The 57671-nt window shown below is 40.7% G+C and carries 52 protein-coding genes and 1 rRNA gene; 9 read left to right on the top strand and 44 right to left on the bottom strand.

Translation table 11 applies throughout. From position 1 onward, the window contains the following. Window positions 1–94: ribosomal RNA gene (locus BMZ78_RS00005) — 16S ribosomal RNA — on the bottom strand; the annotation flags it as partial. A 389-nt stretch (window positions 95–483) separates the two neighbouring features. Here BMZ78_RS00005 and BMZ78_RS00010 point away from each other — a divergent pair. Together BMZ78_RS00010 and BMZ78_RS00015 are read left to right on the top strand one after the other, a co-directional pair. Continuing rightward, the gene (locus BMZ78_RS00010) at window positions 484–933 is read left to right on the top strand and encodes a DUF2614 family zinc ribbon-containing protein (protein ID WP_093226899.1); all 450 of its coding nucleotides are present in this window, start codon (window positions 484–486) and stop codon (window positions 931–933) included. 551 nt (window positions 934–1484) lie between these two features. Beyond that, on the top strand, window positions 1485–2846 hold the full coding sequence (locus BMZ78_RS00015) for an AMP-dependent synthetase/ligase (protein ID WP_093226901.1): 1362 nt from the start codon (window positions 1485–1487) through the stop codon (window positions 2844–2846). Between the two features lie 425 nt (window positions 2847–3271). Here BMZ78_RS00015 and BMZ78_RS00020 read toward each other — a convergent pair whose 3' ends face one another. From BMZ78_RS00020 to BMZ78_RS00055, 8 genes are all read right to left on the bottom strand, one after another. Beyond that, window positions 3272–3589, bottom strand: coding sequence for a YbjQ family protein (locus BMZ78_RS00020; protein ID WP_093226903.1), 318 nt, complete (start codon window positions 3587–3589; stop codon window positions 3272–3274). A gap of 203 nt (window positions 3590–3792) precedes the next feature. Beyond that, the gene (locus BMZ78_RS00025; RefSeq protein ID WP_093226905.1) at window positions 3793–4236 is read right to left on the bottom strand and encodes a Fur family transcriptional regulator; all 444 of its coding nucleotides are present in this window, start codon (window positions 4234–4236) and stop codon (window positions 3793–3795) included. 341 nt (window positions 4237–4577) lie between these two features. Further along, window positions 4578–5231 (bottom strand): endonuclease III, encoded by a 654-nt coding sequence (nth, locus tag BMZ78_RS00030; RefSeq protein WP_093226907.1) that lies wholly within the window; start codon window positions 5229–5231, stop codon window positions 4578–4580. An 18-nt stretch (window positions 5232–5249) separates the two neighbouring features. Next, entirely contained in the window at window positions 5250–6038 is a 789-nt protein-coding gene (locus tag BMZ78_RS00035) for a class I SAM-dependent methyltransferase (RefSeq protein ID WP_093226909.1), read from the bottom strand. Between the two features lie 18 nt (window positions 6039–6056). Continuing rightward, complete coding sequence (gene bcp / locus BMZ78_RS00040) at window positions 6057–6524, bottom strand: thioredoxin-dependent thiol peroxidase (RefSeq protein ID WP_093226911.1); 468 nt, start codon at window positions 6522–6524, stop codon at window positions 6057–6059. A 200-nt stretch (window positions 6525–6724) separates the two neighbouring features. Continuing rightward, on the bottom strand, window positions 6725–6976 hold the full coding sequence (locus BMZ78_RS18975; protein WP_217644974.1) for a hypothetical protein: 252 nt from the start codon (window positions 6974–6976) through the stop codon (window positions 6725–6727). An 8-nt stretch (window positions 6977–6984) separates the two neighbouring features. Further along, on the bottom strand, window positions 6985–7203 hold the full coding sequence (locus BMZ78_RS00050; protein WP_093226912.1) for a spore germination protein: 219 nt from the start codon (window positions 7201–7203) through the stop codon (window positions 6985–6987). A gap of 40 nt (window positions 7204–7243) precedes the next feature. Beyond that, window positions 7244–7666, bottom strand: a complete 423-nt coding sequence (locus BMZ78_RS00055; protein WP_093226914.1) for an Hsp20/alpha crystallin family protein — start codon at window positions 7664–7666, stop codon at window positions 7244–7246. A 116-nt stretch (window positions 7667–7782) separates the two neighbouring features. Between BMZ78_RS00055 and gerPC the strand changes: the two genes are divergently transcribed. Next, window positions 7783–8112, top strand: a complete 330-nt coding sequence (gerPC, locus tag BMZ78_RS00060; RefSeq protein WP_175482209.1) for a spore germination protein GerPC — start codon at window positions 7783–7785, stop codon at window positions 8110–8112. 115 nt (window positions 8113–8227) lie between these two features. Here gerPC and BMZ78_RS00065 read toward each other — a convergent pair whose 3' ends face one another. From BMZ78_RS00065 to BMZ78_RS00100, 7 genes are all read right to left on the bottom strand, one after another. Beyond that, a complete protein-coding gene (locus tag BMZ78_RS00065; RefSeq protein WP_093226917.1) occupies window positions 8228–8440 on the bottom strand; it encodes a spore germination protein in 213 nt (70 codons plus the stop codon). A 219-nt stretch (window positions 8441–8659) separates the two neighbouring features. Continuing rightward, window positions 8660–9445 carry an ABC transporter permease gene (locus BMZ78_RS00075; protein WP_093226921.1) on the bottom strand — a complete coding sequence of 262 codons (786 nt, stop codon included), beginning with the start codon at window positions 9443–9445 and terminating at the stop codon, window positions 8660–8662. A gap of 2 nt (window positions 9446–9447) precedes the next feature. Further along, the gene (locus BMZ78_RS00080) at window positions 9448–10200 is read right to left on the bottom strand and encodes an ABC transporter permease (protein ID WP_175482245.1); all 753 of its coding nucleotides are present in this window, start codon (window positions 10198–10200) and stop codon (window positions 9448–9450) included. A gap of 34 nt (window positions 10201–10234) precedes the next feature. Next, window positions 10235–11239, bottom strand: coding sequence for an ABC transporter ATP-binding protein (locus BMZ78_RS00085; RefSeq protein WP_093226924.1), 1005 nt, complete (start codon window positions 11237–11239; stop codon window positions 10235–10237). Between the two features lie 92 nt (window positions 11240–11331). Then, window positions 11332–12084, bottom strand: a complete 753-nt coding sequence (locus BMZ78_RS00090; protein ID WP_093226925.1) for a sporulation protein — start codon at window positions 12082–12084, stop codon at window positions 11332–11334. 23 nt (window positions 12085–12107) lie between these two features. Next, the gene (locus tag BMZ78_RS00095; protein ID WP_093226927.1) at window positions 12108–12845 is read right to left on the bottom strand and encodes a sporulation protein; all 738 of its coding nucleotides are present in this window, start codon (window positions 12843–12845) and stop codon (window positions 12108–12110) included. A gap of 37 nt (window positions 12846–12882) precedes the next feature. Next, window positions 12883–14673: a hypothetical protein gene (locus BMZ78_RS00100; protein ID WP_093226929.1), complete on the bottom strand. Its 1791-nt coding sequence runs from the start codon at window positions 14671–14673 to the stop codon at window positions 12883–12885. 181 nt (window positions 14674–14854) lie between these two features. Between BMZ78_RS00100 and BMZ78_RS00105 the strand changes: the two genes are divergently transcribed. The 3 genes from BMZ78_RS00105 (at window position 14855) to BMZ78_RS00115 (ending at window position 21352) form a co-directional block, all read left to right on the top strand. Continuing rightward, a complete protein-coding gene (locus BMZ78_RS00105) occupies window positions 14855–16153 on the top strand; it encodes a glutamate-1-semialdehyde 2,1-aminomutase (RefSeq protein ID WP_093226930.1) in 1299 nt (432 codons plus the stop codon). Between the two features lie 6 nt (window positions 16154–16159). Continuing rightward, window positions 16160–16543, top strand: coding sequence for a globin domain-containing protein (locus BMZ78_RS00110; protein ID WP_093226932.1), 384 nt, complete (start codon window positions 16160–16162; stop codon window positions 16541–16543). A gap of 306 nt (window positions 16544–16849) precedes the next feature. Next, on the top strand, window positions 16850–21352 hold the full coding sequence (locus BMZ78_RS00115; RefSeq protein ID WP_093226934.1) for a glutamate synthase-related protein: 4503 nt from the start codon (window positions 16850–16852) through the stop codon (window positions 21350–21352). A 138-nt stretch (window positions 21353–21490) separates the two neighbouring features. Here BMZ78_RS00115 and BMZ78_RS00120 read toward each other — a convergent pair whose 3' ends face one another. The 5 genes from BMZ78_RS00120 to BMZ78_RS00140 all read right to left on the bottom strand — a co-directional run bounded on the left by BMZ78_RS00120 (window position 21491) and on the right by BMZ78_RS00140 (window position 27383). Then, the gene (locus BMZ78_RS00120) at window positions 21491–21907 is read right to left on the bottom strand and encodes a YjdF family protein (RefSeq protein WP_093226935.1); all 417 of its coding nucleotides are present in this window, start codon (window positions 21905–21907) and stop codon (window positions 21491–21493) included. A 180-nt stretch (window positions 21908–22087) separates the two neighbouring features. Then, window positions 22088–23077 carry a sensor histidine kinase gene (locus tag BMZ78_RS00125; RefSeq protein WP_093226937.1) on the bottom strand — a complete coding sequence of 330 codons (990 nt, stop codon included), beginning with the start codon at window positions 23075–23077 and terminating at the stop codon, window positions 22088–22090. Continuing rightward, entirely contained in the window at window positions 23077–23772 is a 696-nt protein-coding gene (locus tag BMZ78_RS00130) for a response regulator transcription factor (RefSeq protein ID WP_093226938.1), read from the bottom strand. The genes BMZ78_RS00125 and BMZ78_RS00130 overlap by 1 nt, the downstream gene beginning before the upstream one ends. A 165-nt stretch (window positions 23773–23937) precedes the next feature. Next, on the bottom strand, window positions 23938–26544 hold the full coding sequence (locus BMZ78_RS00135; RefSeq protein ID WP_175482210.1) for an ABC transporter permease: 2607 nt from the start codon (window positions 26542–26544) through the stop codon (window positions 23938–23940). 101 nt (window positions 26545–26645) lie between these two features. Next, the gene (locus BMZ78_RS00140) at window positions 26646–27383 is read right to left on the bottom strand and encodes an ABC transporter ATP-binding protein (RefSeq protein ID WP_093226941.1); all 738 of its coding nucleotides are present in this window, start codon (window positions 27381–27383) and stop codon (window positions 26646–26648) included. 194 nt (window positions 27384–27577) lie between these two features. Here BMZ78_RS00140 and rlmD point away from each other — a divergent pair, with 194 nt between their 5' ends. Continuing rightward, on the top strand, window positions 27578–28972 hold the full coding sequence (rlmD, locus tag BMZ78_RS00145) for a 23S rRNA (uracil(1939)-C(5))-methyltransferase RlmD (protein WP_093226943.1): 1395 nt from the start codon (window positions 27578–27580) through the stop codon (window positions 28970–28972). 132 nt (window positions 28973–29104) lie between these two features. On the opposite strand, the gene brnQ is transcribed toward rlmD, so the two are convergent. From brnQ to BMZ78_RS00250, 21 genes are all read right to left on the bottom strand, one after another. Further along, complete coding sequence (gene brnQ / locus BMZ78_RS00150; protein WP_093226944.1) at window positions 29105–30442, bottom strand: branched-chain amino acid transport system II carrier protein; 1338 nt, start codon at window positions 30440–30442, stop codon at window positions 29105–29107. A 213-nt stretch (window positions 30443–30655) separates the two neighbouring features. Next, window positions 30656–30964: a cytochrome C oxidase subunit IV family protein gene (locus BMZ78_RS00155; RefSeq protein WP_093226945.1), complete on the bottom strand. Its 309-nt coding sequence runs from the start codon at window positions 30962–30964 to the stop codon at window positions 30656–30658. A 3-nt stretch (window positions 30965–30967) separates the two neighbouring features. Beyond that, complete coding sequence (locus tag BMZ78_RS00160) at window positions 30968–31591, bottom strand: cytochrome (ubi)quinol oxidase subunit III (RefSeq protein WP_093226947.1); 624 nt, start codon at window positions 31589–31591, stop codon at window positions 30968–30970. Window positions 31592–31593: 2 nt separating this feature from the next. Beyond that, on the bottom strand, window positions 31594–33429 hold the full coding sequence (ctaD, locus tag BMZ78_RS00165) for a cytochrome c oxidase subunit I (protein ID WP_425263899.1): 1836 nt from the start codon (window positions 33427–33429) through the stop codon (window positions 31594–31596). A gap of 126 nt (window positions 33430–33555) precedes the next feature. Beyond that, entirely contained in the window at window positions 33556–34566 is a 1011-nt protein-coding gene (gene coxB / locus BMZ78_RS00170) for a cytochrome c oxidase subunit II (RefSeq protein WP_341849617.1), read from the bottom strand. Between the two features lie 339 nt (window positions 34567–34905). Then, window positions 34906–35862 carry a heme o synthase gene (cyoE, locus tag BMZ78_RS00175; protein WP_245739678.1) on the bottom strand — a complete coding sequence of 319 codons (957 nt, stop codon included), beginning with the start codon at window positions 35860–35862 and terminating at the stop codon, window positions 34906–34908. Between the two features lie 592 nt (window positions 35863–36454). After that, complete coding sequence (locus BMZ78_RS00180; RefSeq protein WP_093226950.1) at window positions 36455–36886, bottom strand: ATP-binding protein; 432 nt, start codon at window positions 36884–36886, stop codon at window positions 36455–36457. 44 nt (window positions 36887–36930) lie between these two features. Continuing rightward, a complete protein-coding gene (locus BMZ78_RS00185; RefSeq protein ID WP_093226951.1) occupies window positions 36931–38691 on the bottom strand; it encodes an ABC transporter ATP-binding protein in 1761 nt (586 codons plus the stop codon). 372 nt (window positions 38692–39063) lie between these two features. After that, window positions 39064–39843: a GTP-sensing pleiotropic transcriptional regulator CodY gene (gene codY, locus BMZ78_RS00190; protein WP_093226953.1), complete on the bottom strand. Its 780-nt coding sequence runs from the start codon at window positions 39841–39843 to the stop codon at window positions 39064–39066. 188 nt (window positions 39844–40031) lie between these two features. Then, window positions 40032–40547: a signal peptidase I gene (gene lepB, locus BMZ78_RS00195; protein WP_093226955.1), complete on the bottom strand. Its 516-nt coding sequence runs from the start codon at window positions 40545–40547 to the stop codon at window positions 40032–40034. Between the two features lie 6 nt (window positions 40548–40553). Continuing rightward, entirely contained in the window at window positions 40554–41111 is a 558-nt protein-coding gene (locus BMZ78_RS00200; protein WP_093226956.1) for a DUF402 domain-containing protein, read from the bottom strand. 110 nt (window positions 41112–41221) lie between these two features. Next, window positions 41222–42043 (bottom strand): pyrroline-5-carboxylate reductase, encoded by an 822-nt coding sequence (proC, locus tag BMZ78_RS00205; RefSeq protein WP_245739679.1) that lies wholly within the window; start codon window positions 42041–42043, stop codon window positions 41222–41224. A gap of 512 nt (window positions 42044–42555) precedes the next feature. After that, entirely contained in the window at window positions 42556–43854 is a 1299-nt protein-coding gene (locus BMZ78_RS00210; RefSeq protein WP_093226960.1) for a S8 family peptidase, read from the bottom strand. 254 nt (window positions 43855–44108) lie between these two features. After that, window positions 44109–45293, bottom strand: coding sequence for a VanW family protein (locus BMZ78_RS00215; RefSeq protein WP_175482211.1), 1185 nt, complete (start codon window positions 45291–45293; stop codon window positions 44109–44111). 161 nt (window positions 45294–45454) lie between these two features. Further along, window positions 45455–45877, bottom strand: coding sequence for a GNAT family N-acetyltransferase (locus BMZ78_RS00220; protein ID WP_093226963.1), 423 nt, complete (start codon window positions 45875–45877; stop codon window positions 45455–45457). A 128-nt stretch (window positions 45878–46005) separates the two neighbouring features. Beyond that, the gene (locus BMZ78_RS00225) at window positions 46006–46710 is read right to left on the bottom strand and encodes a hypothetical protein (RefSeq protein WP_093226965.1); all 705 of its coding nucleotides are present in this window, start codon (window positions 46708–46710) and stop codon (window positions 46006–46008) included. Between the two features lie 234 nt (window positions 46711–46944). After that, window positions 46945–48363 carry an aminodeoxychorismate synthase component I gene (gene pabB / locus BMZ78_RS00230; RefSeq protein WP_093226966.1) on the bottom strand — a complete coding sequence of 473 codons (1419 nt, stop codon included), beginning with the start codon at window positions 48361–48363 and terminating at the stop codon, window positions 46945–46947. Between the two features lie 296 nt (window positions 48364–48659). Further along, window positions 48660–50603, bottom strand: coding sequence for a VanW family protein (locus BMZ78_RS00235; RefSeq protein ID WP_093226968.1), 1944 nt, complete (start codon window positions 50601–50603; stop codon window positions 48660–48662). A gap of 486 nt (window positions 50604–51089) precedes the next feature. After that, window positions 51090–52595 carry a VanW family protein gene (locus tag BMZ78_RS00240; RefSeq protein WP_093226969.1) on the bottom strand — a complete coding sequence of 502 codons (1506 nt, stop codon included), beginning with the start codon at window positions 52593–52595 and terminating at the stop codon, window positions 51090–51092. A gap of 142 nt (window positions 52596–52737) precedes the next feature. Then, on the bottom strand, window positions 52738–53835 hold the full coding sequence (gene mutY, locus BMZ78_RS00245; RefSeq protein ID WP_093226970.1) for an A/G-specific adenine glycosylase: 1098 nt from the start codon (window positions 53833–53835) through the stop codon (window positions 52738–52740). Beyond that, window positions 53808–54164 (bottom strand): hypothetical protein, encoded by a 357-nt coding sequence (locus tag BMZ78_RS00250; protein WP_093226971.1) that lies wholly within the window; start codon window positions 54162–54164, stop codon window positions 53808–53810. Before BMZ78_RS00250 ends, mutY begins: the two co-directional genes overlap by 28 nt. A gap of 171 nt (window positions 54165–54335) precedes the next feature. On the opposite strand from BMZ78_RS00250, the gene BMZ78_RS00255 reads away from it, so the two are divergent. Next, entirely contained in the window at window positions 54336–55313 is a 978-nt protein-coding gene (locus BMZ78_RS00255) for a metal-dependent hydrolase (RefSeq protein WP_093226972.1), read from the top strand. Between the two features lie 52 nt (window positions 55314–55365). Further along, complete coding sequence (locus tag BMZ78_RS00260) at window positions 55366–56304, top strand: mechanosensitive ion channel family protein (protein WP_093226974.1); 939 nt, start codon at window positions 55366–55368, stop codon at window positions 56302–56304. 184 nt (window positions 56305–56488) lie between these two features. Here BMZ78_RS00260 and BMZ78_RS18645 read toward each other — a convergent pair whose 3' ends face one another. Together BMZ78_RS18645 and BMZ78_RS00265 are read right to left on the bottom strand one after the other, a co-directional pair. Further along, window positions 56489–56638, bottom strand: coding sequence for a hypothetical protein (locus BMZ78_RS18645; RefSeq protein ID WP_175482212.1), 150 nt, complete (start codon window positions 56636–56638; stop codon window positions 56489–56491). 37 nt (window positions 56639–56675) lie between these two features. Further along, window positions 56676–57578, bottom strand: coding sequence for a DNA-3-methyladenine glycosylase family protein (locus BMZ78_RS00265; RefSeq protein WP_093226975.1), 903 nt, complete (start codon window positions 57576–57578; stop codon window positions 56676–56678). Window positions 57579–57671: the final 93 nt, after the last annotated feature.

Consider the following 57671-nt stretch of genomic DNA (forward strand, 5'->3'; position numbering starts at 1 on the left):
AGGTTATTTCCCGAAGGAAATAACCCCGCTCGACTTGCATGTATTAGGCACGCCGCCAGCGTTCATCCTGAGCCAGGATCAAACTCTCCAAAAAAGTTTGATTTGCTCTATCGAATCAACGAGGTCATGTTTCGCTCTTTAGTTTTCAAGGAACACTTTCTTTTATTCATTTCACCGCATCTCGCGGCGACAATGATTACTCTATCATAATTAAATATAGATGTCAACACTATTTTTAATAAAAATAGACTGCTTGTTGCCAAAGTTTCCGTTAAATGCTGGTGTTCCTTATCTTGTTTCTTCCATTCAAGCCAAAGTCGTTCAACTGGAAAAGGAAATTGGGTTAGTCAACAACCTCGCTATTTTTAATAAAAGGCCATTCACATTGCCTATGAAGCTCTTTTCATGATAAAATTTATTTGTTTTTATTTCAGGATTGCTTTATGATTATCGATGACCAAATGAGAATAAGGGGATCCAACCATGTCTTCAGAACGTAAACCTAAACTGGCTTTTCTCTTTGCCGGAAAATTAAACAAGATTCGCACATTTGCCCTTCTCTTGATCTTTTTGGGTATGTTAGTTATGTACATTGGGTTTCTCTTTCCCAGTCTGATGCAATTATTTTTTATTCTAGGAATGCTTTGGGTATTGGCTAGTGTTGGCATTTATTTCTGGACAGGCATGTTGTCCTTACAGTCATTGAAAGTAAATTGCCCTGTTTGTGGAAAGCATACGAAAGTTCTTGGAAGAAGAGATGAATGTATGCACTGTCGCAGTATCCTTTCCGTCGACCCATCTGATGCCCCAAATGCTTCAAAAGAAAAGACAAAGGGAAATGTGCCAGAAACAAATGAAGCAAACCAGTCATCCAAAGAATCCATTCATCCTGATCAAACGGAACCTGATCAAGAAGAGAAGTCAGTGAAATAAATCAATTACTCCAATCTCTTCGCTTCAAGAATAGACAAACGAAAGCCTCTCCATCTTGATAGCTTTCTCGTCAAACACTCATAAATGATTTCACTCCGCCTCCTCGTAGGGGAGGCTTTTTCTATCCGTTCTTTTTTTTAACATGGCTAATATAATGAAAATAAATATATCCTTTTGACAATCGAGCAAGAAATCAGTTATGAAGAAGGAAGAATGAAACTATAAGCTATTTCAAAACTTATATTCGTATGCAACTACGTATAAAAATAAGCGGAGTTTTTCCAAACGAGTGAATTACGAGCCCAGCGGAGAGACGGAAAGCGAAAGATTAAAAACGCGGGCAATGTCCACTTAAGCGGCAGCGTATTTTTCCCGCTTCTTAAGCTTCCGGCCTGAAGCGTCCCTGAGATACTTCCTTGCAGGGTGCTGCGGAACGAGTCGAAAAAACGGAACGGGTGCCCAAATTGATTTATAACTCTAGGGATTTTTGAAATGACTTCAAATCACTTGGCATGATAAAGTATCTTCCTGCATGAAAGGAGGCCCAGATTGTGAAACCGCACAATTTACTTGAAATGCTGGCCCAATCGGTTAAGCATAATCCTTGCAAAATTGCTCTAAAGTGGATACAAGATGGTTCAGAGCAACAAATGACTTACCAAAAATTATGGAATATCATTCGAGATTTTGCGATGGGCTTGGAAAAAATCGGAGTTCGGTCTGGAACGAAGGTTGCGATTTTCGCCAACAATGGTCCACGTTGGCTCATCTCAGATTTAGCCATCCTGAGCTTGGGAGCTATTTCCGTTCCAATTGCTCCAACTTTACCACCTGAACATGTTTTATCGATTCTAAAAGATGCAGAAGTCACCACGATCATTATAGAAAATCCAGAGCTATTCAACTCACTTACAAATCTTTCCCAATTAACCAAACATCAAATATTAATGGCTAAGCATAGCCAACAAGCGGCTTTGTCTTTTGAAACGGTCTTACAGATCGGACAAACCATTTCCTTTGAAGAAGAAGAATGGGTATACCATACCATTCAATCATCTGACCCTGCTACCCTGTTGTATCCAACCGATGCAAATGAACCCATTCGAGGAGCTTTACTTTCACATGGGCATATCCTGACCAATATCCAATCATCTAACCATGTGATTCCGATTTCGAACGAAGATCTCTCCCTTTCATTACTCACTTTTGCCCATCCTTTTTCAAGAATCATGGGATATTTTCGTGTTCTTTATCATGGTGCTACCATCATTTTTGCAAATCAAAGCGACAAGATCCTTCCTGCTTTCCAACAAGTTCAGCCTACAATTCTCGTCGGAACATCATCTTTATATGAAAGCATTAATAGAGAATTTCAATCAGAAATCGAACAAGCATCCTGGATTAGAAAGAAACGTCTGGAGTGGGCCATTCGTACTGTCAAAGAATACTACAAAATGAGTCATGGAATTTATAACTGGCCAATACATTCTCGGCTTGCCAAAAAATATGGGATTGCGAAATGGCTTATTTTATCCAAATGGAAAGAAAAAGTCAGTCGCAATCTCCGAATCATGCTCTCAACAGGTATTCCTCTACCGGAAGAAATATGTCAATTTTTCACATACATAGGAATCCCTCTCATTGAATCATATAGCCTTTCAGAGTGTACCGCTATGGTTGCCTGTAATCATCTATCTCAAATACGACCGGGTACCGCAGGAACAGCCATCCCCGGAGTGGATCTTCGGTTAGCTTCTGATGGAGAGCTGTTGGTGAAAAGTCCAAGTACGATGATGGGTTATTACAATCAACCAGAAGAAACGGCCAAAAAAATAGTGAATGGTTGGGTTTATACTGGCCAGTTAGCTGAAATTGATGCAAATGGATATCTCCGAATTCTTGGCCAGAAATGAATTCTTCCCTCCGCTCTATGCTTGGAGGTAAGTTCTTCTAAAACAATCGGAATTAAATTACAGGGACTGACCGGAAATGGTATCTTTCCCCAAAAATAGCCCGTATCACTTGATTGTGATACGGGTCAGCTTGTTGACAAAAATTCCGTTATATGCCGGATTTGTAAACAAACCCTCATATTGCCAATCAGAACCATCAGGGGGTGTAAAAGGTGTTCTGTTTTCTAAAAAGCGGAGGGATGGGTTTCTTCCTCTGTACCATCACAGTTACTCCGTAAGCACAGTTACTCCGTAAGGAACCCATCCCGAAGCACTGGAGAAACGTATCCATATTTTCAGGATAGGATAATTTCGGTCATTTTTATGTTATTTTGAGCTTAGGTGAGGATTGAAAATTCTGCTTTTGAGTCATCCCCTGTTTGATCTTATGACTTCAGTTTGACTGCCGTTCCTGTAGCGATACAGGTTAACATTTCCCCTCGAACCGCTTCAAAATCCAAGCTCACTCCTATAACCGCATCGGCTCCCAATTTCTGCGCTCGCTCTGTCAACACCTGAATGGCTACATCTTTTGCTTCCGCAAACTTTCCTTCAAACTGTCCACTTCGTCCGCCGATCACATCGGTAATGGTCGCCAATATATCACGAAAAATATTGGCTCCCATAATCGCTTCGCCACTTACAATCCCCAAATAGTCTTCAATCTCTTTTCCTTGAACATAATGAGTGGTAGTAATAATCAAAACAGATTCCTCCATCCAAGATAGAAGCTTTTGAATCTATACTGGTTATATCAAACCAAGCTTAATCTTTATTAAATGGAACTTAAATTCAATCTAAACTCTTATTTCAACTTTAAGTATTTGTATTTATTAAAAATCTATTCATTGCAAATAAAAAAGACGCCTTCACCCATCACGGTAGTGATAAGCAAAAAGCGCCAAACTTAATTCTTATACTCCATTTTTCGTTGGCATTCCGGGCAAATACCGTACAACTCCATACGGTGGGAATCAACCATATAACCCGTCCGATTTGAAGCTTCTTCCTCGACTGCCAATAACGGAGGATAGTCAAAATCCGTAATCTTTCCACATTGCTTACAGATCACATGATAATGTTCAGTCATATTCGCATCAAAACGGCTCGATGCATCTCCATATGTTAACTCTCGAACTAATCCAGCTTCCTTAAACAGGCGCAGATTGTTATACACAGTAGCCACACTCATATTTGGAAAATTACTTTCCAATGCCTTGTAAATTTCATCCGCTGTTGGATGACTCATGGTAGAAAATAAAAAATTTAAAATGGCGTGGCGTTGCGGAGTCATACGAACCCCATTGTGTTTGAGCGTTTCTATGGCCGCAGATAAGCGGGAATTTACCATAGACTCCACCTCACTAAGTCATCACTCAAATGATAACGATTATCTTTTAATAATATATATAATTAGTCTACGATGATCCCCAAAGTTTGTCAATGAAAAGCATAGAGGAACAGGAATCGGTACACAAGAACACTAAAATTATTTTACCCGTCTGCTTTTTTTTGATCACATAAAAAAATAATAAAATAAAATGACGATATCGACAAATAGAAGATGAAAATTCACTGCAGATGGATTGATCTCTAACGAAAAAAACATTTAAAGATTATACATGAATCCCCCCTCGATTTCGATCCTTTGATGAAACAAAACCCGGACACATAGGAATGTCCGAGTCTTTTTTATTTCGCTTTTTTCACTTGTTTTCCATACCAACAGTAAGGCAATAAATGACAGATGGTGCATTTCGGATTGCGCGCACTGCACACCCTACGCCCATGCCAAATAATCCGATGATGCGTATCACTCCACTCTGCACGTGGAACCTTTTTCATCAACTGTTGTTCGGTTTCAAGCGGGGTTTTGCTATTTGCCAGTGCAAGGCGATTGGCAACGCGGTGTACATGTGTATCCACCGCCAATGCTGGAATCCCAAATGCATTACTTAATACAACATTGGCCGTTTTTCTGCCCACTCCTGGCAATTTTTCCAATTGCTCACGTTGTTGAGGAACTTGTCCACCATATTGTTCGACTAGAATGCGACACGTTTTCAAGATGTTTTTACTCTTGTTCCGAAACAGACCCAATCCCCGAATATGTTCAGCAAGTTCTTCCTCTGTCAGTTGAAGGAATGATTCCGGTGTTGGATATTTTTGAAACAAGCCTTCAGTCACTTTGTTCACTTGTCGATCCGTTGACTGGGCTGACAGAATGGTTGCAATCAACAGTTCAAATGGGTTGCGAAAGTTTAACTCACAATGAGCATCCGGATACATTTGCGCAAGTGTGTCCAGTATTTTGCGTGTGGGTACACGCTTCGGTTTCTCCTCCACCCTGGTTTCCCTCCTGTTTCATCCTGACCTCCTGACCATTTTTCTTGCCTCAATGATTAATTCTTCACTGCGATGATCAAAAGGCGCCCGATAAAATGTACCATAACGCTGTTCAATTTTAAAACCGCATACAGCAAGGAGATGGCTCAATTCAGTTGGAAAGGTGTATCGAATTCGCATATCCGTTTTGATCCGGGCCAATGATCTTCCCTGTCCGTCAAAATGTTCGATATACCGAATAATATAGGCAGTCTGATGAAAGGAGTCCAATTCGGTATAATCGTATACTTCCACTTCTTCCAACCCACCAGGAACAGGAAATGATCCACGAAATGCATACTTCCCATCAATCTCGATGAGTTGATCCAGATGTGGAACAAAAATATTGAAGGCCAGTAAGCCATCATCCGTAAGATGCCGATGAATCCGTTTTAAAGTAGCCAGTTGATCTTGGACCGTAAGTAAATGAGTAAAGGAGCGATAAGGAATGATAATCAATGGAAAAGTGCGTCCATCGAGATCAAATTGAGCCATATTGGCTTCAACCCACTCCACTTGATGTGCCAGCCCAAAATCTTGTGCTTTTTGTTGGGCCCTCTCCAGCATTTTGGCTGAAATATCAAGTCCTACCACTGGAATTCCTTCTCGGGCAATCGCCAAAGTACAGCGTCCTGTTCCACATCCCAATTCCAATACGGGGCCCCCTGAGCGTTTTGCCAGTTCAACATAATAAACGACATCATGATCCAAACCCGTTGATGTCCAATCATAGTAGTCTGGCCAATCATACATTGAATTGTGCTCCATCTCTCTCCCCCTAACTCTTTAGGTTAGCTGTTCACGAATAAACTCCAACGCTTCTTTTACATGGTCTTTTACTTTCACTTTACGATAGATTTTTCGTACAATCCCCTCTTGATCAATGATAAAAGTGGACCGTTCAATCCCCATGAATTTTTTTCCGTACATCTTCTTTTCCTTCCATACTCCATACTGCTCACATACATGACCATTCTCATCACTTAAAAGCAAAAAAGGCAACTCGTATTTATTGATAAATTTTTCATGGGAAGCAATCGGATCCCGGCTTACACCTAAGATGACTGCATTCAAACCGGTGAATTCCCCATAATAATCCCGAAAATCACAAGCCTCTGTTGTACAACCAGGTGTCATATCTTTCGGGTAAAAATACAATACCACATGCTTGCCACGAAAATCGGAAAGAGATACATTTTCTCCGTTCGATGCAGGCAAAGTAAAATCAATGGCAGGTTGCCCTTCTTGAATCATGTGCCCATCCTCCTAATCCAAATCATCGATCGTTCATCATTTAATATGTACAAAAATCACAGCATTGAGTAAAGTGTATCATGCTGAAAGCAAGAAAGGTAGAATCCGTTTTTCAAGTAAAGCACCCATTCACTTTACGATTCCGTGAGGAGTTGGAGCCATGGACATGGAGTCTACTCATTTCAAAGATCTCCTAAAGATTATCTCTCTGGTCGAGGTATACGCGGTATTTCGGGAATGGGTACTTGTGGTTCCGGAACTCTAGGTGGTGTTGGTGGTTGCGGTGGTGTTGGTGGCTGTGGTGGTGTTGGTGGCTGCGGTGGTGGAACGGGCTGTCTTGTCGGTGGTGCTTCAGGTACTTGGACAAGGTTTAATGTCGTTCCAACATTGACAGAACCGGCACTGGATACGGAATTGATATGAATGATACGGATTTGGATGTTAATCATCATTTTACCCTCTAAACAGTCTTCTTCTTAGATTGATCGATTACATCTGGATCAATATAAACGTTTCTCTCCAGATCAATGTTGCGGGCAAAATCTCCAATTGGAGAGGATCCGCCTAATGATTTCGTCACGCTCTCTGCTCCAATATTAAGCGTATTTCCGAAATTCACTGAAGCTGAACTGGCGACACTGTTGATTTTTACGCTAAAAATGTTATTAATCGTTCCCATTTTTATCTACTCCCTATTTGGACTCGTATTGCTTCAGCTTTTACTCGTGAATTTTAATTTTTTGCTTCGTATCTGACTTCAGCTTCGGAATACGAATCTCCAGCACCCCTTTACGATAACGGGCAAAAGGCTGCTTGTTTGAAACCATTGTTCCCAAAGGAATCACCTTTTGAAAGGAACCTTTCATCCGCTCATTCAATAACACTTGATAGGCTTGATAGGGGGAAGTCACTGCTCCCTTAATGACCAGCTTATCCCCCTCAATCTGTACATCGATGGATTTAATATCTTCAATACCTGGTAGATCAATGACTGCAATCACTTCGGTTTTTGTATGATAAACATCCGCATTAGGCAGAGTCGTGTTATTCTTCACACTGATCATTTCCTCAAAAAAATCGTCACCTAAAAACATCCGTGCTAACTGATTCCAACGTTCCATGCCATCCCAAAGTTTTGACATAGAAACCACTCCCTATGTCCAGTTTCCCAAAGTATATGCAACTTGGGCTTCTATGGTTACAGCTGGCATGTTTGACCAAATCTATCATATACATGAATCAAAAAGGAGGAGCCATATTGCTGGAACAATTGTGGCATCGATTAAACAGGCTAGAAAAAAAAATATCCCTGCTTAAAAAAGAGAATCAAGAACTAAAGGAAAAAATTGAACAGATTCAACCATTAAAAATAGAAAAGATTGAATATAAAATCAATGAGCTGAAAGTGGAGACCTTAAGCGGAACATTAAATGTCGGTTTAACAGCAGTAGCAGATAAAAAAAGCATGAAAAAATTAATGGATCAAATGATAGAAAAACAACAAGATCAGAGTGAAAATGAAATAAGTCATGGTCAAATGAACGATGATCAAAAGACATCCCCCGATGACCAAGACTCCCTATACTAGTCGAGATGTGAAATCCAAAATGAAAAATGGTTAAAACAGCAAGATCAGAACAAGCACATTTCTATATTTTTATTGTTATTATATAGAAAAATTTAATTATGAAAAAATGCTACACCTACATACCCGAAGACTGATCTGTTACGTCATTATCCAAGTAGATGTTTTCCTTCCCATTAATAAAAAGATGTCCATCTCCTTCTGGGAACGAAACACCAACAAAGACCCTTCGACTATCAGGATGAATATTAATGGAGTTTCCTGTGTTTACTGTTGAGGATGTATGCATACGAGAAATACTTAGGTTAAATAAAAAATTTTTATTTGTCATACACCATTCCACCTTTACTTGATGTTAATATCATATTCGTGAAATTCATGTGTGTGCCTTGTTCCAAAAAAAGAAAGAGTTGGATCATTTTTCTGATTTCAACCCGTTTCAGAAGAAATGATCCCACATGAGAAAAGAGGGGCCCTTTTCCAGTTAGGCGATTTTTGACCAGGAAAAGCAACCCCCGCTCCAAAACGGAATATATGCTCACGATCCATCCTAATTGCCTGCTCCACGATAATGGCGGATGCCCACATTCCAGATCATCACACCGATCCCTAAAAAAACCATCCCTACGATCGGTGTCAGGAAGGCATACCACTGCCAATTGGCTTTATCCAATAAGTAACTGGCCGGATAAAAGCCAACAAACGCAAATGGCAGGATCCATGTCAGCACAAACTGAATCACCCGATGATAGATATTCACTGGATAGCGTCCATAATTACCAATGTTATACATAATCGGTTGGATATCTGATTTGGAATCGGTAAATAAACTGATGCTCGTCAGTGAAATAAAAATCCCAGCATAAATAGCCACGCCGCCCAACGTAAATAAGATGAACCAAATGGGATCATACCAAGTCCATGTCAGATTCAAATCAGTCATCGCCCAACCCATCACAATTAAACCTGTAATGACCCCTATCAATGATTCAGGAGTCATCGTTTCCATGATCACTTGAACCAGACTATGCACAGGGCGGGTGAGCACACGATCCAATTCTCCACGAATGATATAGCGTTCATTGAAATCCCACAAGTTAAAAAAAGCAACGAAAATCGACCAAGGGATCAAAAAATACCCATAGATAAAAATAACTTCAGCCTGACTCCAACCGTTCAGGTTATTGGTATGACCAAAGACAACGAGAATAAAGACCAAATTTATCGCCTGAAACAGAAAGTCTGTCACAAACTGGGCAACAAAATCCCAACGGTAAGCAAGACGAACCTTCATATACTGCTTGAGATACTCCATATATAGCCGCAGATGAAACATAATCAACCCCCTTGCACTACCAATATTTTTCTTGCTTTTCGCCAAATGGCCTGGATCGGAATGCATAATAGTACACACCATGCCGCTTGGATCATGAGCGCATGCATAAATTCGGTTCCACCCAATCCTTTTACCAGTACCATACTGGGTAAGTAGCTAATCGCCTGGAAAGGAAGATAGTTCAAAACGATTTGAGCCCACTCGGGGTAAAAAGAAATGGGAATAAACAATCCAGATAATAAATCGACCATCACTCGCTTTGCTCGAATCAGACCCTGGTTATTGAGAACAAAAAATGCAAGGAGTCCCGTGATGAGGTTAATCTCGACATTGACAATAAACCCCAACAACAAACTAAGAGCAAACTTTAACCATACTACTCCCGGATCAGGCAGATGAATTGGAAAGATAAGTGAAACCACAACCATACCTGGAATGCTAAATAAAAGCAAACGAAAAATTCCTTCACCAAACCCTTGAAATACTTTTACCAATAAATAGTGATAAGGACGGATCAGCTGAATGGCTACTGTCCCATCTCGAATTTCCTGTGCAATCTCACGATCCAAATTGTTAAAATAAAAAGCACGTGCCATCCAGGAAATGGAAATATATGTGGCCATTTGTACAGCAGATAGCCCTTGTAAACTCTGATTGCTTCCATAAATGGCCATCCACAAAAAATAATAAACCCCTATATTCAAACTATAAATGACGATCCCACTATAATAATTGACCCGATACGCCAACATCATTAAAAAGCGGATTCGAATCACTTCCAAATAAGCACTAAGCAACGGGGATCCCCTCCTGATAAATCTTGCGAACTATTTCTTCTGTCGTTGCTTCTTCTATTTGCATCTCCATAATCGGCATATCTTGCACCAAACGGGACAATAAATCGGATACCCCGTCTCCCTGCTCCAAATAAGCAATATACTGACGAGGCGATCGACTTTCCCAATGAACCGAAAGGTCAGCAGTTCGTTTTTGCAATTCATCCAGTGAAATTTCCTTCTCCATCTCCAGAAGAACCTTTCGTCCTCCACCCCATACTTTTTTCAATTGGGTTAAACTTCCATCATAGATGATTTTCCCCTTATCCAACATAATCACACGGGAGCATAATGCTTCGATATCGGATATATCATGGGTCGTTAACAAAATGGTCGTCCCTAGCTCTTTATTGATCTCCCGCAAAAACTGGCGAATATTTTCCTTTACCAATACATCCAATCCGATGGTCGGTTCATCTAAAAAGAGTAATTTTGGCTTGTGCAAAAGAGAAGCTGCCAGCTCACAGCGCATTCGCTGCCCCAAGCTCAATTTCCGTACAGGCTGATCCAATAGCTTTTCAATTTCCAGGATTTCGATCATTCGTCCCAAATGCTGTTTATACTCCTGATCAGGAATTTGATAGACTTTCTGCAACAACCGGAATGACTCCTGTACGGCAATATCCCACCATAGTTGACTTCTCTGACCAAAGACAACCCCAATGGTTTTTACAAATTGTTCTCTTTGTTTATGGGGATCAAAGCCATTGACCTTCAGTTCCCCACTGGTTGGTTGCAAAATTCCTGTCAACATCTTAATGGTTGTCGATTTCCCTGCACCATTTTCACCGATATACCCAACCATTTCCCCTGCTTCGATTTCTATATTGATACCGTCCACTGCTCGAATCGTACGATATTGTCGATTGAGCAAATCACGAAACGCCCCCAGCAGACCAGGCCGACTTTGATAGACTTTAAATTCTTTTGTCAATTCTTTTGCATCAATCGCTAACATTTATCTTCACCTCTAATCCTTCACCTTTACAGTAAAAAAAGCATTCCTAGCAAAGGAATGCCATCCATCTATATTTTAATCCAGTTTACATTTTAATCCAATTGCCGTTTGAGGAAACTCTCTAATTTTGCTTGCAAGCGATGGAAATTCTTCACTTCTTCTTCTGCAATATCAAATTGAACAAGGCGCTCATCCAAGTCCAGTGCCTCTTCCATGGAGCTCATCAAATCCACAGGTTTACGATCCACCTGCATCAAAACACTCACTTCTTTTTCATGCGGCTGGAAAACGAAGGCCAACTGATCCATTAATCGTTCATATTGTCCCAGTGGCTTAAGCTTAAACACTTGTACAAATGGGTTTCGTGAATGGAATTGCTCAAAGTCGAAATCCACTTGATAAAGTCGAAAACCAATCGCTTCGGTTGCAAGTAAAATCTGATCAATCAGTGGGTGAGGAAGTATCTCAACTCCGTCCAGGTCAGTTGGATCAATGGCTTTTTTAATATCCAAGCCCGTTTTCAGATAGATGGGGGAACCTCCTGTAGAAACCGGTGTATCATAAGGCAACTGAAATTGGAAAGGAATAATCTGCGTTTCATGCGCCCCGATGACAAACCGGTCTGATAACCGAAATTCATCAATAACATATTCTGCCTGTGTTCCTTCATGGTGGTATTGTACCACGAGGTAAAGATAAATTTCATCAATTTCTTGATCCGTATTACCGCCTTGAATATGAATTTCTCCCAAAACCTGTTCTCCCTGGCGATAGGTTGATTTCTCCAAACGTGTATCTACTTTTGCAGCACCGATTCCAAGACTAGCCAGTGCTTTTTCAAACATAAAGTATCCTCCCAAAACAATTTTTATCCATTTTTCCGATGAAGAAGTTCTTGTATTTTTAGAAGAGGATCCCCTTGGCAAGGTTGATCATTGATCCGTAACGTTTCGCTCGGCTTTTGATGCTTCCAACAAAAAGAATAACTGATTATGTCACCTGACCGATAGATCTCAAAATGAACTGCCATTTCTTCCTCCGTATAATCAAAGAACACATGCAGTTGATCCAAAACACCATGATAGCGACCTGTTGGTCGAAACTCAAAAACTTGTACAAAGGGGTAAGGCTGTCTGCCCGATACATATCGATTAACGATACTGTACAAAACAAACCCGGCGTCTTCGATATCTTTTAATATTTTTTGTACCAACGGTTTTGGTATCACATCAATTCGATCCTGGTCTTGTGGATCCAGAGCCATCTTGATATCTAAACCTGTTCTTAAATAGATGGGAAATCTGCCTGTGGACATAGGCAGTTCCATCGGCAATTTGATCGACAGCGGCAATGTCTTTTCTTCATGCGGAGAAATCAATATTTTCCTGGCTATGTAATACTTTGCACAAATATGCCGGACATTCTTTCCATCTTTTAGATATTCGGCAATTAACTCTAGATAGATATCTTCTATTTGTTGATCAGCATCCCCACCACGGATCACAATTTCCCCTTTTACCTGCTCTCCAGGAAAAAAAGGTCGATCCTCCAGCCTTGTATCCACCTTCGCTGAACCGAATCCCAAACTGGCTAGCCACTTTTTCATCACAACGGATTCATCCCCTCTCTATAAGCAAGGCACTTCACTGGTTTTGCGGGGATTTATTTGCATTCATATATTTATCATATTCTTCAAACTGTCTGGCCAGACGCGCATGTTGTTCATTAATCCGTTGAACCGTTTCATAGTCGAGTGCAGACTTTGCTACCTCTACCTTTTCTTGCGGTTCTACTGCTTTCTCTTGAGCCGGTTCATCCTGTACTTCTACTTGAGGCTCAGTCACATCCAAGTCTTTTTCCTGAACAGTTACATTTTCTTCCAGATGTGGATGATACGAACCAGCAACGGATGATTCTGACTCTTCAACAGAGACAGCTTCCTCTTCCTTCACTTGTGTCACGGGTTGTGTATCTTCCAGACTGGATCCAGAGCCAAATGAAAATGAGCCAAACATTTTCTCCAATTCGCGTTGCTGCATAGCCAGACGCTCTTGTTTGCGACGTTCAAACTCCAAACGCTGTTGTTCCAATAACTCTTTTTGCTGCTCTTCAAATTCTCTTACCAATCGTTCTAACAGCTCTTTTTTACGCTGTTCAAAGGCTCTTCTTTCCTCTTCAAGCCGTTCTTTCATTTTTCTTTCCCATTCCAGCTGCTCTCGTTTAATCAGCTCCTGCTTGAGCCTTTCTTTTTGCATCCGCTCAAACTCTTCTTTTTGCTTACGTAACAATTCTTGTTCCTGCCGTTCAAGGTCTTGACGTTGCCTTTCAAGGAGCTCTTGTTTTCGCTGTTCAAACTCTCTTCGATACGTTTCCATCAGGTCTTTTTCTTGCTGTTCGAGCTGTTTTCTTAACTCTTCCAAACGTTCCCGTTCTTTACGCTCCAACTCCTCACGAATCGCTTGTAGTGGAAGACGAAATTCTGTCTTCTGACTTAATTCTTCAATATTAATCTTTTGTGGATCAAGCGATAAGCCTGGCTTTTTCTCTAATACAGGCTTTTCTTCAATCGTCTGTTTTTCCTGAACAGCGCTCTTTTCTTCTTTCAGCCATTCATCCGCATTGCGAATAATGGTTTTGTCCATATCGATTTTCTGAACCAATTTTCTTTCCGTTTTTGGCATGGTAAACGCTGGTCTGGCTACTGTTCCCAAATCCAATTTCATGGCTGACTGCCGATGGCTATCAATTAAAGATGGAGCAGGAGCGATCTTTGCAGGCTTCGCACTCTTTTGTTCCACACTGTCAATTAAGGTGCGAACAAGTTCAACCTGATAATTGTTCATCGCTTTTTCCAGGAAACGCACAAGTGTCTGAGACAGATTCAAATCATTGATCGCTTGCTTTACATTGTCTTGTGGGAACTTGCCTTTCAACAAGCTAATAAAAAAAGTCCCCCAGTCGATTGAAGGTTCATATGCAGTAACCTGCTCTACCCCGCAGAAAATGACTTTTAATTTTCCTTCACTCGTAATCCCGATATTACGCGGATCTTTCAATAAATACATGGGTAAATTGTAATTTTTGAGATGCTGTTCCAAATCTACCAACTGTTTGGCCCAGGATAAAAACTGTTCTTCATCGATGCCCTTTTTTGCTACATAATGTGGCAAGGGCTGAATGGCGTAATAAGGGCGCACGGATACAATATATTGGCCTTCTGTATATACTTCCTGATAAGCCATCACCAATGGATGATCCAGCGACAGATACTGCTGAATAGCACGTGGTGGCGCTTGTCTTGCGAGTTTGGCTGATTGCAGATAAAATCTTTTTCCCTCATATTGGGCAATCGCTAATTCTCCTTCAAAAAAAGGAACTACTTTTTCTACTGCATAACGACCTCTATATTTCTCACCATTACGAAAACAAGACACCTTTGCTCGCCTCCATCTATTCAAAATAAAAATAAAGTTTATCATAAATCCTTAAAAAAGCAAACGTATCCAAATTAAGAATATCACAAGAATAAAGAGCGAAACAACAAAAATAGCCTGACATTCTGATCGCCGTATTATGTACAATGATATTTGAACTGGAAAAAAGGAGGTTGTTTCATTGAACATCCAAAAATCGGAAAGTTTATATCAAGAAGCATTGGATGTAATCGTAGGTGGAGTAAACAGCCCGTCTCGCTCGTTTCGTGCGGTGGGTGGTGGCGCACCTATTTTTATGAAAAAAGCAAAAGGGGCATACTTTTGGGATGAGGATGGCAATCGATACATTGACTATCTTGCCGCATTTGGTCCGATTATCCTAGGTCATGCTCATCCGGCTGTTCATGAAGCCATCGTTGAGGCATCGATGAATGGCGTACTTTACGGCACACCAACCGAAAAAGAAGTTCGTTTTGCCCAAATGCTTCGTGAAGCCATCCCTTCGATGGAACAAATCCGTTTTGTGAACAGTGGTACAGAAGCCGTTATGACAACCATCCGACTGGCTCGGGCTTATACAGGCCGAGACAAAATATTGAAATTTGCCGGATGCTATCATGGACATTCCGATCTTGTCCTGGTTGCAGCAGGCTCTGGGCCTTCCACCCTGGGTATACCTGACAGTGCTGGTATCCCACAAAGCATCGCCCAAGAAGTTATTACCATTCCTTATAATGATATAAACGCATTGGAAGAGGCATTAAATCACTGGGGAAATCAAATTGCTGCTGTCTTGGTAGAACCTCTTGTCGGTAACTTTGGGATCGTCCCACCAGTACCTGGCTTCCTGGAAAAAGTGAATGAACTCGTTCATCAAGCTGGTGGACTGGTGATTTATGACGAAGTTATTACTGGTTTTCGTTTCCATTATGGCGGAATCCAAACTATTTTTGGCGTTGAACCTGATCTCACAGCCCTTGGCAAGATTATTGGTGGTGGTTTGCCGATTGGTGCCTATGGCGGCCGCAAAGAAATAATGGATAAAGTTGCCCCAATGGGCCCTATGTATCAGGCTGGAACAATGGCAGGTAACCCTCTATCCATTTCTGCGGGTATGGCTTGTCTCCAAGCATTGTCAAAACCGGGCTTATATGAAGAATTATCCCGTAAAGGGAAACGGCTTGCTGATGCGATTGTAAAGTTGGCTGATGAATACCGTTTATCGGTTACGGTCAATCAGTACGGAGGAGCCCTTACTGTTTATTTCACAGATCAACCTGTTGTGGACTACGCCAGCGCTCAAGCTACTGATGGGGAAAGGTTTGCCCAGTTCTTCAGATTGATGCTTGAGCAAGGGATCTATCTTGCTCCTTCCAAATATGAAGCATGGTTTATTACAACTGCACATAGTGAACAAGACGTTGATGAAACCATAAGAGCCGTAGACCATGCCTTTAGCCAAATGAGCAATAAGAGGTGAGCACATTTGAATTCCTTTGACAGCTTATATGAACAAATCGGCGGTGCCAAAAAGGTTCGAGAATTGGTAGAAGCCTTTTATGCTCGCGTTCAAGCTCATCCTCTCTTAAAACCGATTTTTCCCGAAGATATTCAACCTGTGATGGAAAAACAGTATTTATTCCTTACTCAATTTTTAGGTGGCCCTCCTCTTTATACAGAAAAGCATGGACATCCCATGTTGAGGGCACGCCATTTACCTTTTCCGATTACACCTTCCCGTGCCAATGCCTGGTTGGAATGCATGCATCAAGCCCTAGATGAAGCAGGGATCACAGGTGAAGCTCGCGATCAAATCTGGGCCCGGGTGGTGATGGCCGCCCATCACATGATCAATCAACCCGAGGACTGAAACCCATAAAGGAGGCTAGGCTGTTTGCTTAACCTCCTTTATATAGCTGTACAAAAAACAAAAATGCATATATATGCATGATAGTGTTTATACCCGTTTACCCGGATACACAAAAAACCAACTATCAACAAGATATTTGACTAAGTAAGTAAAATAGTATATACTACTTTTAACGCATAAAAATACAAATATTTATATTCATATTATTTATTCTAGAAAAATATTCTCTGAAATCCATCCTTTTTTCCAAACATTCAATACAAAGTCTCCCTGTCTATTTTTATATTCCTCGGAGGTGAAGATTCCATGTCTGTTCCGTTCAAAAAAGCGGATTTAGGGCGTTTTCGTCATTTAACAGCAGCTGAACACGATAGTTGTGGTATTATTGCTACCATTGAAAAAGATGGTATACCCAAACGGGCCAATATCCTTGACACCATTCACGCTTTAATTAAAATGGAGCACCGTTCAGGCTTTATTCATGATGAAGGGGACGGCTGTGGAATCTTGACAGACCTCCCACGCGATCTATGGGCTAAATATTTATCCCAAAACCAGCTTGCTCGTGATTATGCTTATCAATCTTTGTTTGCTGTTGCACATATTTTTTTAAGAAAGCAGATTGCCAATAAAGAGGAAATTCAAGCACAAATTCGAAACACTATCCAAAAGTATGGTCTTACCATTCTACTTGAAAGACTGGATCAAGTGAATTCCTCTGTTCTCGGCAAAAATGGCAAAAAAGATGAACCCCATTTTTGGCAAATCGCTTGTTTGGCTGAATCTGAAGAAAATTTATCTCGACGTCTATTCAATCTGGTCGTTGAACTTGAAGAGAAATTTCCAGTTCAAGTTGCTTCTTTCAGCAATCAAACTGTTATTTATAAAGTGATGGGTGCTGCCCATTTATTAACGAAATATTTTGATGATTTGTCCGATGCAGACTTTAAAACAATTGCCACGATTGGCCATAATCGTTATTCAACCAATACAGCATCCAGTTTCTTTCGGGTACAACCATTTTCCCTTTTAGGGCATAATGGAGAAATCAACACCGTACGTAAACTGCGTGATGAAGCAATGATGATTGGGACACCGCTTGCAGAGAACAGCAGTGACTCCCAAGATTTGAATCGTTTACTTGAAACATTGATTCATCACTACGACTTTACTTTACTGGAAGCCATTGAAATGGTATTTCCCCCTGTCATTCATGAATTAAAACTTCTTCCAGATGAACTGAAAGATTTATATAGTTACTATCGTCAGGTTTGGGGTCCCTTTGTTCAAGGGCCTGTCGCTCTTGTTTCACGCTACGAAAATGAATGTGCTTTCCACGTTGATGCGCTTGGTTTGCGTCCATTATGGCTGGTTGAAAGCGAACGTTGCTATTTCTTCTCTTCAGAACAAGGAATTATTTCAGTAGCAGAAATGGTTAGCGAGCCAAAACCGCTTGCCCCAGGTGAAACCATTGGTGTCCAACTGTTGCCACAGGCACGATTACTCGAACATCATGAAGTCCAACAGATGGTGCTGGAAAGAGCCAAACTACGATTTGATTTCACGGATTATAAAGAATTTTTGACAGAAATAAAAGGGGAAGGCTCTTCTCAGAAAGTAGACGTACCTGTAACTGATGCGCAATATGCTGCTTTTGGCTGGGACCGTGAGTATGTACAAATGGTGGAACAAATGGCTCAAGTGGGTGTTGATCCCATTCGTTCACTCGGTTACGACGGGCCGCTTGCCGCTCTTTCAAGAGTGAGACAAAACCTTGCTGATTATATCAAAGAAAGTGTAGCAGTTGTCACAAACCCTGCGATCGACCGCGAAAGAGAGATGGAACATTTCTCTACCCGTATCGTTTTGGGAAGCCGGCCATCCCTCAACACAAAAGTGGACCATGAAAAAAACGCCAGACTTGAACTTCCCTCCCCCATCTTGATCGAAGGCAAACAAGCACAAGCGGTTTGTAAGCAATTCTCTACCCTTTCTTTTGAAGAAGTGGTTGCCTTTTTTGAAAAACAGGAAAAACAAGTTCGTCTGCCACTTTTTTACTCTCGAAGCAAACGAATCACGGAGGCCTTGGCCGAACTAGAACAACAAGCTATTCAGGCTGCACAAAATGGAAAATCCTTTATTTTGCTTGATGATGAAGGTGTCCATGAGCAGGATCAACTCTTTCTCGATCCTCACTTGGCCATTTCCAAAGTGGATCAAGCATTAAAAAAAGCTTCCAATTCTACAGGTGAAAATCTTCGCCGACAAGCAAGCATTGTGGTTCGCTCCGGTGCAATGCGGAATCTGCATGATATTGCTATTGCTATTGGATTGGGAGCAGATGCAATTTCTCCTTATCTCATGTTTGAAACTTTAATTGGTAAAGAAAACAAAAACGCAAGCAACTTATATCAAGCGATCAATAAAGGTCTGGAGAAAATCATTTCCACGATTGGTATTCATGAATTGCGTGGATATGCCCGACTTTTCTCCTCCATCGGCCTACATCCCGAAATCTCCGATGTGCTGGACATCGTCAATTATTGCGGTTCCGAAAAAGCGGGATTATCCTGGACAGACCTGGAAAAAGATGCAGAAGAACGTTACAACGAGTACCATAGCGCCAAAGCGAAACCCATTCGTACCTTCCACCTCTGGCCACGCATTTGGAAATCCATCAGTCAGGTTGCTTCTGGTGCGATTCCTTATGAAGAATTTGCACAAAAGCTTGAGGATCTGGAGAAAACCAATCCTGTTTCCTTGCGTCATGTGGCCGATTTGGTTACACAAGAACACTCCTCAGTCCGCCCTGAAGAAGTGGATCTCAGCATTGGTGACCATGATCTCCCATTGGTTATTAGCTCCATGTCATTTGGTTCACAAAACGAAGTCGCCTTCCGTGCCTATGCCGAAGCAGCAGATCGCCTGAATATGATCAGCCTGAACGGTGAGGGCGGAGAGATTAAAGACATGTTGGGTAAATACCCCAAAACACGTGGTCATCAGATTGCTTCAGGACGATTCGGGGTGAATGTTGAACTGGCCAACTCTGCAAATATCCTGGAAATCAAAATCGGTCAGGGCGCAAAACCGGGTGAAGGTGGGCACTTGCCAGGGAAAAAAGTTTCAGCCAAAGTAGCCGCAGCACGTAACGCCACACCCGGAAGTGACTTGATTTCACCATCCAACAACCATGATATCTACTCGATCGAAGATCTGGCACAAATCATCACCGAGCTAAAAACCGTCAACCGTCATGCCAAAGTCATCGTAAAAGTACCCGTGGTACCAAATATCGGAACGATTGCCGTCGGTATTGCCAAGGCCGGAGCCGATATTATCACACTGAGCGGTTTTGATGGCGGAACAGGTGCTGCACGTGTTCACGCTCTCCAGCATGTTGGATTGCCTGCAGAAATCGGAGTGAAAGCTGCACATAATGCCTTAATCGAAGCAGGCTTGCGAAATCAGGTTGAACTGTGGGCAGACGGTGGTCTCCGAAGCGCAATGGACGTGATCAAATTAATGCTTCTTGGAGCCAATCGAATCGGTTTCGGAACTTTAGCAATGCTGGCAATAGGGTGTACGACTTGTCGTGGATGTCATCTTGATACGTGCCATGTTGGTATCGCTACACAAATTGAGTCAATTGAGGAAGCACAGGCACATGGATTGCGCCGTTTTGTCCCTCGTGACTTTGACCAGGCAGTCTCCGGACTGATCCGTCTCTTTACAGCCATCGGTGAAGAAATGAAGAAATTGGTCGCACAACTTGGATTCAAACGGGCCCAGGATTTGGTCGGTCGCTCAGATCTCCTCAAGCAAACAAGAGAACAGGAACGGATCGATCTGAGTGATCTATTGGATGTTCTTTCTCATGAATGGAAACAAGAAGCGATCGAAGACAAAAAAGTAAAAGTGCTGGCAGGGACCAAGGCAGCTGAAGAAAATGCTGAAGTTATGTCTTTCCACGACCATCAACCGATTGTCCAGACATTTACCGGCGTCAACAGTGCTGATCGTGTATTAATCAGTGATATGGCAGGGGATCGTGTTCGTCACCGTTTGGATGGAAGTTACCGTTCCTTGCCCAAAATCTCCTATACCTTCACGGCAGGCTCCGTACCTGGTAATGGCTTCGCTTCTTTCCACGCGGACGGTATTCAGGCAACCGTATATGGCGGCGCACAGGATGGCGTAGCAAAAATGGCATTTGGCGGACGTGTGGCCATTATGAAAGCTCCAGGCAAACATAGACAATGGATTAATGGATCCGTTGGAAAAGGATTTTGTTACGGAGCACAAAAAGGGCTCTTTATCGTCCAGGGAAATGCCGACTCCCGCGCTGGTATTCGTCTTTCTGGAGCTGATATCATCATCGCTGGCGAAATCACCGAACCGTTACGTGATGATCTCGGATTAATCGGCAACCGTGCCAATATTAAAGGTTTTGCTTTTGAATATATGACCGATGGACGGGCAGTTGTGCTTGGTGACCCAGGTCCCTGGATTTGTTCAGGTATGACAGGCGGTGTCGTCTATCTTCGTTTACAGCCCGAAATGGGGTTGGATGAATCCGCAATTCGTCGCCGGATCGCCAAGGCGGCAAAAGTAACATTGGAGCCTTTAAGCAGCAAAGGTATTTCCGATCTAACTGAGTTATTGGGGGCTTATCACGAAGAATTGATCCAAGCTGGCCAAACCAAACAGGCAGAGAAAATAGAGTCTTTGCTTCAAAACCTGGAAAAGCATTTTATTCAGGTAATTCCGGTCAAACAGCAAGCGGATCCATCGATTTCTACCGAGTAGTATTCATTTTGCTCCTGATTCCCCAGGTGGGATCAGGAGCTTTTTTCTTACCAAAAAAATAAAGAATGGAGATATTCTGTTTGAATATCTCCACATGTTCTCCAGAATAAGAACAAAGCCAAAATAGAAATGATGTCCTTAATGTCCACGATGCTTTGCTTTTCTTTTTTCGACTTTTCGTTGCCATTTTCGTTCGGTAAGTGCTCGTTTCAGTTCTTTACTTTTTTCTTTGCGTTCCTGCTTTCTCTCTTCCAGCGCCAGCTTGAGCGCCTCTTGGGCAAATGTCGTTACACCACGTTGTTTCAGCTCTTTCGCTGCTTGCCGAGCCAAGCGTTTTGGATTTGTCTTTTTCTTCTTTTTGGTTTTTACAGCAATCAATGTATTTGTTTGTTCAATCAGCTCCAACATTTGATATTGAACAAAGTCCCAAACTTCCTGGTCTTTTGGCTCTGTTCCAAAAATCGTCTTGGCCGCTTTCAATTTTTCTCCAATCTGTTCTTCGACCACACCAACCCAAAATTGACTTTGTTCATCAAAATAAACGGTCAGCTTCATGAACAATCCCCCCAAAATATTCAGCAGTGATGGACATCCCCGGGGAGAAAGGGGAAGGTTACTGACATGGAAACCAACTTCCATGCAACCGGACTACCAACCGGTTCGTGTTTTTACACTGCTTTTTTTATCATAATGAAATCATATTTTTTATTATAACATGTTTTTGTCCCATTCTTTTCATTCATCTGGAAAAACAGGCAGCTCTATGGTAAAGGTGGTTCCCTCTCCACATTCACTCTCTACACCTATCGAACCTTTGTGTGCTTCCACAAATTCCTTGGCAATAGCCAGTCCAAGCCCTGCTCCTCCTAATGATCGATTACGTGAACCTTCCACACGATAAAAACGCTGAAATATGTATGGTAACTTTTCAGGAGGGATCCCTGGTCCATTATCGATCACCTGAATCTTCACTATCCCCTGAGCTTGACACACTGCGACTTTCACCTTTCCACCATGCTCTGTATATTTGATCGCATTCCCCAACAAATTGATCAGTACTTGTTTCATCCGCGAAGAATCCCAGTATACTTCATTCAAAATCCTGCCCTCTATTTCTACTTTGATCTCCTTTTCAATCGCCTGAGTTTTTAAAATATCAACGATTTCCTCTAACCATGCTTGAAATCCAAACCAGCTTCGCTTTAAAGAAATCTGGTTTGCTTCAGCCAGACTCAGCTCTTGTAAGTCATGGATTAATCGTTGCATATGAATCGTCTCATCAACTAATGGAATGAGCTGCTGAATGGATACAGCTTTTCCTTCTAACACCAATGTTTCCAATTGACTGCGCAAGATCGTAAGTGGAGTACGTAACTCATGGGCAATATCGGCAATCATGTGCCCCCTTAGTTTTTCTTCTTTGATAATCCGTTTCCCAAGTTGATTGAGAGATTGGACTACCTCGGCAAATTCATCTTTATCCCTCCAAGGATGCTGATTAAGGTGAGGATAGTTTACTATTTCGTTGGCAATCTGAGACAGCTTGACATACTGTTGCCAATAGTAATACCATGTAAACCCAATAAAACCAATCCCGCCTAACCATATCAATAAAAAAAGGATGATCTTCCAACTAAGATCCAAAGACCCCGTCAAAAACGAACTTGTGACTCCAAGAGTAAATAGAAGAATTAAAAAAATAAAGAACAGATTCATCCTCTTCATCAATCATCCTCCAATGTATAGCCAATGCCGAAAATGGTTCGGATTCCCACAAAATCAGGCGCAATCTCTTTCATCTTTTTTCGCAAGTTATAAATATGTGTATCAATGGAGCGTTCATATCCTAAATATTCAGTGCCTAACACCATCTCCACCAATTGTGAACGACTGTAGACACGTCCAGGATGCGCTGCTAATATGGATAAAATTTTAAATTCTGTTTGGGTAAGGATTAATTCTTCTTCGCCCAGCCAAGCTTTGTATTGACATGGTGAAAGAGCTAACTCTTTAAAACGAATGAACTCCTCTTCTTCTTCTTTGGAATGGTTACGTCCCACCCTACGCAAAATCACCCGAATTCGAGCTACCAATTCACGCATGGAAAAGGGTTTGGTAATATAATCATCCGCTCCTAGTTCAAGTCCCAGTAACTTATCTACTTCATCCGTTTTAGCTGTTAAAAAAATAATGGGCACATCGGAAAATCGGCGTATCTCCCGACATGTCTCAATGCCATTTAATCCTGGCATCATCCAATCCAACAAAATAAGATCTGCTTCATTTCCCTGTGAAATATATTTGATCGCTTTTTCTCCTGATGAAACAGTCTTTGGATAAAAACCTTCTTGCATTAAGTACTTACTTACTGTATCCAAAATTTTTTGCTCATCGTCAACAATCAAAATATTTCTTCGCATGGAATCTCCCTCTCTCTAAAGCAAAAATAAAATCCTTCTCCTCTTAGATTGTTGGGAAAGGATTTAAACATAAGGTCGTCTTCCATCTTGTATCTGTCAACCAGAAAAGGAACCCCTTTAAGATAAACACATCTTGAGAGGAAAACGACCCACTTTTCAATCATCTTAGCTTATATAACGCGTAGCTTCTATTGGGGAAACTTTCAAAGCCTTTCTTGCCGGCAAAAATGCACCAAAAATAGAAATGACTAAACCTAGAACAAAGTAAAGAAGAATTTTGAACAAAGGAAACGCTTGTCTATATTGTTCGATCTGTTCAGTCTGACCAAATGGCTTTAAAATCAGAGACCCAGCATAAACACCCATTCCAATTCCCAATACAATCCCAAGGAAAGCGATGATAAACCCTTCACTAAATATACTCCAGTATACTTGTTTCTTTTCGATTCCCAAAGCGCGAATCATGCCCAGCTGCTGCTGACGCTCCTGAACTTGTCGGAACATAATCACCATCAATCCTGCCAAACCGATGACGGTTGCCAAGAAACTAAACGATTCCAGCAGAGAAAAAATCACTCGAATAAATGATTGACTTACTACAAGTTGTTGCTCAGGATTTAACAATTGAAAAGCTCCTTGTTCTGTCACTTCTTTTTGCACTTTTTTCGCTATTGTCCTTAATTGCTCTTTGTCATGTACACGAAACAGCCATACATTTTCTGTTTTTTCAGCTAGCCGCTCTACTTCATTTTGGTTCATCCAAATTCCATAAGAGATAAAATAACCGTAACTTTCCGAATAATATTTAGCAATTGCAATTAATTTTTTGGATACAACTTTTCCCTCTACTTGAATAGGTACTTGTTCCCCAATTTGATATTTTTTACGCTGATCTCGTTCTATCAAACCAAGATCACGGCTCGAAATCACCACAACTTCTGGATCTTGAGCCACCTCTTGCCATACCGCTTGATCTGATTTAAATCTCGTTTCTTTCTGTTCCAATACAACTTGGTTATGTTCAGCAAATGATTGATCGATCCCATTCACTTTAAAGTCGGGGTAAGTAAGGGATACATTGGCCTGAATCACTGATGTCACACCAGAAATCTGATTTTTTTCTATATATTTGGACTTATTTACTATATCTTGTAATGCCTTGGTCGAAAGCTGACGTTCGCTCTGGGCAGCCAGATCATACCCTCCCAATGCTTGACGTGCCTCCATCCGATCTGTCCAACTGGCAAATGCGGAACCAATCATACTCGCAAATGCGGTTAAGAAAAGAACGATCATAAACATAAACAAGATCAATATGGTCCGTTTTTGATAAGCAATAGGATAACGAAAAGCGATCTGCAAAGTAGCTACCCATTTAGAGTGACCTTGTAAACCTTTTAATATAGAAGACAATAAAGTCGGGAAGATAAACTGAAGACACCATAACGAACTGACAAAAACAAAGAGTACCGCTCCTGCGTAAAAATAGTTTTCTTGATCTGGGAATCGTTTCGTAAGCCAATTTTGGCAAGTAGGCGTCAAAGTGATCATGATCAAAGCAAGTGTAAACAGTGCCAACACCGTATAAAAAACTTTTTTCCATTTCATACGCCTTTTTGCTAGTGCCGAATAGTTCATCGGACTTTTGGTAATTTGAAGCATACTTACAATATTTTGCTTTGAGGCTCGCCAAGAAATCCACATCATACTGAAATATACAAGGCAAAATCCAATCCCGCCTGCAGTGAACAAGAAATAAGGATCAACTGTAAACTGGTAAGAAATCTCGATCTCATCTCGATATTGCGACATCAACTGAATCAAACTTTGCAATTGCTGCAGTGCTAATATGGACAGCCCAATGCCAAGCACCATTCCTAGTAAGCTAGAAACGCTTGCATAGACAATCCCCTCTATTCGTAATACACGCGATAAATCTCCCGTATTCATCCCGATGGCTCGGATTACCCCAAGCTCTTTTCGTCGTTCTTCTCCAATCATTTTAAAGATATTGAACACAAGGACAATGCCAATAACAATCGCAACTAAGCTCGTGATAAAAAAGAGATGGACAAATTTTTGAATATTATTCACAGCATGAAGAACATCATTCTTCACTTGATGGATTTCCCATTTTTCTGCTGGAAAAAGATCTGAAGCAACAAAGCTCGCGAGTAAAAGATTGGTATATCCTTCTTTAAGCCCCATGATCTTTCGAGCTGTCTCCAATGAAAGAAAAGCCGTTGCTTTCCCCTGTTTGGTACCTCGATAGCCTGTTAAACCATGTTCGGGTACGATTTTTTTGACTGTAAATACTTGTACTGTATTTGGTGGAATAACCAATTGAACTTGTGCGCCCTCTTGTACCCCTAATTGGGCTGCTGCTCGTTTGGAAAGAACGATTTCACCCGGTTCTATCGGTGAGGGAATGGACTGTACTGCTTTAACATCCCATTTTAAGGCTTCTTGATATGAAAAAGCATGAAAAACGATATGTGGAACAATATTTTCTTTTCCCCTTGTCAAATTGCCGTAAAAAGTAACAACTGGTAAAGCAGATCCTTTCTCTAGCTTGCTTTGAACTTCTTTCCAATCTTGCTCTGAAACTTTTCCCGTTTGGGTAGTTACATCACTTTCAATCTTTCCAATATGAGTTGTTTCGTACTCCTGCAAACTAGCCTGTAGAGAAGCATATAGCATAAACGCTGAAGTAATAAGTGCTGTTCCCACCATCGAACTAATTAGAGTAAAAAGGGTCGTACGCCTATGCATCTTCGCATTGTTCCACGCCATCCGACATAAGTGCGGTGCCCGCAACCAATAATAACTGATTATTACCAGAAATAAAACAACGCTCCCTATTCCTATTCCAATCATTTTACTCGTCCTTTCGCACTCACATCATAATTCTGTTTTCGACGTGGATCACGCTCTTGAATAACCCGGCCACTATCCATATAAATGATACGATCAGCGCGTTCTGCAATTTGAGGATCATGGGTCACGATGACAATCGTGGTTCCGTCCACACGGTGAAAGTGATCAAATAGATCCATTACCATATTACTGGTATCTCGGTCCAAAGCCCCTGTTGGTTCATCGGCCCAAATGATTCGAGGCTTATTGACAATTGCCCGTGCCAACGCAACTCGCTGTGCTTGTCCACCCGATAGTTCAAAGGGATAGTGCTGAGACCGATCTTTCAATCCTACACGAATCAACGCTTCTTCTGCTTGTTTACGTGCGATACTCCCTTTCACTCCTTGCGATAACAGCGGTAACTCTACATTTTCCACTGCGGTTAATACCGGTATTAAATTATAACTTTGAAAAACAAATCCCATTTTCTTCAAACGATAAAGATCTCGGTTTTTTTCCTTCATGTCATGTAATCTTTTTCCTTCAATGAGCACTTTACCTTGCGTAATCTGATCAATCCCAGACAAACAGTTGAGTAAACTGGTTTTTCCACAGCCAGATGGCCCCATCACAGCTACCATCTCACCTTGCTGAATTTCTAAGGATATTCCTCTTAATGCTTCAACTCTACTTTCACCTTCCCCAAATATCTTCCATACATCTATCGCTGAAATCAAAGGATTCACTTTCATCAATCTGGCTCCCTTCTGTTTGTTTGATTCTTCTCTATATTACTTTGCTTTCATCCAGAACATATCAGAAAGTTTTCAAGAAATTGTCAAGATGGAGGAGAAATTTTTCAATACCCTGTTTGATAACTCTTTGGCATTTTCGGCTCGCTTCGATACAATAGAGGTTGACAAAAAATGAAACGGAGACATGAAACATGGTGAAACAAAAAGCATGGAAGAAAAATAAAAAGATTCATTTACATAAAGGCCAGGAAGTGGAACTTTCCATACGTCGGTTAGGGATTAATGGGGAAGGAGTTGGTTACTATCAGAAACAAGTGGTATTTGTTGATGGAGCGATCCCTGGAGAAATTGTAGTTGCCCGGATCACGGACATAGAGAAAAACTTTGCCAAAGCCAAACTGATTCGTATCAAGAAAAAATCAGCCTATCGGACTGATCCCCAATGTCCAGTCTATGACACATGTGGCGGTTGTCAACTACAGCATATGGACTACCGTTTTCAACGTCGTTTGAAACGGGAGTTAGTACAGGAAGCGTTTCGCAAATACACACATCTGGATGAAATTCCTATTGAACCCATGATTTCCATGTCAGAGCCTTGGACTTACCGGAATAAAGCACAGCTTCCGCTTCAGCAGATCGGTAACCGAGTTGCCATGGGAATGTTTTCGGCCAAATCCCATCGCCTGGTGCAAGTGGATGACTGTCTGGTTCAGCATCCCTTAGTAAACCAAGTATTAAGTGTGACTCGTGAAATCATTGAGCAACTCAAAATCTCCGTTTATGAGGAACGTAAACATCAAGGTGTGATTCGCCATTTGGTGGCAAGGATCGCTTTTGCTACAGAAGAAGTGCAATTGGTCCTGGTCACTCGTACAAGTTCTTTTCCTGAAGAAAAAACACTGATATCCATGGTCACTGAACAACTTCCACAGGTAAAAAGTATTGTCCTTAACCACAACCCTCATAAAACTTCACTAATCTTTGGGGATAGAAATCGCTTGTTATGGGGAAAAGAAAAAATTACGGAAAAGCTGGGAGAGCTTACTTTTCTTCTATCACCACGAGCCTTTTTTCAACTGAATCCAGTTCAAACAGCCAAGCTTTACGAAGAAGTAAGGAAACTCGCAAAGCTTACTGGAAGTGAAACAATCATTGACGCTTACTGCGGAGTAGGTACGATTGGCTTATGGCTCGCCAAAGATGCAAAAAAGGTATTGGGCATGGATACCATTCCTGAAGCGATAGAGGATGCCAGAGAAAATGCGAAAATCAATGGTATTGAGCATGCAGAATACTTTGCAGGTGAAGCTGAATCTCTTTTGCCTGACTGGATCCAGAATGGATTGCAACCCGATCTGGTCGTAGTGGACCCACCACGAACCGGCTTGGGGCAGCCGCTGATTGACACTTTATTAAAAGTGAAAATTCCTCGCCTTATCTATGTCTCTTGCAATCCTTCCACATTGGCTAAAGATTGCCATCAGTTGCTGCAAGGAGGTTACGAACTGAAACGTATTGTTCCTCTCGATATGTTTCCGCAAACAGCACATGTCGAGAGTGTGACCTTATTAGAGGCTATTTGAACAAACACTGATAGTGACTCAAAACTCTCAACAAAATTTCCAATCCCCACCTGAGCTCCACTTTGACTATAAAAAAATGATGAACCCGTACCACACTATTGTGATACGGGTTTGTTAAATTCTTCAAATTCTCTATGATTCCATCACTTTATCCATACTTGAACTGTGTTTTAATAATCCCCATAAATAGCCGAACAACATACCAGCAACGGCAGGAATAAGCCAACCCATTCCTTCATTAAACAATGGAAGCTGACCATAGAGATTCATGATGCTTGATCCGGGTTCCAAGTGTGCAGCTTTTAGTCCATCCACTACACTGACAAGCGCAGTCGCCATAATGGTACAAATATAAACTTGCGAATAACCTCGAAAAACACGATCCAGGAAAGAAAGGAAAATGAGTGCAATCGCTACGGGATAAACAGCAACCAACACAGGAACAGAGAATGAAATTAACTGGGTCAAACCGAAATTGGCAACAACCAGGCTAAATCCAATCGTAATGATCAACATCATATTATAGGATGCCTTTGGAATTCGTTCAGAAAAATACTGTGCACATGCTGTAGAAAGTCCAATCGATGTCGTAAGACAAGCCAAGGTTACAACAACGCTTAACAAGATCGCACCAGCACCACCAAACAAATGATAAGACACCTTACTTAATATTTGCCCACCATTTTCGGCTGAGCCCAAGCTTTGGCTCGTGGCTCCTAAATAACCCAATACCAGATATACAAACGCTAAACCCAGAGCAGCAATGATCCCAGCTTTTACCGTATTGAAAGAAATCTGCTTCGGATCCGTCACTCCTCTTTCTTTGACAGCTTGAACGACGACAATCCCAAACACCAATGCTCCCAATGTATCCATCGTTAAATATCCTTCGACAAATCCTTTAAAGAAAGAGTGTTTAGCATATAATTCAGTTGGTTGACCGAAATCTCCAATCGGAGTAATCAAGCCTTTAATGAAAAGAAGCGTAATAGCGATAAATAAAATAGGTGTTAATATTTTACCAATGATATCTACAAGCTTGGAAGGATTTATACTTAACCAAAGGGTTACCGCAAAGTACAAAAATGTATAAACAATTAACGGCCAGTTCTCCCCTTTTAAACTATCAGGTAAAAAACCACTCATCAGCTCAAACGAAACCGTACCGGTACGCGGAAGAGCAAATAAGGGGCCGATGACCAGATAAACCAAAAAAGTAAAAAAGATTCCAAATTTCGGATGGATCTTGCCCGCTATGGTTTGTAAACTCCCCCCAGAATAAGCGACAGCTACCACACCCAAAAGCGGTAGCCCCACACCCGTGATTAAAAAACCAAGAATGGCGGTCCAAAAATGATCTCCTGCTGCTTGACCTAAAAAAGGTGGAAAAATCAAATTTCCTGCACCAAAGAATAATGCAAATAGCATAAGTCCAATAGATAAGACATTATTTTCTGATTGTTCCTTCATTTTAACCCTCCTTTATAGCTGTAATTATATAATAAATAAAAGCATGCATCTAATAAAAATTTATTTCTTTGATTTTAATTTTTATTAAAATATATTATTTTAATATATTTTATGATCCTTTTACCAAATACAAGTCAAAAATCATAATGAAAAAAATAAAAAGCTGCCGACATATCGTCGACAGCGTTTTTTTATTGAAGTAGGACTCAGATTTTACATAAGTAAAATTCCTAGAGCCGATACAACCGCAATCACAATACCGGCAATCATGAAAATCGTATAAAAAGCAGAACCTTTTTGGTTTAAATGCATAAAGGTAAACAGTTGCAAAAAGACCTGGATCACAGCAAACACCAAAATGAGTGGCAAAATCATATTTTCCGGAACTACATCTGTAGCTACCAAATAAAAGGCTGCTGCTGTCAAAGCAATCATGACGATGAAAGCAAAAATGTGTTTGGCTGTGCCATCTGGTTTATGTGACATTTCATTGGTGGTTTTTTGGTTTGTATTCTCTGACACCGTTTAACCCACCTTTCCAAGCAAATACACAAGTGTGAAGATGAATACCCACACAACGTCAATAAAGTGCCAATACAAACTGCTTACAAACAGCTTTGGTGCCATTTCATAAGTAAGGCCCCTTCTAGCAGTTTGGATCATTAAGGTCATAATCCAAGCAAGCCCAAATGTCACGTGGGCACCGTGGGTACCAACCAAAGCATAGAAGGAAGATCCAAACGCACTACTTGTAAATGTGTGACCTTCATGTACATAATGCACAAACTCGTAAATCTCCAGAATCAAGAACGCCAACCCTAGTAATACAGTTACACCCAGCCAAAACTGCATCGCACCTTGTTTCAGACGATTCATGGCATTCATAGCCAGAACACTGGTTAAGCTACTGGTCAACAGGAAAAAGGTAGCCAGACCAACCAATTTTAAATCATACAGTTGTTGGGTTGTAGGCCCACCCATGTTGGCATTGCGCAAGGCCAGATAAGTACCGAACAAACAGGCAAAAAGGACGGTTTCGGCTCCGAGGAAGAGCCAGAAACCCAATACTTTGTTTTTTCCTTCAAAGGTCGCAGTTTCCAAGTGGCCAGGCTGTTTCGGACGGTCATTGGGATGAATATGCGAAGCCATAATTAAGCTTTAACCTCCTTAGCCTTAGCCGAACCAACAATTTCTTCTGGTTCGATATGGTATCCAAAATCTTGTTGGAAAGAACGGACAAACATCGAGATAAACACCACGGCAATTCCAATGACTGCGACTGGAATCGCATGGGCAACAAAACCGTAACCCGCGATAAACAGTCCAAGCGACATGATCACTGGAATGTAAGATGGCGATGGCATATGAATAGGTCCTAACGGTTCAGCAGGAGCCATACCTTTGTTTCCTGCTTGCTTTTCTATCCAGAATGCGTCATAACCACGTACAAGCGGCAACTGGGCAAAGTTGTATTCTGGTACTGGAGATGGGACCGACCACTCAAGAGTACGACCATCCCAAGGATCTGCAGGAGCCAATTCTTTGCTTCTTGCCGTTTTAATTACGTTAATGGTAAAGATGATCGTACCAAGTACCATTCCAACTGCACCGATCGAACTGAGCATGTTAAGTGATTCCAATCCGTAACCGGCTTGGTATGTGAATACCCGGCGTGGCATTCCAAACAGTCCCAGGAAGTGCTGTGGGAAGAAGGTCAGATGGTAACCGATAAAGAACAGCCAGAAATGCCACTTGCCCAATCTGTCGTCAAGAAGCTTGCCAAACATTTTTGGCCACCAATAATAAGCTCCGGCAAACAGGGCAAATACCGTACCACCTACAAGCACATAGTGGAAGTGGGCTACAACGAAATAGCTATCATGATATTGGAAGTCAGCTGGTGGAACAGCCAGCATAACCCCAGTAACTCCACCCATCACGAACGTTGGAATAAATCCAACAGCCCATAGCATTGGGGTTTTAAAATGCAACTCACCGCCCCACATCGTAAAGAGCCAGTTAAATACCTTGATACCCGTCGGAACACCAATCGCCATCGTCGCGACCGCAAAGATCGAGTTAGACATCGGCCCAAGACCGACTGTAAACATATGGTGTACCCAAACCATGAAGCCCAGGAAACCAATCACGACGGTTGCAAACACCATAGAGGTGTAACCAAACAGACGTTTTTTCGAGAAAGTGCTAATCACTTCGGACATGATACCGAAAGCCGGCAGGATCACGATATATACTTCCGGATGACCGAAGATCCAGAACAAATGTTGCCAAATGACTGGGCTTCCACCCAACGCAGGGTCAAAGAAGGCAGAACCAAATACCCGGTCAAACATGAGAAGCAGCAATCCTACCGTAAGTGGTGGCATCGCAAATAACAAGAGAGCAGATGTAACAAAAGAAGTCCAAGTAAACATCGGCATACGCAGGAACGTCATTCCTGGTGTGCGCATATTAATGATCGTTGCAAGAAAGTTAATACCGCTCATCAACGAACCGATACCACTAATCTGCAATCCAAGAACATAATAGTCAATTCCTGGACCTGGGTTAAAGCCCATTAAGGCCAAAGATGGATAAGAAGTCCATCCGGCATTTGGAGCTCCACCAAAAATCCAGGATAAATTCAGTAGCAATCCACCAAAGAAAAACGCCCAAAATCCAAGTGAGTTCAAAAACGGAAATGCTACGTCTCGAGCCCCGATCTGGAGTGGCATAACCACGTTAATGATTCCAAAGATCATTGGCATGGCTGCCAAGAAAATCATCGTGGTACCATGCATGGTCAGTAATTTGTTAAATGTATCTCCAGTAAAAAGATCATTATTTGGAACAATCAACTGTAAACGCATGAATACAGCTTCCAGACCACCGATGAGCAGAAAGAAAAATCCAGACATAAAATACATAATCCCGATTTTCTTGTGATCCACTGTTGTGAGCCAATCCCACACCTTGGAATGCCGCACACGTTCAAGGAAGTCCTTATTATAACCCCCCGTTAAGATTGCGGCCAAAAACAAGGCAAGGACAAGAACGACCAGAAGTGTGCCCACAATCGTCCCTCCCTCAAAGTAAAATCAAATTCTTCACTTCTATTTGCTATTCATGAGATATTCCATGAGACTTTTCATTTCTTGATCATTTAAGTAATTGATCTTGGGCATTCTCGCACCCGGTTTAACCGATTCCGGATCCTTCAGCCATTTTTCTAGGTTCTTTTCGTTTTTAGGCAAGAAACCGGCAATCGTATGCCGTGTGCCGAACTTCGACAAGTCTGGGCCTTTAATCTTTGGATCAGCTGTAGCATGGCAGCTCAGACAGTTTTGCTTAAAGATTTTTTCACCCTCTTTTTCAGCCACCGTGGTTGGCTTGTGAGGTGTAGTCATTTGTGCAACCCATTTATCAAAGTCAGCCTGTTCATGAGCATAGACTTTAAAGTCCATCAATGCATGGCCTGCACCACAAAGCTCAGCACATTTCCCCTGGTATTCACCTGGTTTTTTCGCATCAAGCCACATGGTATTTACTTTTCCTGGAATTACGTCCATTTTACCACCCAAGGCCGGAACCCAGAAAGAATGCAATACATCTTTGCCATAGATTTCCAGGTAAACTTTTTTGCCTACCGGGATGTGAAGCTCTTGTGCTGTTTTAAAACGTTTTCCATTTGCATTTAAGTATTCAAATTCCCACCAATATTGATACCCAGTTACCTTGATTTTTAGTGCATCTGCACTTTTTGGCTGGGCCGATCCCAAGTTAAAGGTGGTTTTCACTGTTGGGACAGCGAGAATTGCTAACAGGATAATTGGAATCGCAGTCCACACAATTTCCGCCAATGTGCTTCCATGCACTTGTTTCGGCGTACGAGACACACCTTTTCTCTTTCTAAATCGCACGATGACATAGATAAAAATAGCCATAACAACTGCGAATACAAACAACATGATATAGATACTAAGCATGATCAAGTCTAACTGTTGTTCTCCTGCAGTTCCTTTGGGCTGTAATGCATTTAGTCGTGGATCTCCACAACCAGCCAAAAGGAACGCCACCAGTGCGAATACAGACAGTACCCGCGACAAATGTTGACGACTCACCACAATCAAACCTCACTTTCTGTTACATTGGCTGAGCTAACATAGTGAATAAACAAGATTAAACTGAGCCTTTTCCCTCATTTCATTTTGTTATACCTCATCACTCTGGGCTCATCACTCTGGGTGTGATGCTTCACAGGTCGCAGGCAAAGATCAGCCGATCGACCAATCTTTGCCTGCGACCGACATTTCGTCTCACACAAAAAAAGAAACAACTACCCAGCCACATACTCTGTTTTGCAATACAGAAGTCAAGATGTTGGGAAAAGCACTCACCTGTTGATTAAATTTAACAGTTTTCATAGCTTTAATCTATATTCAGCTTGAAGCACTGTTAGCTGATTAATACATTTTGACGATTTCCATCACAGCTACATCCACTATCATAACAAATAAAATCAACGTAATGTAAATCAGTGAGTAAAAGAACATCTGCTTTGCCCATAGATCATCATCTTTGGCAAAAAAGCCTTTGATTGAGAGCGCTATATAAATCAATCCCAAAATCAAAGCTACGACAAAATAAATCCAACCCGCAACCCCTGTAAAGAAAAGGATTAAAGAAGATGGTAATAGCAACAGGGTAAAAAACAAAGTCTGTTTTTTTGTTGCGGCAAAGCCTTTTACTACAGGCAGCATTGGAATTCCCGCTCTGCGGTAGTCGTCCACTTTGCGCATTGCCAGCGCAAAGAAATGAGGCGGCTGCCACATAAACAAGATCAGGAAAAGAGCCCATGCAGACAGATCCAGCGAATTATTAACAGCAGCCCAACCGATTAATGGAGGAATTGCGCCACAAATTCCACCAATGACTGTGTTTAATGTACTGGTTCTCTTTAGCCACATGGTATAAACAATCACATAAACATAAAAACCCATGAGACCAAGAAAAGCGGCAAGTGCATTCACTCCGATTGCCAATATAAGTATACCTAGGATGGTTAGAGTAATCCCATACCATAAGGCAATCGCTGGTTTAATTCTGCCTTCAGGAATCGCCCTCTTTCGCGTTCGCTCCATGCGCGGATCAATATCGCGATCATAGAAATTGTTAATGGTACAACCTCCCGCAATAATCAGACCCGTCCCTAACATGGTAAAAAAGAACGTAAGAAAATCGAAAGAAGTGAATCCCGCTGCGATCCAATAACCAGCAAATGTGGCTAAAAGATTCGTTTTATTAATTCCAGGCTTTGTAATTTCTATATAATCTCGCCAGGTTGCCCTACCTGTTTCCAAGTAAGACTCTGGCGGGATAATCTGGTTCGTTGTCGTTTGCTGCGGCATGGATCGTTCCACACTTTGACCTCCTTTCCAGTCCAGAGTTATGCGGCACCAACCTGCATCCATCCTTATTTTTTAAGCGATTTAAAAATTTAAGGAGGCAAAAAATGGGTAGTCCGCATGAGAACCATTAACTCATGATATGTTTCTCTCCCTAATGGGATCTCCCTATAAACCCGTAGATACCAAAAAAAATATATATAACGAGCCTTAATATCATCACCATTTTAGATGATATAAAAAGTTAGTGCAAGAGTGCACGAAAAAGATTCATAATACGGAAATATCACGAGAAAAGGAAATTAAGTAACGAAATCTCCATCTAATTTTAATCATTAATCAACTTGACATTTACGTGTCATTTGTGTGAACTTTTTGTGACGATGAAGGAATTCATACTTCCTTTAACAATAATATCTACTCTTACAAAAATAAAATACCGTCTTTTATAAAAAAGACGGTACAGCTTGTTGACAAAGTTTCCGTTATATGTCGGTTTTCCTTTTCTGTTTCACTCCCGCTCCACAAAAAGAAGCAAGAAGTCATTTAACTGGAAAAGGAAAACCGGAATTGTAGGGCGGCCTCGGTATTTTACTAACCCAAAAGTTTAGCTTTTTCCATTTAGCATGGTACTGGTCTTTAGCCATTTAATCACTTCTACGCAAGTTCCAGCTTCTCCAGTTTCTGATGTTTTAATATTCATATCATCCATGAGCATACGAACTTGCTGTAAACCAGAAGTTTCACCATTATGTTTACGCTTCGCTTCCATCATCAACTCTTTTACATTCGGTATACCTGGTCCAAAGTCCTCCACTTTGATTTTGAGTCCTTTTCGATCCTCCACGGTCAATACCTCAACGGTAATGGTTCCTTCTTTCGCATACTGAATCACATTTCGAGCCAATTCAGATACAGACTGGACAATCCTCGCTTGATCCAATTCATCAAAGCCCAGGCTTCGTGCTATCTCTCGCACTTCACTTCTAGCATGGACAATATTCTCTTCATCTTTTATGTGAAAAGTCGTTTTATCCACTTATTTTCGCCTCCATCATCTTGCGAGCATTCTCTTGCGTCTCTTTAAATATAAGCTGATGGTAAATGAAGATGCTGCACCTTAAACAACTGCGCATATTTCCCATTTTGAGCCATGAGTTCTTCATGAGTTCCAGCCTCTTTGACTTCTCCATGCTCAATGAAAAAGATTTGATCTGCATGTGTAATGGTAGACAAACGATGTGCGATGATAATAGTCGTCCGGTGCTTAGCCAATCTTTCCAGAGACTCTTGAACCAAATGCTCTGATTGAAGATCCAAAGCGGAAGTAGCCTCATCTAAAATAAGAATAGCTGGATTCTTTAAGAATAACCTGGCCAAGGCTATTCTTTGTTTTTGGCCACCTGACAGCTTGACACCTCTTTCACCTATTTCTGTCTGGTAACCATTTGGCAAGCTCATAATAAACTCATGAGCATTGGCGGCTTTGGCTGCTTCAACCACTTTTTCTATGGAAGCATTGATTTTACCCATCCGAATATTCTCTTCTACCGATCCACTGAATAATATGTTATCTTGCAAAACGATTCCCATCTGCTTTCGTAAGCTCTTAATCGTAAAATCACGAATATCCCGGCCATCAATCAACACTTTTCCACTATGAACATCATAAAAGCGAGGAAGCAAGGAGATCAGTGAGGATTTTCCACCTCCACTAGGTCCCACTAACGCTACAGTTTGTCCAGGCTGTATCTGCAAATCGACTCCTTTTAAAACCCAATCTTGATTTTCATTATAGCGAAAGTATACTTGCCTGAATTCAACTTTTCCCTCTACCTGTTCTACATCCACAGCATTTGCCCGATCCGTAATCTCATAAGGTTCATCCATAAATTCAAAGACACGATCCATTGAAGCATGTGCTTGGGTTAAAGTGGTTGATGAATTGACCAATCGCCGTACGGGAGAGTAAATAAGACTTAAATAGCCATAAAATGCAGTCATTTCTCCAATGCTGAGTCTTCCTTGAATCACCTCATATGCTGATACACAAATGACCAGAATGGGTGCCAAATCCGTAATCGTATTTATGGCCGAAAATGTTTTTCCCAGCCATTTGGAGTAATGAATCGCTTTATGCAGAAAATAACGGTTTTGCTCGATAAATTTTTTTTTCTCAACTTCCTCTAAATGAAAGGCACGAATAACAGAAATACCTTGAACACGCTCATGTAAATGTCCCTGAAGCTCCGCAAGAGCTTGGGATCTTTCCCTGGATAACTTTCGTAAATTCTTGAAGAAATATTTAACCGAAACGCCGTATAAGGGAAAAACCGCCAAGGATACAATGGTCATCCATGGATCTAGCCAAAGCATCATTGCGATCGCTATGAGTAAAGTCATCGCATCAAGCCATATATTCATCATCCCGGTAACAATAAACTCTTTGGTTTGTTCTACGTCGTTAATTACCCGAGATATTATTTGCCCAACTTTTTGATTATGGTAAAAACGTAAAGACAGTCTCTGAAGATGATCAAATAGCTGATTTCGAATATCAAATAAAACCTGGCTTGCCACTTGTTGTGCCAAATATTGGCGATAGTACTCGACTGGAATACGAATGACTGTGAATATAAAGAAAGCCCCGGCGATTACCCAGGCTAGTTTTTGCAATTTCTCTTCACTCGGAACAGGAGCCAGTAACAAATCATCGACCACATATTTTAACAGGAGTGGAAGGAGAAGAGGAATCGCAAACTTGATCACACCCACAAAAAAGGTGATAGAGATTTTCTTCCAATAAGGTTTGATAAACTGCATATATCTGCGTACGCTTCCCATCTCTTCTTCAGCCCCTGGTACAAAACTACAATGATCTTCCTCATTATAGCAAAGATTGAATAAAGTTTGTTTGTCATATCTAGGTCAAATTATTACTTTTTATATCATTTAACGAGTCATGAACGTAAAAAGATTCAATGTCATCTATACTTCAAACTCACTTTTTGTTTCTCGACCAATTCTTGAATCAAACAAAGTATTTATTAATTAAATCTTAATAAATAATATATATAATTATATAACATCTTCATATTAATCTCAATATTCAAATGATATAATGAAACGATTATGCTCTTTATTAAACACAATTTGAGTAAAAAATATGCTCGAGAACTTGAATCAGGAGTTCTCGAGCATCATTTCGGGTATATATTAGTGGCGAGCTTTTTCCAATGCAGGAAGTAGTTTTGGATTGAGGATTTTAATGTAGGTTCCTTTCATACCGAGAGACCGTGATTCCACTACTCCTGCACTTTCCAACTTACGTAAAGCATTGACAATCACTGAACGTGTAATTCCAACACGGTCAGCAATTTTACTTGCGACCAGAAGTCCTTCCAGTCCATCCAGCTCATTGAAGATATGTTCAGCAGCCTCCAGCTCACTGAATGACAGCGAATTGATCGCTAATTGAACAACTGCACGACTGCGCGCTTCTTCTTCAACTTGTCCGGCACGTTCACGCAAGATTTCCATTCCAACAACCGTAGCACCGTATTCAGCCAAGATTAAATCATCATCCACGAATTTCTCATTCATACGAGAAAGAACGAGGATTCCGAGATGATCGCCTCCACCGATAATCGGTACCAATGTGGTGTAACCATAACGGAAAATGTCTTTCATTTCGGTTGGATAAGCTGTATATGGGCTGTCAACGTCTACGTTTGGCATCGTTTTGTCTACTTCCATCAGCAGTTTGGCATATTCTGCCGGGAACGAGCGATCATTCAGGTATTGTTGCATCCGTTCGCTTTCAATTTCATGATCGATAGCCATACCCAAGATTTTTCCTTCCGGGCTGAGTACATAGATGTTTGCGTGCAAAACATCACAAAGTACTTGAGCAACTTCATCAAAGTCCACTAAATGATGTCCGACATTTTTTTGCAAGATTTTCGAAATGCGACGAGTTTTTGTTAGCAAGTCCATTACTCTAATCCTCCCAAATCAAATATTAGTTTATGATGAACTAATCACCAAGCAGTTGATAGGTATGTTAAATCAGTCTTTTTTGTCATTCGGTAATAGGGGATGCGCTTTTCCTATTATGCGATATTTATACAAATAAGCAAAATAGTTTTTGTGAACACTTTTCGAATTGTTTCCCCATTCATTCTTTAAAGAAAAGCACTTAATGACGGCCGCCATAGAATTAATTCCACTTTGCCATCAATCAATTCATAGGGAACAAGTCCGACACTCGGATAACGACTGTCTCTACTGGCCCATCGGTGTCGATTGTCTCCCATTACAAATACGGTATTTTCCCGGACAATGACCGGCCCAAAATCACCATCCTCAATTCGTGAGTTGATATAAGGCTCTGTTACCTTTCGCCCATTACGATACAATATGCCTTTTCGGATCTCAATGGTATCTCCGGAAACCCCAATTACTCTTTTTACCAAAAAACGATGCGTTTGTGAAGGATCTTTAAAAGTAATTACATCTCCAATTTTTGGCGAATCTATTAAAAATCGCAATTTATTGATTACCAATTGATCCCCATCTTGAAGCGTTGGCTGCATGGAGGTACCATTTACAACCGATAAGGCAACACCATACTCTTGAACCAAAAGTCCGCAAGAAATCACAATGGCAAATATGAAGGTCCATTTCCCCAGTAGTTGCACCTCAAATCACTCCATTAATTCATCTCCTCTTTTCAGTGATAGGTAGCTTTTGTACCAATACTTTGCGAAATCTGGATGGAAAGGAGGCTCTTTCAATTCGATCTTCATCTTCAACGCTTCAACGGCCTGGCCCACTTCAATCAAAACCATTTCAGGATAAGAAAAACGCACCCGATTTTGTACATACTCTTCGACATCTGCCAAGCGATATTGCAGCGTTGGATCTACGACAAAGTCGATATCGTAATCAATATAAGTAAGTTGTTTTTTGACCGGATCCAACTGATAAGGCGAAGCAATATTGCAATAATATCGGTTCAGGTTTCCCTGTTCATCATATAGCATGATCGTGTTAAACCATTCATGCCGTGAAAAGACGCAAATTGCTAACCCTTGAAAGAACCATTTCTCACCACCGTTTTCCAAAACCTCCACATTGTAATTAGCGGCGATCAATGGATCGTCATTCTGTAATACAACAGACTCTTTCCAGAGGCGATGGAAGCGATCCGGATACTTCAAACTTCGAATTTGCAATACATCTCCCCTGTTGATTAATTTCATTGTCCCCTCCTAAAATTCCATCCATTTCTTTTATTTCCAAAAAACGAATCGAATATAACACAAAAAATCAGAATTCATTTGAGTGAAGAAAAGCCGGACAATTGTCCGGATTAGAAATACTGTCCCAACTCCTGCGAACGTTCTTTTGCACGAAGAACCGCTTCAATGACGGCCTGGTCCAATTGATATTTGGATAATACCTCCAATCCCGCCATTGTGGTGCCACCTGGGGAAGTGACTTCTTGCCGTAATTCCGTCGGTTTTTTTCCCGTTTCCGCCAACATATGTGCCGCACCAAGGATGGTTTGCAATGTAAGCTGTCTCGCTGTATCCGGCTGTAAGCCTGCACGGATCCCGGCTTGTTCCAATGCTTCAACCATATAGTAAAAGTAAGCAGGGCCACTTCCAGACAAACCTGTAACTGCATCCATCATTTCCTCTTTGACGGATACAACCATGCCAATTGCAGAGAAAATCTCTTTAGCCAACTGCATATCTTGTTCTGTTGACCATTTCCCTGAGCAAATGGCCGTAGCAGACAAACCGACGGTACAGGAAGTATTCGGCATCGCTCGAATCACTGCAATATTCGCCTGCAATAAACTTTCAATGTAAGAAGTAGAAATGCCTGCCGCCACAGAAATAACCAGTTGTTTTTCATGGATATATTCTCTCCACTTTAATAACGCATCCTCCACATCTTTCGGTTTCACTGCAATCACAACAACATCTGAATGACGGATGGCTTCCCCGATCTGTTGCGGTTTCGTTAGTCCATACGTTTGTAATAGCTTTTGCAAACGAATTTTATTACTCTTATTAAGTATAGTTATATTCTGTCTCAAAATTTTATTTTTTTCAAGTAATCCGGCTAAAATAGCCTCCGTCATGGAACCTGCACCAATAAAAGTAAACTTTTTCTCTTTCATCATTGAACCCTCCATTTCTTGTTGATAAATAAAAAAGCTTCCTTCGTCTCAAAGGACGAAAGAAGCTTTTCTTCCGCGGTACCACCTTTGTTAGCACAATTTTTGTGCTCAACTCAAGCGCGATCTACAGGATCGCTCACCTGATAACGTAGGTGAACCGCTCTGATTTATCATCAGCCGCATCCGAGGGTGGGTTCAAACAGCCATCATGGCAAAACCTCTCAACCTATGGGTTTCACTCTCTGTACAGATGGTACTGTTTTACTGGCCCTCATCATAGCGTTTCATCTTCAAGTAAACTTTTTTCTAATTATGTGTAAAAAGCAGAAATGATGTCAATACCCATTTTCTTCTGTTTCAAGACAGAACGAAAAATAGAGCGTGATAAAAAACAAATCAGCAAGTAAACACTGAATGTTTCAAGAAATTATGCGTCTATTTTAACGCATTTTCTGCTAATGCCTTCATGCTCACAGGAAGTAACGAGGTTGAACCCATATTGTATGTGAAGTTGTTTATAAAGGAGATACAGTTTTTTGGAATTTTAAATACTGTTTTGCCAATCGCGCAGCTTTTTTCACGTTGACAAATCCGGCTTGTTCACCTTTAATTTCATCAGCAGTACTTGTCAGTATACATTTGATGTCGTTTGGGCTTAAATGGGGATTTGCTTCCAATAATTGGGCCACAACTCCTGCGAGAAAAGGAGTGGCCATCGATGTACCTGACAAGCGAATATAGTCATCTCCCACTTTATTTTCGGGAAGTTGCTGGTCCAGGATAGAACCGACGACATTTAATGAACAAATATCAGCTCCAGGAGCATAAATATCCGGTTTCACCAAGCCATCGGGAGTCGGACCCCGACTGGAAAACGAGGCAATTTCGTCATCGAGAAGGGAATCTGTGTTTTTATCATCTACCGCTCCAACCGTTATAATTACAGGATCATTCCCAGGTGTACTAATGGTGCCTGCATAGGGTCCTTCATTACCTGCTGCAGCAACCACAACAATACCATGATGCCATGCTTTTTCAGCAGCTTGTGCCAAAGGATCCTGGCGATAAGGCATGGTCGCTGGTGTGCCCAAAGAGAGAGAAATAACACGAATCCCATATTTCTTTCTTTTCTTTACACACCATTCAATCCCGCGAATGACCGTAGATAAACTGCCTCCACCCTGAGCATCCAACGCTTTTACCCCAACCAAATTGGCTTCTGGTGCTGGTCCTGTATACAAACCTTGTGATGTATACCCGTTCCCTGCTGCATCCCCGGCACAATGAGTTCCATGCCCCTGGTCATCATACGGACCTTTCTTCCCATGTATCAAATCCACAAAGCCAATAATCCGATTATGTGGTTTCGTCAGATCCTGATGTGGATGAATTCCTGTATCGATGATAGCGATCGTGATTCCTTTTCCCGTCAGTCCTTTTTGAAGTTGAACATCCAGTACTCCTGTGGTCTTTTTGGCGACATCAAGAAAAAGATGAACCTTTCGATCATAAAAGATATGAGCAATCGATTCTTGCTCTGTTAAATCGCGAATCGTATCTGGATGAAGCCGCCCATGGACAGCAGATAAAATAGATAATTCGCCATCGATTGAATTATATGATTTTTCTTTACATATTTCATTCAACTTCTGTTTGTCTTGATCATTTGCTTCATCTTTTAATTGGATAATCACTGGAATAGAGGCTTTCTCCTCATCATCCACTTGTGTCCGAACCATTTGCAAATGATAACGCAAGCTTGGATCAATCATCCTCTTTCTCTCCAAAAACCATGCCTTTTTCCTGATCGCCATAGACATCCCCCCTTACTATATATTCCCTTTCATCCGTCTAATCCCCTTCATAAAAAACAGAACTTCAAATTGCTTATCAATAAAATACAATGAAATTTTTAAATCATTTCTCTTTCTTTCAACCATCTTTATTCCAAAGAAAAAATCTGTTATATAATACTGATAATGGTAAAAAATTACTCTGTTTCAGCCAATAAAAAATGCCGTCCAGCATCCATCAACTGGACGACATCATGAAGGTCGCCTCCCATTTCCTATACACTGTTTACATCCGATTCTTTCTTTTCATCTCCCCCATTCGGTGGATCTGGCTGATCCGGCTGATTCGGTTCTTCCGGATTTTCAGTGGATGGTGTCTCCCCTTTATCATCTGGATTGGTTGCATTCGGTTTGGATCCATCATCTGGTACTTTATCGTCTTTGGGCAATTCAGCATTTGGTTTGGTTGGATCTTTGACCTTTTCTTGCTTGATCTGTGATTTCTTCGGTGCATCGGGTACAGACCGTTTATTCGGTTTTAATTCAGGTACACTATAAATCTTTACCGTTAAGGAATTATCATCCATCGAAACTCGAATAGCAATGGGTTTGTCATAATTGTTTTTAAACGCAAAATCCGGCCCACCATCGGATACTGTAGCATCCCGATTTACGGGAACATAAGTTACAGATTTACTGTGATGTTGCAGTCTGGTGATTTTTAATCCTGCTCGATCCACACTATTGTATAAAGTGGAAGAAACCTGACAGATCCCCCCACCAACTCCCTGTGTAAATTCTCCTTTTACAATGACTGTCGCTGGTTTGTAACCTCTTGCGGCATTATGAGGGCCCGTTTCTTTGTTAAAGGAAAAGGTTTCTCCTGGATTGACTACAATTCTGTCCATTGCTTTTGCAGCTAGACGAATATTGGTATTTCGATTGGTATTGTTGCTGTCAAAGTATGTTGTATAACCGGAAATCTTCTTTTTATTTACATTTTTCAGATCCTTGGTCGTTACTTGAGGTTCCTTGGTTTTCATTGGGATTTCCGTTGTTTTATCAATGAGCGGCGTTAAATCCTTCAACCAATCCCGAACTTTATTTTCATCCATTACGCGACCAGCCTTCTCTGGCTGAATCGGATCCCCAATCCTCTTCATTTTTGCATTTTTGGGAGGTTCTTCAACCTCTTTTTTTACTTCTTTCCATATCCATTTTTCGACCGCATTTTTATCAATGGTAGCAGCATCTTTTCCATCATAGCCAACCTTCTTCAAATCTAACGTGTAAGTTTTATCTCCCGACTTTAATTCAATTTTATGATCCGGCCCTATTCCGACAGTTTCTTTTACTGTTTCCTTGACACTTTCATCGCCCCATAATAAAAAGCAAGCAACAATACCTCCGAGAACAATAACAAAGATAATGGCTACGATCGAGGCTAACTTTTTATTCACTATTTTACCTCCAATCATTTATCATGCTCGGCGGCCACAACTTTTATAATATATCTAACTATATAAATAAATGCAATAAATCCACTCATAAATCACAAAACATTCAAAAACAAAAAATCTGCCGAGTTCGGCAGATGATTTGCGAGAAAAATTATGAAATTTCAACCTAAAGCCAATAAGTCCTCTTCATTACGTGTATGACACCAATTGGTAAAACCTAAACGTCGATAAAATGGAACCAGATTTTCTGTACCTTCATCCACGGTTATGTAAACTCGTTTAACTCCTTTCCGCTCAAACCGAGCATACAAAGCATTGACCAATGCTGTTCCGATCTTCTGATTCCGATAATCTGGATGAACCGCCAAGCAATAGAAAAATCCGCTTTTCCCATCCATCGTGCCCACAATAGCACCAACAACTTCTCCATGATCTGCTTCAGCTACAATTACCAAATCTCGATCCCGCGCAAGCTGATCTGATAATACACGGAGAGTTTCTTTTTCTTTTTCATGTGATGCTGCCATCGACCAAATTTGCTGAACAGCAAAAATATCAGACAACTGAAAAGAGCGCAGGCGCATCAAACTTACCTCCCCGATTTTCTGTTATATAATAAAATTACCCCACATGATTGCTTAAGCATATTTTAATATACTAAATGATTATTATCAATTTGTAAAGATAAATATTTTTGAATCAATCTCTTGAGCTAAAGCGAATTATCAAGTTCACAAGCTTGTTTCGTGCTTTTTTCTCTCATTTGTGTAACTTGACTTATTTGCCATACCCATGGGATATAAATCATAAGAATCAACGCCCAAAAAAAGGTTTTATACTCCATCCAATGGTAAGAAAGCCCGCCAAACAACACCAGAACCCAAATGATCAATGACCACCAACATAGATGGAAGGAAAAAGACCGATCACAAAACATAACGCCACTAAAAATCAAACCGGCAATTGCAAAACAAAGAGGGATAAAATTTCCACTCATCTTGTTCAGTATAAAGTCCCAGTCTTGAATATGATGAAGCAATCCAATGGTTGGCTGAAAGATAAATAGCTCAGACAGTGTCGGCATAATCAACATCTGAAAAAAGTGAAAAATCAAAGCGGATACAGTACCAATTAAGGAGATTAACCAAGCACACTGCAAAATCAAACGATAAGCAGAGTCCATCAGAAAAAAGAGCAAGGTAAACGTAAACATCAAAAACAATAAGCTGATCGTCGTACTGCTCCAGAAAAGCACAACCCATGATTTGTTTGCATAGATATAAAGCAATCTGTTAACGATCGACCCGCTTGTGGCTTGTGTTAAAGCAAAAAAAATACAAAGAAAAGATATAAAATGAAAGAACGCCGAACTTTTCAATAGCCATCCAATCCAACCTTTATTCATCACATTTATCACAAATTTTCATCTCTTTTCTTTCCTCATTTCTTATCCCACCTTCCTAACATCATTCTTCCCATCTTCCTTTTTTCATAAAACATGAATCGTTGAATGATTTATTTTTTCAATCAAATGTTTGAACCGTCATGGTCTTCGAAGGTGAAGCATTCGGAACATACATACTCATAGCTATAAAACCGAAGCGTACAATCTTCATGATCACCACGAGTAGTATAACCAACAAAAAACCTCCTATTTCACATAGGAGGTTTTGGCATACATGATTGCTTTTTTAAGAGCATAAGCTTTGACTTCTGTTTCTTTATACTCCATTTCTGGAACCGAATCCGCTACAATCCCTCCACCCACATGGAAAGAAGCCTGACCTGATTGACAGACAATCGTTCGAATAACCATACTCAAGTCAAACATCCCACGCACATCCAAATATCCCAAACCGCCAGCATAAATCCCTCTCCCGCTATTTTCCAATTCATGCAAGATTTCCATTGCCCGGATTTTGGGAGCTCCTGTCATTGATCCACCAGGAAAAGCCGCTTGGATGGCATCAATGGGGTGGACATCCGGTCTTAATTTTCCTGTAACCGTAGAAACCAGTTGATGCACTGTCGCATATGATTCTACATTTAATAACGTCGGAACTTGGACATGGCCAGTCAAACATACTCTCCCCAAGTCATTGCGTACCAAATCAACAATCATCACATTTTCTGCACATTCTTTTTCACTCGTCTTTAATTCATGGATATATGCTTGATCTTGATTATAATCTGACGATCGTGGACGTGTTCCTTTAATGGGGCGACTTTCCAATACGCCATGTGCATCTAATTTCAAAAATCGCTCAGGGGATGAGGATAAAATAGATAAGTCTTCAAATTTTAAATAACTAGCAAAAGGGGCAGGATTAATTCGTCTTAATATCCGGTATAGTTCAAATGGATCTTCTTCGTAGGATGTGGTGATTTGATAAGTAAAACAAACTTGATAAATGTCCCCTTTCCCAATATAATTTTTGAGTTTTTCCATTTTTGAAAGATAGCTTTCTTTTGTTTCATTGGCCACAAACATGGAAGAAGCATCTGAATCATCCAGTTCATCTAGAGAGGGATCAGCCAAATCCTGCATAGAAGCCCAAATGATTTGCTTGATCTCTTCCTCCAGTTTCTTTCTTGCCAGTTCTTCTGATTCTTCCATCACCAGTCGACTCAACCATGCTTTTTTTTCTACTTGGTCATATATGAGCACTTGATCAACAAACATCCACATCGACTCGGGTACAAGAGTAGGATGAACGGGTACCTGTTCACTGTACTGATTCATCTCATAACCAAAATAACCGATTAAACCAGCCAGAAAAGGAAGCGATGAATCTACTGAAATTCCTTGATAATCATCCAGCACTTGTTTGATTACTAAAAAGGGAGCACACGAACATGTATCCATATTTTTTGAATGGATCAGTTGTGTGATTCCTTGATTCGTTTTAAGGATGAAACGAGGATTGGCTCCCATAAAAGAATATCGGCTCAATCCTTTGACGATACAGTTCCCATCCAACCAAAAGGCATATGGAGATGGTTGAAAATGATAAGCAAAAACTTTCTCCGGATGTATTGGATAGGAAATTTCTTCGATCATGATCTTCATGATTCAATCCGACTCCTATTTCAAATTCATAGCCCAGTATAAAACACAAAAATTATGCCATACAATGTATATCATCTCTGTTCCTTTTACTTTCCATGCTATTTATACATGGGAAATTTACTAAATCATGCATAATTCGTTTGAAAGAAAGATATAGTAAGATAAGAATATTTTTTCGAGGCTGTTTACATCCCTGCTACTCGTTTTAATCGAGCGAGAGAAACAGAAAAGATGTCCATATCAACTTATCTTAATCCCGCTGCTGGCATGAAAAAACCGTCCATCAGGCGGACGGTTTATAGACTATTAGCATTGTCTTTATCCTTTGGTTCGATTGGAGCGTCTTGCATGTCATCGGTAACTTTCACATCTGGTTTTGAGTCAAGATCAATTTCTTTTTCTTCTTTGGACTCAATTCCCAAAATCAACTTGCTAAAAGATTCGGTTTTCTGGCGAACTTTTTTCAATTCCTTTAATTCCTCTTTGCTCAGGGTTTTGGCACCAGGTACGGTAAATACTTCTACGGTTACCAGAGAAGTAGATGCATCTGCTTTAATCACGACAGGTTTATCCATGTTATTCATAAATTTAAAATCTGTATATGGATAAGCAATGGTTGCATCTCGCCCAATTGGAACATATCCAACTGGCTTACTATGTGCGGTACGTTCTACAATTTTTAACCCTGCTTTTTCCACCGCATTGAACAAGGTCGTAGATACTTGGCAAATTCCTCCGCCATATCCTTGGACCAATTTTTTATTAACGATAACTCCAGCTGGTTTATATCCTTTATCAGCTGTAGTATCTCCTACATAACCATTCCAAGAGAACACTTCTCCTGGCTGTAGCACAAGACCGTCAATGGTTCTGGAAGCCAAACGAATATTGGTTACACGATTTCCTTCTGTCGCTCCCATATCTGTGGTAAATTTACCAACTTTATGGCTATCGATGCTTTTTAAGTCTTGCGCTGTAAGTGTCGGCTTATCTTCGATCATTGGAATTTTTCTTGGTCCGATGAGCAATTTTTTGATATTCTCTTCCTTGAACCATTCAGCCATTTGTTTGGTGTCTACCAGATGTCCCACTTTTTCGGGCTCTATTCCGGTTTCCGCTTTTTTGTTTTTAAACTTCGCATTCTTGGCTGGCTGATCCAGTTCTTTTCTAATTCCTTCTAACCAAGACACTAATTTCTTTTTGTCGATGGTCGACGGGTTGGATCCATCATAACCGATAGACTTTAGATCCAGTTCATATGTTTTTTTATCTGATTGAAGCTTGATTTTATATCCTGTAAACATGGGTCGAACATCTGTTTTATAATACTCTGTCTGTGTAAATTGATAAGCCGCCACTCCACCAAAAAGCAACAGTCCAGCTGCAACCATTCCTGCAATCAGTTTCTTCGAACGCTTAAATACTGAAGATTTCTCTTCTGTAGGAACAGGAGCAATTCTTGTTTCAACCTTCGGTGGTTCAAATGTGGGTGGTAGATCCGGCTTCGCAACTTCTGAAGCAGGTTTCGCTTCATCTTTGGGTACAAAAGCCGTTTCGAAAAAGGCAACGTCATCGAATGCTTTCTTTTCTTCCGTTTTTGGCTTATCTTCTGCTTCTGGCTTATCTTCCGCTTTGGGTTTATCCTCAGCCACTACTTCAGCTTTTGACTCTTTGTCTTCCTTTTTCTCTTCCAATTCCTGTTTTGTTTCATCTGCCGAAGCGAATAACAAATCATCGCCTTCAGCTTTGACTTCTTCTTTTTTCTCTGCTTCTTCTGGTTGTTCTTCTTTTTCTTGCTCTTTCTTCTCTGATTCTGACTCTTTCAAATCGACTACTTTTTCATTCGGTTGTTTCTCTTTGGACTTCTCTTCTCCCTTTTGATCCTTTTCATCCGTACCCCATTGATCAAAGATGGAAAGATCCGCTTCTTGTTGCGAGGTATCTTCTTCTTTTAATTCTTTCTTTACTTCTTTCTCTGTATCCTTTTGTTCCTCCTGTTCTGATTTTGCTTCTACTTTCTTTTCTTCATCTGTACTCCATTGGTCAAATAAGGATATATCGGATGATGTATCTTCTGTCTTTGCTTCTTTTGAACTGGAAGAATCCGATGAATCGGTATCGAAAGCAAAACCATCCAAATCTACGGAATCTTCAATTGAAGATTCGCCTTCACTTTTCTTTTCGTTTTGTTCTTCTTTTTCATCGGATTTATCTTTTTGATCTTTTTCTTTCTCTTCCAACTGATTTCTCCCCCTCAGCAAAGAAATAATCTAAAAAAACTTGTTGCCTTATTTGACACCAAAATTATCCCGTAAATTTATATCTAAGTTTGATATATTTTACAGAAATTGAGTGCACGATCTAAATCAGCAACAAGCTGGCATTCACAAAAAACAATGTGATCTTTTATTCAATCCATACTTTTGTATATACTATGTTATTTACCATATGTATAATTAGCTCTTTACAATATATGATAATCGATACATTAAAAAAACACCACTAGCAAAATGCAACGAATAAAAAATCTCCATATTTTGGACAATTTTTTGTTATTCGTTTGTGGAAATTATTTTCTTTTTCGGTTATTAAACGCTGATCAATGGAGACAGCTAGGCCATAATAAAAAAATCGTCCGAAATATGGACGATTTTCTGTCAGACAATGATGGATACTTTTCTCAGCTTGTTGACGTGTTTGTCAACAATTCTTTTCTGTTTGTATTTTTAAAATGAACCACTTTCTGTTTTCAACTGTGCAGTATCTTCTTGAGTATCTGGCTGAACCAGAGCCAGTTGGGCACCAGGAGCAGTAAGAATTTTAACAACAAGTGATCCATCTGTTAAGCTCGTTTTAATCACAATCGGCTTGTTATAATAGTTGATAAACTGATCATCAGTACCTTGCTTTTTCGACTCATCGAACGGATTACCTTCAGATTCTTTCTTTAAGCCTGCCTGCATCAATGCAGAGGATAACGCAGTATACAATGTACGGAATCCCTCGGCTTTCTTTTCCCCTTCCTCAATCACCGCCTGCAAAGAGAAAGTTTTCCCTGGGTCAACTACCCAACCATCCAATTTTTTTGCCGTATTCTCCAGCTCATTGGCATTTGCAGCCAATTTCTTTTTTGAAGTGCCCACTTCTTCTTTATCCGCATTTTTATAGTCTTGAACAGTCCATTTTGGCTTAACGGGAACCAGCGGCACCTGCTTCGTATTGTTAACCAGCGAAGGTAAGTCGTTGAGCCATTTTTCAATCTGTTTCATATCTACTTTGTATCCGATTTGTTCTTTCTCTACGTTAGAGCCAAATTTCTTCCCTTTCAGTTGTGCATTCTTTGCCGGTTTTTCCACTTTAGGTTTGACTTCTGTTTCAATCCAACGTATCACCTGATCTTTTTTGACACTGGCAAGATTTTTACCATCATAGCCAACTTGTTTCAAATCCAACTTTACAATTTCGTTTCCTACCTGGAAACGAATCATATCTCCAAATATCTTTCCGGTATCCGATAATCCAAACGTTTTTATGGCATAGGCAATCCCTGTTCCTGCTATTAACAGACCTACAATCATACAAACCATCATAAAATACTTGGATTGTCTGGAAAAAATGGATACTTTCTTTGCAGGTTGAACCGTTGCAGCGTTAGCCGAAGGTGATGCAGGTGACTTTGGTGGCTGCAGTGGCTCAGGTCGAGTTGGTTCCAGCGATTTGCCCGTTTGAACAGTAGCATCTGCCTGCGGTTCACTTTTCACTGTTTGCTGGCTAGATGGAAATGGTGTGACAACAGGTGAAGGAGAAGTCGCCTCAGTTTTTGGTGGCCATATAGGTTTGGTTTTCGAAACTGTTTTTAAAGGGGTCACTTTGCTTTGACCAACTGGTTTTTCCATTTCTTCATCCGGATCAGAAAATAAACTGAGATCATCTGTGCTCCACTTATCCAAACTCTCCAGGGAAAGTGCTTCAAATGATTGATTTTTGACGGCTTGATTATTGACAGATTGGTTTTTCTTGTCGGAAAATATGTTCTCATCTGTATCTTCAGGCATCATCGGAAACTTTGCTTTTACCAAAGAAGGATCCATATTTTCGTCACTCTTTCGTTCATTTTTGTTCAAATCTTCAAAACCGATACTTCTTTCCAATAAAGTACGCTTAACCTCTTCATGATTTACCCGTGGTTCAAAAAGGGAATGAATGGACTTATTGGAATTTTTCCCTTCCACCTATCTCCCTCCTTCGATTTAAATTCTATGGCAATAAGTCTAAAAAATTTTTCAACAACATAGATTCACGCAAAAATGGAAAAAACAACAAGAATCACATTCTATTTTAAACGAGGTCGAGCTCCAAAAGTATTACAAAATGTTAAAATAACAGATCTAATGCTTTACGATAGACATTGGGTAAAGCAATTTGTTCCAATTCATCTATATTTATCCATTTCCAGCGAGAAAGAAGCTGATCCTGCTTCTTTTCCAAATGAATGGCTACAATGGTTATTTTCCAGTGACGATGACTGAAAATATGTTCCAGTTTGCCAACGATCCTTATATCTTTTATTGACAACTGTTTTTCGGCACAAATATTTTGTAACGATTCAACTGCATCTTCTTCCGTGATCTCTTCCCAAGTAGGAAGTGACCACATGCCTCGCAACAGTCCATGATTTTCTCTTTTTTCCACTACGCAATATTCATCACAAGTAATCCAGGCTACCACTACTGGTACTTCCTGAGGAGGTTTGGCCTTTTTCTTACGGGGTAATTCTTCTTGGATCCCTTGGTGGTATGCATTACATACAGATTGAACAGGACAAAATAGACATTGTGGTGATGTAGGTGTACAAATCATAGCCCCTAATTCCATAAGTGCCTGATTGAAATCACCAGGTGCATCGTCGGGAATCAGATGTTCTGCTATTTTTTCCATTTTCTTTCGTGTCGAAATGGAAGCAATATCATCTGTAAGAGCAAATAAGCGTGAAAAAACACGCATCACATTTCCATCAACAGCTGGTACCTTTTTATTGTAAGCTATACTTAAAATCGCTCCAGCTGTATAAGGACCTACGCCTTTCAATGAAGAAATGGTAATCAGGTCATCTGGTACTCTTCCACCATACTTTCCGACAACTTCTTTTGCGGCAGCATGCAAATTTCTGGCACGTGAATAATATCCCAGACCTTCCCACGCTTTCACTACTTGCTCATCCGTTGCTTGAGCGAGATCGAAAATCGTGGGAAACTGTTTCATAAATCGTTCATAATAAGGAATCACCGTATCTACACGAGTTTGTTGTAACATGATTTCAGATACCCAAATGGAGTATGGATCCGTATTCTTACGCCACGGCAGATCCCGATGATCATTTTGATACCAAGAAAGTAATGATTGCTGAATGATCTGTACAGTCTCTGCAGATGGATACTCGATATTTAAGGCTTTTGATTTTCTGGTAGCCATTTTCCACGTTGTCCTCCTTCATCTTGAGCTAAATGGCTAAAAGTCCAAATACGAATCTTTTCTCTACCCCCTTGAATATACCGATCAAGTTCACATAAAATACCTTGATCTGAGGCTGTACGCAACTGTTTTAGTTGCTGCACATATCTTTTATCATTAACAACAATTATTTCAACAACCAGATAGGGTTGTTCAACGCTTTCCAAAAAAGTATGGTCAAGAATCGGCCCCTGCTGTCTTAAGGATTGTTTTATCAAAGGAATGTGAGCAAGAAATTCTTCCCAGCTTGATTCCTTAATCTGATACTCAACAAATACCGTATAGTTCATTCTGGATCACCTTTTTGTATCTTAACAGATATCCATTTCATCGTTAAGCTTACCATTTCTCTGTTTCAAAATCATCAATGATACATCATAGAGGCAACCAAAGAAAAAACGGGTTTGTCAACAGCCTCCATCTAATCAATCATCCAATCATTTTAATTTAGGAGGATTTTTATGGATACAGGAACTCATTTTGTAATGGGAATCGGTCTTTATGGCTTGGCTCATCTTGATCCGATTGTTGCTACTGATCCGGTTACATCCCATGCAGTACTGTTTGCTACTGCTATTGGATCACAAATGCCTGACTTTGACGGTCTTTACCGTTTAAAAGGAAACAGTGCCTATATTCGCAATCATCGCGGTTGGACTCATTCCCTTCCGATGTTACTTATCTGGCCGACCATTTTAACAGCGATTCTTAATTTTTTCTTTCCACAAGCAAATTGGCAGCATGTATGGCTATGGGGACTTTTAGCCGTTTTTATCCACGTGTTTATTGATTTATTCAACACCTATGGTACGCAAGCACTCAAACCGTTTTGTAATAAATGGATTTCTTGGGATGTCATTAATATTTTCGATCCTTTTCTATTTATCATTCATCTCTTTGGATTCGCTTTATGGTCTACTCTCCCAGTATCTCCGGGTTGGATTTTTGCAGGGATTTACCTCATCTTGATCTTCTATGTAGGATGGCGAACATGGGTTCACGCCCAAAAAGTGAAATGGCTCACCAAACAAGTTGGAGAACCTGGAAAGTATACAGTGATTCCAACCGCACGCTGGAACGACTGGAAAATCGTCTTTGTCCAAGAAAACAAGGTTCGCATGGGAGAGATTCGTGATCATACCATCAACTGGACTGGAGAATTGTCTACAAAAGATCTGAAACATCCTGCTGCCATCAAGTCTAGAGAAGCGGAACCGATTGATGCTTTTTTATCTTTCACTTCCTATGGATATCCCAGAGTATATACTCGCTCTTACGGATATGAAGTTCGCTGGTTTGACGTTCGATATCATCATAAAAAACATTTTCCCTTCGTGGCCGTTGCTTTACTTGATCATGACTATCATATCATCGATTCATTTGTCGGTTGGATCAGTGAAGAGCAATTAGACAAGAAAGTTCAACACATGTTATCCTAATTCTGTAGAACCTGCTTTCCAAAATGTTAACCAAAAAGAGGTGAAATCTGTTTTGCTCTTTACTTCTTCTATCTTCCTGACGGCTCAAGACAGCAATTTGGCAGAAAACCTGATAGCCAAAACAAAAAAACTACTAGTCAATATCATAGAAGATCCCGTCCGAAATCTTCTGATTCCGATTGGCGAGATCGTTCTGATCATCGTACTCACCATTATTGCGGTTCGGATGATTCGGCGAGTTGTGGATAAAACCTTTTCTTTCAGCAAAATCCAAACCAATCAGGGTCAGACTTTACGAACCTTAATTAACTCCATTGTTACCTATTCGCTTTATTTTATCGCCATTTTGACCATCCTTTCGATCTTTGGAATCAATCTGGCACCCGTTCTTGCTGGAGCGGGAATTTTAGGTTTGGCTATTGGTTTTGGGGCTCAAAACCTGGTCAAAGACGTAATTAGCGGTTTCTTTTTGATCTTTGAACGCCAGCTTGAAGTAGGCGATTTTGTACAGATTAATAACCAAATCTCTGGAACAGTAGAAGAAGTGGGTTTGCGTGTAACCAAGATTCGTGAATTTAATCAGCGATTGCATTATCTATCCAATCGCATGATCACCCAGGTCACCAACTATAATCGCGAAAAGATGCGAGCCATCGCCCAAATTATCGTTCCACTTGAAGCAGACTTTCAACTGGTCACTCAATCTCTGGAAGAAACATGCGAGAAAATCCGGAAAGAGTTTGAAAAAGATTTAATCGAAGAACCACAAATATTGGAATTTACCAATATGGATATAAACGGTGTTCAATTTACCATTCACGCTGTATGCCACCCAGACGCATATTATCCATTAGAACGCGCAATGCGAAAAGAAGCATTAATGAATCTACATCGGCATGGGATCGAGATTGCTTATACGCGCAGTGTGATTTACAATCCAGAACAAGCTTATCAATTACAAACACAAAAAAAGGAACCAGTAAAGGTATAAAAAAACAGCAGGTCCAAACATGGGACCTGCTCTGATTATTGAAAAAAGTTCTATTTTCGTTGTCGGGGTTCCTTTTCCATTTCGCCCCTGTATCAAAAATGGCTCCATCGGAAAAGAACCCCCTATTTTGCCAACATCTTTAGCAACTTATGTGGCTGATTAAAATTCCTGGCTGGCTTTTGGATTAAAATAACATGTATCGTATGACAGCCAGAGCACTAGCGACTATTGAAGCAATGGCAAACCATAGAAAGGTTCCTTTCAACTCCCGAACGAGGATTCCATGAGCGTCAACGGATGCTACCCGTGGTTCTTTTTTTCTTTTTTTCGCCATTACAATTCCTCCTATCATTGGTTACAACCACCATGAACTAAATCTGCTTCTTTTTTATTTTCTGTTCCGTTATAGCATCCCACAAATAAAATGTGACATAGCTACGGTACGGTTTCCACTGTTCGCCCAGCTTACGCACTTCTTCTTCACTCGGCTTTTGATCCAATTCAAAAACATGGGCGATTGCATTCCGTAAACCAATATCGGCTGCTGGAAGCAAGTCTGGTTTTCCCATCCCAAACAATAATACACACTCAACCGTCCATCGCCCAATTCCTCTTAGAGGTAGTAATTTCTCCATAACCTCTTCTTCTGAACATCCCATCAAACCTTCCAAATCCAATTTTCCTTCCACAATCAATCGCGAAATATCAATGATGTACTCAGCTTTGCGACGATTAAACTGTAGTTTTTGCAAATCCTCATAACAAAGAGACGCGACTTTTTCCGGGTCAGGAAAAACAGGCAAACACATCCCTTTATAGTTTATTTCTTCTCCAGCGAGCTGAACCAACCTCTGTTCCAATGTTGCTGCAAAGGAGATATTTAACTGTTGACCAATAATCGTTTTAATCAAACACTCATAGATACTTGAATCCAATACCAAATGGAGTCCTTTTCTTTTCTGTATAATCGGCTGCAAAGGGCCATCGGTAAACTGGTTATAAAACGGAGTCAAGTCGACTTCCGTTGACCACATATGCTTGATGCATGTTAGAAGCTCTTGTTGCTCTTCCTTAGTTAAATGCTGATTTACTTCTATGTGTAAAGCATGGTCTTTTGGCAGGTAAGAAACCCCTATCACTACCACACTTGAGCACAATCGTATTGCACGATAAAACACCTGTTCCTTACAGACATAGCTTGTCTTTGCAAAGAGATGCAAGCGTTTGGTTGTATGCGCAAAAGAATAGGGATACTTTAATGGAACCTTTAGCAATGATCTTCACACCTTTTCACATTATATCATATAAACTTATGATTCTATCCTACTGTAAGTTCAATGAATCACATCAACTTCACATTTTTATTT

Origin of the sequence: Thermoflavimicrobium dichotomicum (genome assembly GCF_900114055.1) — a bacterium.
GTDB classification, from domain to species: domain Bacteria; phylum Bacillota; class Bacilli; order Thermoactinomycetales; family Thermoactinomycetaceae; genus Thermoflavimicrobium; species Thermoflavimicrobium dichotomicum.

Excerpts from the sequence above, each read along its gene's own strand:
- BMZ78_RS00010 (WP_093226899.1), top strand. The coding sequence starts at position 484 with ATGTCTTCAGAACGTAAACCTAAACTGGCTTTTCTCTTTGCCGGAAAA.
- BMZ78_RS00025 (WP_093226905.1), bottom strand. The coding sequence starts at position 4,236 with ATGGTAAATTCCCGCTTATCTGCGGCCATAGAAACGCTCAAACACAAT.
- BMZ78_RS00035 (WP_093226909.1), bottom strand. The coding sequence starts at position 6,038 with ATGGAGCACAATTCAATGTATGATTGGCCAGACTACTATGATTGGACA.
- bcp (WP_093226911.1), bottom strand. The coding sequence starts at position 6,524 with ATGATTCAAGAAGGGCAACCTGCCATTGATTTTACTTTGCCTGCATCG.
- BMZ78_RS18975 (WP_217644974.1), bottom strand. The coding sequence starts at position 6,976 with ATGATGATTAACATCCAAATCCGTATCATTCATATCAATTCCGTATCC.
- BMZ78_RS00050 (WP_093226912.1), bottom strand. The coding sequence starts at position 7,203 with ATGGGAACGATTAATAACATTTTTAGCGTAAAAATCAACAGTGTCGCC.
- BMZ78_RS00055 (WP_093226914.1), bottom strand. The coding sequence starts at position 7,666 with ATGTCAAAACTTTGGGATGGCATGGAACGTTGGAATCAGTTAGCACGG.
- BMZ78_RS00065 (WP_093226917.1), bottom strand. The coding sequence starts at position 8,440 with ATGACAAATAAAAATTTTTTATTTAACCTAAGTATTTCTCGTATGCAT.
- BMZ78_RS00075 (WP_093226921.1), bottom strand. The coding sequence starts at position 9,445 with ATGTTTCATCTGCGGCTATATATGGAGTATCTCAAGCAGTATATGAAG.
- BMZ78_RS00080 (WP_175482245.1), bottom strand. The coding sequence starts at position 10,200 with ATGATGTTGGCGTATCGGGTCAATTATTATAGTGGGATCGTCATTTAT.
- BMZ78_RS00085 (WP_093226924.1), bottom strand. The coding sequence starts at position 11,239 with ATGTTAGCGATTGATGCAAAAGAATTGACAAAAGAATTTAAAGTCTAT.
- BMZ78_RS00090 (WP_093226925.1), bottom strand. The coding sequence starts at position 12,084 with ATGTTTGAAAAAGCACTGGCTAGTCTTGGAATCGGTGCTGCAAAAGTA.
- BMZ78_RS00095 (WP_093226927.1), bottom strand. The coding sequence starts at position 12,845 with ATGAAAAAGTGGCTAGCCAGTTTGGGATTCGGTTCAGCGAAGGTGGAT.
- BMZ78_RS00115 (WP_093226934.1), top strand. The coding sequence starts at position 16,850 with ATGTCTGTTCCGTTCAAAAAAGCGGATTTAGGGCGTTTTCGTCATTTA.
- BMZ78_RS00120 (WP_093226935.1), bottom strand. The coding sequence starts at position 21,907 with ATGAAGCTGACCGTTTATTTTGATGAACAAAGTCAATTTTGGGTTGGT.
- BMZ78_RS00125 (WP_093226937.1), bottom strand. The coding sequence starts at position 23,077 with ATGAAGAGGATGAATCTGTTCTTTATTTTTTTAATTCTTCTATTTACT.
- BMZ78_RS00130 (WP_093226938.1), bottom strand. The coding sequence starts at position 23,772 with ATGCGAAGAAATATTTTGATTGTTGACGATGAGCAAAAAATTTTGGAT.
- BMZ78_RS00135 (WP_175482210.1), bottom strand. The coding sequence starts at position 26,544 with ATGCATAGGCGTACGACCCTTTTTACTCTAATTAGTTCGATGGTGGGA.
- BMZ78_RS00140 (WP_093226941.1), bottom strand. The coding sequence starts at position 27,383 with ATGAAAGTGAATCCTTTGATTTCAGCGATAGATGTATGGAAGATATTT.
- rlmD (WP_093226943.1), top strand. The coding sequence starts at position 27,578 with ATGGTGAAACAAAAAGCATGGAAGAAAAATAAAAAGATTCATTTACAT.
- brnQ (WP_093226944.1), bottom strand. The coding sequence starts at position 30,442 with ATGAAGGAACAATCAGAAAATAATGTCTTATCTATTGGACTTATGCTA.
- BMZ78_RS00160 (WP_093226947.1), bottom strand. The coding sequence starts at position 31,591 with ATGGCTTCGCATATTCATCCCAATGACCGTCCGAAACAGCCTGGCCAC.
- BMZ78_RS00185 (WP_093226951.1), bottom strand. The coding sequence starts at position 38,691 with ATGGGAAGCGTACGCAGATATATGCAGTTTATCAAACCTTATTGGAAG.
- codY (WP_093226953.1), bottom strand. The coding sequence starts at position 39,843 with ATGGACTTGCTAACAAAAACTCGTCGCATTTCGAAAATCTTGCAAAAA.
- BMZ78_RS00200 (WP_093226956.1), bottom strand. The coding sequence starts at position 41,111 with ATGAAATTAATCAACAGGGGAGATGTATTGCAAATTCGAAGTTTGAAG.
- proC (WP_245739679.1), bottom strand. The coding sequence starts at position 42,043 with ATGATGAAAGAGAAAAAGTTTACTTTTATTGGTGCAGGTTCCATGACG.
- BMZ78_RS00210 (WP_093226960.1), bottom strand. The coding sequence starts at position 43,854 with ATGGCGATCAGGAAAAAGGCATGGTTTTTGGAGAGAAAGAGGATGATT.
- BMZ78_RS00220 (WP_093226963.1), bottom strand. The coding sequence starts at position 45,877 with ATGCGCCTGCGCTCTTTTCAGTTGTCTGATATTTTTGCTGTTCAGCAA.
- pabB (WP_093226966.1), bottom strand. The coding sequence starts at position 48,363 with ATGAAGATCATGATCGAAGAAATTTCCTATCCAATACATCCGGAGAAA.
- mutY (WP_093226970.1), bottom strand. The coding sequence starts at position 53,835 with ATGGCTACCAGAAAATCAAAAGCCTTAAATATCGAGTATCCATCTGCA.
- BMZ78_RS00250 (WP_093226971.1), bottom strand. The coding sequence starts at position 54,164 with ATGAACTATACGGTATTTGTTGAGTATCAGATTAAGGAATCAAGCTGG.
- BMZ78_RS00255 (WP_093226972.1), top strand. The coding sequence starts at position 54,336 with ATGGATACAGGAACTCATTTTGTAATGGGAATCGGTCTTTATGGCTTG.
- BMZ78_RS18645 (WP_175482212.1), bottom strand. The coding sequence starts at position 56,638 with ATGGCGAAAAAAAGAAAAAAAGAACCACGGGTAGCATCCGTTGACGCT.